A 55,520-nucleotide genomic window follows, 5' to 3' on the forward strand; every position below is an offset into this window, starting at 1 on the left:
CGGCGACGGCCGCCCGCGCGGCCCGGCCGTCGGGGTAGGCCGCGAGCCCCGTGAGGGAGGCGGCGATGCGCTCGCGCAGCCAGTCCGGCGGGGTGTTCGTCCGGACGTTCACCGCCAGATCGATGAGCTTCTCGTCCCGGACCTCGGCGTCACCGTGGTGCCGCAGGTCGTGTGTGTCGCTGTCCGTGTAGGTGTCCATGGCCGCCGTCGTGTGGGGGGTGGGGATGGAGGGGGGTGAGCCGGGCTCGCCAGCGATGTACCCGTGAGCCAGGGGCAACAACCGTACGTCCGGGGCAGCTTCGTTCGGTAGGACCGGGACGAAACCGGCGAGAGCGCACGTTGCGCGCGGAGATTTCCGTTTCGGTACGAGCAGGACACCGCCGGCCCCCGGACCTCCCTCGCCCGCCGCGAGCAGCGCCGCCGCCTCCGCCACCGACGGGGTGCCCGTCGCGGCCAGCGGCAGCGCCGAAGGATGCGGTACGCGGACGGCCGCCAGCTCCCCGGCCGTGTACCCCCGCACCGGCACACCGAGCGCCGCCGCCGCCCCCGCGACCCCCGGCTCGGCCGCCCGGGCGTCGAGCGTGCCGAGCGAGCGGACGTGCGCCCGCGTCAGCCCCGCCTCCCGCAGCACCGCCCCGACCAGCTCCAGCACCTCGTCCACCGGGACCCCCGGCCGTGCGCCCACGCCGAGGTGCGCGTACGGCACCCCATCCGATACCAAAGGCCCATGGCTGTAGTCGTCGCGCTCGGCGCGTTCCTCATGACGCTCTTCGGCGGCTGGGTCGCGCAGCGCGTCACCGACCGCCGCCACCTCGTCCTCGGCCTGGCCGGCGGACTCATGCTCGGCGTCGTCGGGCTCGACCTGCTGCCCGAGGCCATGGAGGCGGCGGGGAACAAGGTCTTCGGCGTCCCCGAGGCACTGCTGCTCTTCGTCGGCGGCTTCCTCCTCGCCCACGTCGTGGAACGCCTCCTCGCCGTACGCCGGGCGGGGCACGGCGTCGGCGCCGGCGAGCGGGTCCCCCAGGTCGGGCTGACGGCCGCCGCCGCGATGGTCGGCCACAGCCTCATGGACGGCATCGCGCTCGGCGCCGCCTTCCAGGTCGGCGGCGGCATGGGCGCCACCGTCGCCCTCGCCGTCATCACCCACGACTTCGCCGACGGCTTCAACACGTACACGATCACGAGCCTCTACGGGAACGCGCGCCGCAAGGCCCTCGGGATGCTCGTCGCGGACGCCCTCGCCCCCCTGGTCGGCGCCGCGTCCACCCTGCTGTTCACCCTTCCGGAGGAACTGCTCGGCAGCTATCTCGGGTTCTTCGGGGGCGCCCTGCTCTACCTGGCCGCCGCCGAGATCCTGCCGGAGGCCCACCACGACCACCCCGCCCGCTCCACCCTGCTGTGCACGGTGGCCGGTGTGGGGTTCATCTGGCTCGTGGTGGGCCTCTCCGGCGGCTGAGCTCACGCGACCGGACCGCCCGCGCACCGCTCCACGAACCGCGCCGCGACCTCGGGGGAGCCCGCCCAGTGGGTGTGCACGTAACTGGCGTGCACCCCGCCCTGGACGAAGCCCTCCACCCGTCGCTCCGGCTGCCGCAGCCCCCAGGCGGCGAGCGCCCCGGCCCCCGGCTCGATCACGGTCCGGTGGAACTCGTGGCCCCGCATCCGCGCCCCGGCGGGCGCGAGCACGCTGTCGTTCACCGCGACCGCGTCCCGGTACCCGAGGGTGAGGCGCGAGGACATCCGCGCGTCCGCGTCGAGCACTCCGCACATGGGCGTGCCGTCCAGCGACCGCGCCAGATAGAGCAGCCCGGCGCACTCGGCGGCGATCGGCGCCCCGGAGGCGGCGAGCCCGGCCACGGCCTTCCGCAACGGCTCGTTGGCGGACAGCTCGGCTCCGTACACCTCGGGAAACCCACCGCCTATGACGAGCCCGTCCGTCCCCTCGGGGAGGCTCTCGTCCCGGAGCGGATCAAAGGTCACGACCTCGGCCCCGGCAGCGGTCAACAACTCGGTGTGCTCGGCGTACGAGAACGTGAACGCGGCCCCGCCGGCGACGGCGACGCGCGGTGGGGGCATGCGTTCCGCGAGGACGGACCCGGTGGGCGCACCGGGACCACCGGCGTGCAGCCGCCCGGCAACCTCCGGATCCCAGGCCTCCGCGTGCAACTCGGGCGCACTGCGCGCAAGCGCGAGCAGCGCCTCGAGATCGCACCCCCGGCGCACCTGCTCCGCCTGCGCGGCCACCGCCTCGACCGCCGCGGCCTGCCGCTCCGCGACCGGCACCAACCCCAGATGCCGGGAAGGCGTGGCCACCGCCGGCGCCCGCCGCAGCACCCCGAGCACCGGCACCCCCGACTCCCCGAGTGCCTCCCGCAGCAGATGCTCGTGCCGGTCGGTCGCGACCTTGTTCAGGATCACGCCCCCGATCCGCACCTCCGGGTCCCAGGACGCGAACCCGTGCACCAGCGCCGCCACCGACCGCGACTGCGAGGACGCGTCGACGACGAGCACCACCGGCGCCTTGAGGAGCTTCGACACCTGTGCGGTGGAGGCCAGTTCACCCTGGTCGGCGGCCCCGTCGTACAGGCCCATCACCCCCTCGACCACGGCCAGGTCGCAGCCGCGCGCCCCGTGCGCGAAGAGCGGCGCGACCAGCCCCGTCCCGCACATGTACGCGTCGAGGTTGCGGCCCGGACGGCCGGTCGCGAGCGCGTGGTAGCCGGGGTCGATGTAGTCGGGGCCGACCTTGTGCGGGGAGACGGCCAGACCACGGCCGGCGAACGCGGCCATCAGACCGGTCGCGACCGTGGTCTTGCCCGCGCCCGAGGAGGGCGCGGCGATGACGAGACGTGCTACCACTCGATGCCCCGCTGGCCCTTCTGACCGGCGTCCATCGGGTGCTTGACCTTGGACATGTCGGTGACGAGATCCGCGAAGTCGACGAGCTCCTGCGGGGCGTTGCGGCCGGTGATGACGACGTGCTGCTGCCCGGGACGGTCGCGCAGCACCTCGACGACCTCCTTCACGTCGATCCAGCCCCAGTGCAGCAGATAGGCGAACTCGTCGAGGACGTAGAACCGGTACTTCTCCTCGGCGAGGTCCCGCTTGACCTGCTCCCAGCCCTCCCGGGCCTTGTCCTCGTGGGACTGCTCGCCCTCGGCGACCTCGCGCTGGATCCAGGACCAGCCCTCGCCCATCTTGTTCCAGGTGACCGTGCCGCCCTTGCCGGTCTCGCCGAGCGCCTTGAGGGCGTTCTCCTCGCCGACCTTCCACTTGGCGGACTTGACGAACTGGAACACCCCGATCGGCCAGCCCTGGTTCCAGGCGCGCAGCGCCATGCCGAACGCGGCGGTCGACTTCCCCTTGCCGACGCCCGTGTGCACCATCACCAGCGCCCGGTTGCGGCGCTGACGGGTGGTGAGACCGTCATCGGGTACGACGGTCGGCTGTCCCTGCGGCATTAAGCGGCCCTCCTGGTCACGTGTGCTGCCTGTACGTCCTTCACGAGCCCCGCGATCGAGTCGGCGCGCAGCTCGTCCAAGGTGACGGCGGTGCCGCCGAGTTCACGGGCGAGATCCCGGGCGAGGCCGAGCCGCACCGGGCCGGTCTCGCAGTCCACGACGACGGAGGCGGTGCCCTCGGCGGCGTGCAGCCGGGCCGCGCGGGCGGCGAGCGCCACCGGGTCCCCGGCCGCCCGTCCGCCGGTCGCGCGTCCGTCGGTCACGACGACCAGCAGCGGGCGGCGCGAGGGGTCCCGCAGCCGCTCGACCCGCAGCACGTCGTGGGCCTTGAGGAGTCCGGCGGACAGCGGCGTACGGCCACCGGTCGGGAGCTGTTCGAGGCGGGCGGCGGCGGCGTCCACGGACGAGGTCGGCGGCAGCGCCACCTCGGCGTCCCGGCCCCGGAAGGTGACCAGACCGACCTTGTCGCGCCGCTGGTAGGCGTCGAGCAGCAGGGAGAGGACGGCGCCCTTGACGGCGCTCATCCGCTGCCGCGCGGCCATCGAACCGGAGGCGTCCACGGCGAAGAGCACGAGGTTCCCCTCCCGCCCCTCCCGCGTCGCCTGCCGCAGGTCGTCCCGGCGCAGGACCAGGCCCGGCCCGGAACGCCCGCGCGCCCGCTGGTGCGGGGCGGCGGCCTGCACGGTCGCCGCCAGATGCAGCTTGGTCAGCGTGCCCCGGGGGCGTACGGAGCCGGTGGTCCGGCCGTGCTCGGTACGGGCCCGGGAGCGGCGCCCGGCCGCGCCCTCGCCGAGACCGGGCACGCTGAGCATCCGGGTACGGAAGGGCTCGGCGGCCTTGACGGCGGCGCGCTCACCGGCCCCGGCCCCGGCGTGCTGGGGAGCGGGCTCGGGCGCGGGGGCGTCCTCGGGCACGGACAGGTCCTCGGGCGCGGGGGAGTCCTCGGGGGAGTTCTCGGCGGCGGGCCCGTCGCCCTGCGGCGGCACACCCCCGCCGTCCGGACCGCCGTCTCCGGGGCCGCCCCCGTCGGGACCGCCGTCGCCGGGACCGTCGGGCTCGGGGTCCTCGTCCGGCTCCTGGTCCTCGCCCTTGAACTGCTCCAGGGTCTCGTCGAGCTTGTCCTCGTCGATGCCGGGCGCGTCGAAGGGGTTGCGGCGGCGCCGGTGGGGGAGTGCGAGGAGAGCGGCCTGCCGGACGTCCTCGGAGGTCACCTCGGTGCGCCCCGCCCAGGCGGCGAGCGCGGTCGCCGTCCGGGCCATGACGATGTCGGCGCGCATGCCGTCCACCTCGAAGGCGGCGCAGGTCGCGGCGATCTGGAGCAGTGCCGCGTCCCCGAGCGTCACCCGGGACAGCAACTCCCGGGCGGCGACGATCCGTTCGCGCAGTGCGGTCTCCTCGCCGGCCCAGCGCGCGGCGAACCCGGCCGCGTCGTCCTCGAAGGCGAGCCGACGGCGGACGACCTCGACCCGCTGCTGCGGGTCCCGTGAGGCGGCCACCTCGACGGTGAGACCGAACCGGTCGAGCAGCTGCGGCCGCAGCTCGCCCTCCTCGGGGTTCATGGTCCCGACGAGCAGGAAGCGCGCGGCATGCCGCACGGAGACGCCCTCGCGCTCGACGTGGGAGGCGCCCATCGCGGCGGCGTCGAGGAGGTGGTCGATCAGGTGGTCGCTCAGCAGATTGACCTCGTCGACGTACAGGATCCCCCGGTGCGCGGCGGCGAGGAGCCCCGGCTCGAAGGCCTTCACGCCCTCGGCGAGCGCCTTCTCGATGTCGAGCGCACCGACGAGCCGGTCCTCGGAGGCACCGACGGGCAGCTCGACCATCCGCGCGGGCCGCTCGGCCCCGGGCGCGTCGGCGTGCGGCCCGTCCGGGCACGCCGGGTCGGGCGAGGCCGGGTCACAGCTGAACCGGCAGCCCGCGACCACCGGGACGGCGGGCAGGAGTTCGGCGAGCGCGCGGACGGCCGTGGACTTGGCGGTGCCCTTCTCGCCGCGTACGAGAACACCGCCCACCGCGGGACTGACGGCGTTCAGCAGCAGCGCCAGCCGCAGATCGTCCATGCCGACGACGGCGGTGAACGGATACCGGGTGCTCATCGGGTGATCGCTCCTTCGCTTGGTGTGCCTGCGGGTCCTGGGGTCCTCACGGCGCACCCGGCGGGACGAACGGCAGCCCCGCCGGGGCGCCCTCCTCGATCAGCCGCAGCAGCGCGTCCGTGTCCGCGTGTTCCTCGATCAGGTCGCCGAGCCGGTCGAGCTGCTCCTCCCGCAGCGCCCCGAACGACGTGTCGGGCGCCGGGACGAACCGCCGCCCCGCCGCCGCCGCGACCTCCCGCAGGAACGCCCGCCGGAACCCGTCGCTCTCCAGCGAGCCGTGCCAGTGGGTGCCCCACACGGAGCCGACCCGGCAGCCGTCCAGGAACGGCTCACCGCCCAGCACCTCCGCCACGCCGTGGTGGATCTCGTACCCCTCGACCCGCTCGCCGAGCGCCTCGCCGACCGGCCGGGCGAGGGTCTTCTCGACCCCGAACCGCACCCGTACGGGCAGCAGCCCGAGCCCGTCGACCACACCCGCCCTGGACTCGACCTCGTCCTCGATGCGCTCGCCGAGGGCCTGGAAGCCGCCGCAGACGCCGAGCACGGGCCGGCCCTCGGCCGCGCGCCGGACGAGGGCGTCCGCGAGCCCCCGCTCGCGCAGCCACGCCAGCGCCCTGACCGTCCCCCGGGTCCCCGGCACGACGACCAGGTCCGCGTCGACGAGTTCCTCGGGCCGGTCGACGAACCGGACGACCACGCCCGGCTCGGCGGCCAGCGCGTCCACGTCCGTGAAGTTCGACATCAGGGGTACGGCGCAGACGGCGACCCGCAGCACGTCCTCGCCGAGCGGCGGCGCGACGGCCGACTCGCGGACGGTGCCGCGCAGCGAGACCCGCAGCCCGTCCTCCTCGTCGATGCCGAGCCCGTGCGCGTACGGCAGGACGCCGAAGGTACGGCGCCCGGTGAGCCCGTGCAGCATGTCGAGCCCGGGTTCGAGGAGGGTCACGTCACCCCGGAACTTGTTGACCAGGTACCCCGCCACGAGCGACTGGTCCTCGGGGGAGAGCAGCGCCGTCGTCCCGAAGAACTGGGCGAAGACCCCGCCCCGGTCGATGTCGCCGACGACGACCACGGGCAGCTTCGCGGCCCGCGCGATGCCCATGTTCACGATGTCGGTGCGCCGCAGATTGATCTCCGCGGGACTGCCCGCCCCCTCACAGATCACGGCGTCGTAGGTGCTCCGCAGCTCCTCCAGGCACGCCATCACCGGCTCGAACAGCGTCTTCTGCCGTCCCCCGTGGTAGCCGCGGGCGCTCATCTCCCCGACCGGCCTGCCCATGAGCACGACCTGGCTGGAGCGGTCGCTGCCGGGCTTGAGCAGCACCGGGTTCATCAGCGCGGTCGGCTCGACGCGGGCGGCCTGCGCCTGCATGGCCTGTGCCCGGCCGATCTCGGCGCCCTCGCGGGTGACGAAGGAGTTCAGGGACATGTTCTGTCCCTTGAACGGCGCGACCTTGATCCCCCGCCGGACCAGCCAGCGGCAGATGCCGGCCGTCACGACGCTCTTGCCGGCGTCGGACGTGGTCCCGGCGACGAGCAGCCCCCCACCCCTCATGCGTTCCTCCGCTTCAGCGCGCTCGCGATCATCCGGCCGCCCACACAGGCGGCCAGGGTCAGTCCGGTGACCCGGCGGGACAGCCGGACCGCCCGGTCGATGTCGGCGACCTCGACGGGCCGCCCCCCACCGTTGAGGACGGGCCGGTGCTCGGTCCGTCCGGCGTACGAGAGGGTCCCGCCGAGCCGTACGCCGAGCGCGCCCGCGAACGAGGCCTCGACGGGGCCCGCGTTGGGGCTCGGGTGCTTCGCCGCGTCCGCCCGCCAGGCCCGTACGGCCCCGCGCGGGTTCCCGCCGGCGAGCGTCGCGGCCGCGGCCGTCAGCCGGGCACCGGGCCAGCCGGCCACGTCGTCGAGCCGGGCGGAGGCCCAGCCGTACCGGCGGTGGCGGGGCGACTTGTGGCCGACCATGGCGTCGAGGGTGTTGACGGCCCGGAAGGCGACGAGGCCCGGGACGCCCGCGACCGCGCCCCAGAAGAGGGCGCCGACCACGGCGTCGGAGGTGTTCTCGGCGACCGACTCGACGACCGCGCGGGCCATCGCGGGTCCGTCCAGGGAGTGCGGGTCGCGCCCGCACAGATGGGGCAGCCGTTCCCGGGCCACCTCCAGGTCCCCGGCGGCGAGCGCCCCGCCGATCGCACGGGCCTCCCGCCCCAGGGTCGTACCGCCGACGACGGCCCAGACGGCGGCTGAGGTGAGGGCGGCTCCGGCGGCCGGCCGGTTCCGCACGGCCCGCGCGGCGAGCGCGCCGAGGGCGGCGGTGGAGCCGGCGCAGACGGCGGTGTGCAGGGCGCCCCAGCCGCGGTGGTCGTGCCACAGGGCCCGCTCGACGCCGGCGGCGGCCCGGCCGAAGGCGGCGACGGGGTGCCCGCGGCGGGGGTCGCCGACGAGCAGGTCGACGGCGAGGCCCGCGGCGGCGCCGTACGCGAAGACAGCGGTGGATCCGGGGACTCTGGGGCTGCGGCCGGGCATGGCGCTGTGTCCTCACTCAGGGTCCGCGCCCTGGATCGACGTGACCGGCGGCGAGAGTTCCTGACTCCCGGACCCTTCGGATCCGGTCACAGTGGCGGGACCGCGCCGGAATCGCACCGGACTTCCTCTACTGCCGCCGTAATGGCCTCGGCAGTCCACCACGGGCCGAGAACAGCCGTCAACTCACCCTTGACCTGCAGCGCGTCACTGTGCGAAGCACCACAAACACGACGGCCGGGCGGTCCGCACCCGAAGGTGCGGACCGCCCGGCCGGGGTACCGGGGACCGTCAGGCGACGATCAGGTAGATGCCGTACGCCACGGCCGCGAGGCACAGGGCGAAGCAGGCGTAGGCGCCGGTGCGGGCCAGGGCGGCGGAGCCCCCCTGGGCGGCGGCCTGCTCCTGCTTGGAGAGGCCGATGATGCCGAGGGTGAAGAGGCCCACCAGTGCGACGGTCGCCACGAGGCTGACTCCGAAGACGGAGCCGAGAGCTGCCCAGTCGATCTTCATGTCGTTCGTTCCTTACACCGCTGCGGCGGGGGCCGGGGGAGCGGTCGGGTCGGTGGGGGCCGGCGCGGGGATGGTGGTCTTGAGGTCCTCGTCCGCGACGGCGGCGACGGAACCGGCCGGCGGCGGGGTGACGGCCGCGATGGCGGTGGTCACCACACCCGCGGGCTCGGCCTCGGCGTCGAGGTCGTCGGAGGTGACGTTGTGGTGGTCGACCGGCTTGCGGCGCGACAGCGACCAGATGACGGCCGAGCCGGCGATCAGCAGGACCGCGACGGCGGCGATGCCCCAGGGGCCCTGCTTGGTGAGGAACTCGGCGGCGGCGCCGACCAGGGCGGCGGCGGGCAGGGTCAGACCCCAGGCGACGAACATCCGGGTCGCGGTCGACCAGCGGACGACCCCGCCCTTGCGGCCGAGACCGGCACCCATCACGGCACCCGAGCAGGACTGGGTGGTGGAGAGGGAGAAGCCGAGGTGCGAGGAGGCCAGGATGACCGTCGCGGCGCTGGTCTGGGCGGCGAAGCCCTGCTGCGGCCGGAGGTCGGTGAGGCCCTTGCCCATGGTGCGGATGATGCGCCAGCCGCCGAGGTAGGTGCCGAGGGCGATGGCGATACCGGCGGCGACGATGACCCACAGCGGCGGGTTGGAGCCGGGGCTGAGGACGCCGCCGGTGACCAGGGCCAGGGTGATGATGCCCATCGTCTTCTGGGCGTCGTTGGTGCCGTGGGCGAGGGAGACGAGACCGGCGGAGGCGATCTGGCCGACCCGGTAGCCCTTGGCGGTGTGCTTCTCGTCGGTCTTCGCGCCGATCCGGTACGTCAGCCTCGTGGCGAGCATCGCGGCGAGACCGGCGACGATCGGGGCGGCGACGGCCGGGATGAGGACCTTGGTGACGATGGTCGGGCCGTTCACGGCCGACCAGCCGGCCGACATGACCGCGGCACCGATGAGGCCGCCGAAGAGGGCGTGGGAGGAGCTGGACGGCAGACCGAGGAGCCAGGTCAGCAGATTCCAGAGGATGGCGCCCACGAGCGCCGCGAAGATCACTTCTGTGCGGATGCCCTCTTCGTTGATGATCCCGCCGGAGATCGTCTTGGCGACCTCCACGGACAGGAACGCGCCGACGAGGTTGAGCACGGCGGACATGGCCACCGCCGTCTTGGGCTTGAGTGCACCGGTCGAGATGGTCGTGGCCATCGCGTTGGCGGTGTCGTGGAAACCGTTCGTGAAATCGAACACGAGAGCTGTCACGACCACAATCGCGAGCAGCAGCGTGATGTGTTCCATTTACCCAGGCAATCGTTCGACGTCAGTGGCCAGTCGAACGTAGGCAACCTGGGTGAACGGAAGGTGAACTGGGTCGGGCGCTGCGGTGTCCCCATCCGGTGTCAAGGCATTCCGCTTACGGCTCCGCCGGACCGGCCGTCCACGATGCGGTCACCAGCGACCCCGGGTAATCCGGGCGGACACCGGGCACGTACGACCTGACCCGGTTCGACCCCCGACGCCCGGTTCCGCTCCCTGGACGCCACCACCCGCACGAGGGACCCCGCCGAGGAGACCCATGTCACTCCCGAGAGGGACTCCCCGGGACACCCCGGCCCCCGCCACCGCACCCCCCGGCCGGGTCCGTCCGGTGGCAGCCCTTCCCCGCCGTGCCGAGACTGGGAGCGTGCGCCCGGCTACAGCGACGGCAGCGGCCGTCACCACTCTGCTCGGTGTCGGCGCGGCCGTGATCGCGGCCGGCCGGTACGCCAGCGACGTCGCCCTCAGGGCGCCGTCCGGACGGCCCCTGCCCGGGGACCCCAAACTGACCGTGCACGCCACGGACCCCGAACGGATCACCCTCACCCGCAGCCTCGCCTCGCTGCGCCCCGGCACCTACGGGATCGAGGGCCACGGACTGCACGCCGTCGTCGGCCCCGTCCTCGACCGGGTCCCGCACACCGCGGACACCGTCGTACGGCGGCTGGAACGGGTCGAACTCGGGGTGCTCGGCCCCGGCGGCCGCGTCCGCTTCACCCCCCAGCTGCACCGGGGCACGCCGATCACCGCCCTCGGGCTGGCCCAGGAGGACGTCGAGATCCCCGGCGAACTCGGCCCCCTGCCCGCCTGGCTGGTCGCCGCCCCCCGCACCACCTGGGTCATCGCCCTGCACGGCCTCGGCACCACCCGCGAGCACCCGCTCAACCTCGTCTCCTTCTACAACCGGCGGAAGATCCCCGTCCTCGTCCCCGCCTACCGGGGCGACGAAGGGGCGCCCGCCTCCCCCGACGGCCTCGCCCACCTCGGCGACTCCGAGTGGCGCGACGTCGACGCCGCCATCCGGTACGCCGTCCGCCGCGGCGCCGGCAAGGTCGTCCTGCACGGCTGGGGGACCGGGGCCTCGATGGCGCTGCGCGCCGCCGCCGAGTCGGGGATGCGCGACCGGATCAGCGGACTCGTCCTCGACTCCCCGGTCCTCGACCAGGAAGCCACCCTCCGCAACCTCGTCTCGGCCCACCACCTCCCCGGCCCGCTGCTCCCGCTCGCGGTCCGCTCCGCCCAGGGCAGGACCGGAGTCCACGGCGACCTGCTCAAGGCCGCCTCCGCGCCCGAGGCCCTGCGCGTCCCGGTCCTCCTCCTGCACGGCCCCGACGACACCCTCGCCCCCTGGGAACCCTCCGTCGAACTCGCCGCGCGCCGTCCCGACCTGGTCACCCTCCACACCGTGCGGCACGCCCCGCACGCCGCCATGTGGAACGCCGACCCGGTCCGCTACGAGGAAGCCCTCCGCCGCTTCCTCACCCCCCTCCTCTGAGGCCGGCCGCCCCCTTCCGCCCCGGGCCGTCGCACGCGTTCCGCCCGGGGCCGCCGCACCCGTTCCTGGGCCCGTCCGCGCGCCCGTTCTGACGGGGTGGCCGATTCCGATTGGGCTTTCGGGCCGTCAGCGGGAAGACTGCCCCCGTGACGTCTCGAAAGCCCGATGAACCATTGGCGCGCAACTCCAGACTCCGACTCGTCCGCCCGCGGGCGCTGGCCACCGCCCGACGGGCCGTGACGACCCGGCGCACCCGGCCGGCGCCGCGGCCGCCCGAGGGCACTCCGCCCCGCGCGGAGCTCGCCCGCCAGGCCCGGCAGGTCCTCGCCGACGCCGTACGGATCGCCCGCTGGGCCGCCGTCGAGCGCGGCGTCGACACGGCCCCCCGCACCGGCCCCGGCGCGCTCCCGGCCACCGTCCCCGCGGCGGTCCCCGCCGAGGAACGGGCAGCCGCCGCACTGGACCTGACACCCGGCCAGATCCGGGCCGGCTGGGACCGCGCGCGGCTCGCCGGACTCGTCGAACTCCACGACGGCGCCGTCCGCCCCGGCTGGCGGCTGCACGCCTGGGACCGGGACGACTCCGCGGTCCTGCGCGGCTGGGTCGCGCTCTTCGACGCCTGGTCCCTGGTGCACCCGGCCTCCGGGGGCGTCGCGCCGAGCGCCGTCGCCGAGGTCGTCGAGGCCGTCCCGCAGGTCCTCTCGCTGCTCCAGCTCTCCCAGGGACCGGTCCTCGTCCCCGCCCTCCTCGACCTGCTCGGCCAGCGCGTCGAGGAACTGCGCGAGGAGCGCTGCGAGGTCCCGGCCACCGGGCCCGCCGCCGAGACCGCGGCCACCCCGGCCGCGAGCGACGGCGCCGAGGGCCTCCCGGCCCTCCTCGACTGGGCCCTCGAAGGCCTCGCGGCCGTCGGCGCGCTCACCCTCGACCCCGGTGCGGAAGGGCGTCACGCGACCCTGACCCCGCTCGGGAACTGGGCGGTCTGGGTCAAGCTGGAGCAGATCTGCGTCGCCGCGCAGAGCCCCGCGGGCAACATCGAGCAGTCCGCCGAGGACATGCTCCGCGGCTGCGCCCGGCTCACCCCGGGCCCGGCCCGCGCCGAGTACCGCGCCTGGCTCGCGGCCCGCACCCTCGCGGGCGCCGTGGCCGAACTCCTCGCGGTCGCCCGGGGCGAGGACGCCCTGCTGCGCGGCCTCGCCTTCGAGGCGCTCCGGGTCGTCGGCGCTCCCGCCGAGGCCGAGGTCCGCGCCACCGTCGCCGAACCCTCGCTCCGGCCGTACGCCCTGCTCTGGCTCGCCGAGTACGAGGGCGCCGACCCCGACGACGCCCAGGAGGTGCTCACCCGCGAGGAGGCCACCTGGCTCTGGGTGGACACGGCGGCGGCCGTCGCCGACCACGGCGAGAGCGAGCTGCTCGTCCGGCACCTCGACTCCGCCGTGCAGGGCACCGTCCCCGCGCTGCTCGACGAGGTCCGGGCCGTCGGCCACCCGCGTACCGTCCAGGTCCTGGTCGCCCTCGCCGCCGCCCACCCCGACCCGGCCCTCGCGAAGGCGGTCCGCAGGGCCGCCTTCCAGGTCCACACCGGGGGAGCCTGACGAGGACCGCGTCCCCGGCGTCCGGCTACTCCGCGGCGCCGGGGGTGTACGTCCCGAAGCTCCAGATGTTCCCCTCGGCGTCCCGGGCCATGTAGTCCCGGGAGCCGTAGTCCTGGTCCCTGGGCGGCATCACGATCTCGATGCCGTGGGCGGACGCGCGTGCGTGGTGCTCGTCGACGTCGTCCACGTGCACGAAGACGCCCACCGGGCCGCCGCGGGCCATCAGCTTGTCGAACTCGCTGCCGGTGCCCTTGCTGCCCAGCATCACCATGCCGTTCCCGTAGGCCAGCTCGGCGTGCGCGACCCGGCCGTCCTCGCTCTCGTACACCGCGGTCGCGGTGAAGCCGAAGCCCTCCGTGAGCTGCTTGATCGCCGCCTTGGCGTCGTCGTACGTCAGTGTCGGACAGACCTGGGGCGCCTCGGCCATCCCGATCACTCCCTTTCGATGCCGTCGAATGTGACCTGGGTCTCAGTCTCGCAGTCGCCGCCGACAACTCAGCGGAAGGTGTTGCAGCGGGCCATGTCGCCGGTCCGGTAGCCCTCGTGGAACCACTGCTGCCGCTGCGCCGCCGAGCCGTGCGTCCAGCTCTCCGGGGTCACCCGGCCCTGGAACTTCTCCTGGATCCGGTCGTCGCCCACCGCGGCCGCCGCGTCCAGGCCGTCCCGGATGTCCGCGTCGGTGAGCGTCGTCAGGAGCGGCCGGCCGGTCCGGTCGTCGGGGCTGCTGGTCGCGTGCCGCGCCCAGACGCCCGCGTAGCAGTCGGCCTGGAGCTCGACCCGTACGGCGTTGGAGTTCGCGCCGGTCCGCCCGTCCTGGGCGCGGCTCAGCGTCCCCATCAGGTTCTGGATGTGGTGGCCGTACTCGTGGGCCACCACGTACGCCTGCGCGAAGGGCCCGCCGCTCGACCCGAACGTGGTCCGCAACTCGTCGAAGAAGCCCAGGTCCAGATAGACCTGCCGGTCGCCGGGGCAGTAGAAGGGCCCGACCGCCGAGGTCGCGGAGCCGCACGCGGTCCCGACCTGCCGGCTGAACAGCACCGTCTTCGCGGGCCCGTAGGTGCCGCCCCTGCGCGCGTACTCGGTCCGCCAGTAGTCCTGGAGGCTGTTGACGACGGCGACGATCCGGCAGTCGTCGCGGGCGTTCGCGTCGGAGCCCTTCCGGCAGCTCTGGTCGACCTGGGCCACCGACGAGGCGCCGGCCACGGGCTCGTCGCCGCCCGAGGAGAGTCCGAGCTGGTCCGGTCCCACCCCGAAGAGCACGCCCAGGACCAGGGCGATGAGGCCGATGACGCCGCCGCCGATGGTCGCCCTGCCGCCCGGGACGCGGCTGCCCCGGACGTCCCGTACCTCCGAGGTGTCCAGGTCGGCGTCGTCGTCGAACTGCACGGTCCACCACCCTCCGCGTCACTGCCGCGGCGGTGGCCGCCGCCCTGTGCCGAGTATCAGACGATCTCTAATCTGTCGCCCGTTTTACGGCTCATAGGCAGGAATGTGAGAAGAACACGCATTCGTCCTCTGTACCCCGCATGGCCGAAAAGCAGTTGCAGGTGCCCGTTAGACTGGCGGTATGGCCATTCTCCTCTGGGTGCATTAGCGGCGTCGAAGCCCACCACCAGTCGTCCTTCCGCCCTTTCCCACCGCCCTGGAGTCTGTCCGTGATCACCGCATCCGGCGTCGAGCTGCGCGCCGGCGCCCGTGTCCTCATCGAATCCGCTTCCTTCCGCGTCGCCAAGGGCGACCGCATCGGCCTCGTCGGCCGCAACGGAGCGGGCAAGACCACCCTCACCAAGTGCCTCGCGGGCGAGGGACAGCCGGCCGCCGGCACCATCGCCCGCTCCGGCGAGGTCGGCTATCTGCCGCAGGACCCGCGCACCGGTGACCTCGACGTCCTGGCCCGCGACCGCATCCTCTCCGCCCGCGGCCTCGACGTCCTCATCAAGAAGATGCGGATGAACGAGGAGCGCATCGCCACCGGCTCCGGCGGCACCCGCGACAAGGCGATGCGGCAGTACGAGCGCCAGGAGACGGAGTTCCTCACCAAGGGCGGCTACGCGGCCGAGGCCGAGGCCTCCACCATCGCCGCCGCCCTCGGCCTGCCCGACCGCGTCATGGGCCAGCCGCTGCACACCCTCTCCGGCGGTCAGCGCCGCCGCGTCGAGCTGGCCCGGATCCTCTTCTCGGACGCCGACACGCTCCTCCTCGACGAGCCCACGAACCACCTCGACGCCGACTCCATCGTCTGGCTGCGGGACTACCTGAAGACCTACCGCGGCGGCTTCATCGTCATCTCCCACGACGTCGACCTCGTCGAGACCGTGGTCAACAAGGTCTTCTACCTGGACGCCAACCGCTCCACCATCGACGTCTACAACATGGGCTGGAAGCTCTACCAGCAGCAGCGCGAGGCCGACGAGAAGCGCCGCAAGCGCGAGCGCCAGAACGCCGAGAAGAAGGCCGCCGCCCTCAACTCGCAGGCCGACAAGATGCGTGCCAAGGCCACCAAGACCGTGGCCGCGCAGAACATGGCCAAGCGCGCCGAGCGGCTGCTCTCCGGCCTGGAGGCGGTGCGCGCCTCCGACAAGGTCGCCAAGCTCCGCTTCCCCGAGCCCGCGCCCTGCGGCAAGACCCCGCTGACGGCCGAGGGACTCTCCAAGTCCTACGGTTCGCTCGAGATCTTCACGGATGTGGACCTCGCCATCGACAAGGGCTCCCGCGTCGTCATCCTCGGCCTCAACGGCGCGGGCAAGACCACGCTGCTGCGGCTCCTCGCCGGGGCCGAGAAGCCCGACACGGGCGAGGTCACCCCGGGCCACGGCCTCAAGCTCGGCTACTACGCCCAGGAGCACGAGACGCTCGACCCCGAGCGCAGCGTCCTGGAGAACATGCGCTCGGCCGCACCCGACCTCGACCTCGTCCAGGTCCGCAAGACGCTCGGCTCCTTCCTGTTCTCCGGCGACGACGTCGACAAGCCGGCCGGGGTCCTCTCCGGCGGCGAGAAGACCCGGCTGGCCCTGGCCACCCTGGTCGTCTCCTCGGCCAACGTGCTGCTCCTGGACGAGCCCACCAACAACCTGGACCCGGCCAGCCGCGAGGAGATCCTCGGGGCCCTGCGCACCTACAAGGGCGCCGTCGTCCTGGTCACCCACGACGAGGGCGCGGTGGACGCGCTGGAGCCGGAGCGGATCATCCTGCTCCCGGACGGCGTCGAGGACCTGTGGGGCCCGGACTACGCGGACCTGGTCACCCTCGCCTGACCCACGACGGCCGTGAGCGGCCCGGAAACGGGCCGGAGCGGCCGGGAGTGATCATCCCGGGCTGGATCATTCGGCTCATGGGTGATCCTTCATCTGAGTGAGGGCGTCTCGTACTCCCCGGCGCGGTGCTCTGCCGAATCCTTCCGGCAGACCCGCGCCGTACGTGTGTTCCCCCAGCGTCCGTGACCTGGCACTTCCCGCGCCACGCGGCGCGGGCGGTCGTTTCCGGCCCATCGGAATTCAGGCCTCCGATTGTGACGACGGAGCGCTCGTCCACAAATCCGGCGGCACGGACCTTGTCGAATGGGTGGCCAGGACGGGCGGGAGGGGTGATCATGAGAAGTCCAGAGCGCACTTCCCATGAGGAGGCACGGGTGGCCGAGACTCTGAAGAAGGGCAGCCGGGTGACCGGCGCCGCGCGCGACAAGCTCGCGGCAGACCTGAAGAAGAAGTACGACTCCGGTGCGAGCATCCGGGCGCTGGCCGAGGAAACGGGCCGCTCCTACGGATTCGTCCACCGGATGCTCAGCGAGTCCGGAGTCACGCTGCGTGGACGCGGCGGAGCGACCCGGGGCAAGAAGGCGGCCTCGGCCTGACATCGGGGCGGCTCGACCGGGCCACCGGGTCTCCCGGTGGCCACCCGGTCGGTCTTCGGGCCGGCCCGGTGGTTACTGTGCAGTCACTTAGCATCGGATGCAGTGCTGCACCGGAACCGGAGGCGCCCCATGACTACGCTCGACGACTCTGAGCTCGTATTCGACAAGGACGGTGTACGGCTCACCGTCGAGGACGCCGTTGCCACGGTGACCCTGACCAATCCGGCGAAGCGCAACGCCCAGTCTCCCGCTCTGTGGCGGGCGTTGACAGAAGCCGGCCGGTCATTGCCCGGCAGCGTGCGGGTCGTCGTTCTGCGCGGTGAGGGCGCGTCCTTCTCCGCCGGACTCGACCGGCAGGCGTTCACGCCCGAGGGCTTCGACGGAGAGCCGTCCTTCATCGATCTCGCGCGCGGTTCCGACCAGGAACTCGACGCCGTCATCGCCGAGTACCAGGAGGCGTTCACCTGGTGGCGCCGCAGCGACCTCGTGTCGATCGCGGCCGTCCAGGGCCATGCCATCGGCGCGGGCTTCCAGCTCGCTCTCGCCTGCGACCTGCGGGTCGTCGCCGAGGACGTGCAGTTCGCCATGCGCGAGACCAGCCTGGGCCTCGTCCCGGACCTGACCGGGACGCATCCGCTCGTCTCGCTCGTCGGCTACGCCCGCGCGCTGGAGATCTGCGCCACCGGGCGCTTCGTCCACGCCGAGGAGGCCGAGCGCATCGGTCTCGCCAACCTCTCCGTGCCCGCCGCCGAGCTCGACGCGGCGGTACGGGACCTCGGCGCCGCCCTGCTCGCGGCGCCGCGCGACGCCCTCACCGAGACCAAGGCGCTCCTCCAGGGCGTCTCCGGCCGCTCGTACGAGGAGCAGCGCGCCGCCGAGCGCGCCGCCCAGGCCCGCCGCCTGCGCGACCTCGCGGGCCTCGGCGACTGACGTCGTCCGCGCCCTAGCGCAGTTCCGACACCACCACCGTGACCGCGGTGCCCTCCGGGGCGGCCGCGGTCACGGCCGTCCGCACGGAACGTGCCACGTCCAGGGGCCGGCGCCCGGCCGTCACGGCCAGCTCCAGCCGTACCCCGTCCTCGTTCCGGCGCACCGGCGGGCCCAGCGCGTCCGTCACCCCGGCGACCCCCGGCACCCCGAGCGCCACCAGGGCCAGGGGGTCGTCCGTCGCCGGGGAGGTCCGGCCCGGCCGGGGTTCGGCGGGGGTCGCCGCCGGGGGCTCCGCGTCGAGCAGCTCCGTCACCCGTAGGTCCACGGCCGCCACCACCAGGCCGATCCCGCCCTCGGCCGCCGCGAGCAGGGCCGCGCGCAGCGCGTCCGAAAGCTCGGGCAGCGGCCGCCCGGCCACCGCCGCGAACGCGGCCGTGATCCGTACGGACCCGGGCGCCGCGTACGGCCCGGTCTCCTGGTCCTCGTCGGCCGTTCCGATCCGCAGAATCCCCGGCACCACCCCCCGTACGGCCCCACCGGCCCCGTCGAGCACTTCGCGTACCGTCCGCTCGGTGATCCAGGCGCCGTCCGTCGCCGTTCCGAGCGGCAGCAGCCTGCCCGGGGCGAGCCGGTCCCGTACCGCAGCAGTCCAACCCTCAGCCGTCGTCATTGCCCCAGCCTGCCGTATCCCCGGGGCGGTACCGGGTAAGCGCCCTTAGTGTGAGCGAAGAACCCCGAAATATCCCAGAAGGGGCTAAACGTGATGACGGACACCACGCATTCCCACGAGCCGACGGGCGACGACCCGCGCCGCACCTCGGTGACCAAGCGGGGCGGCGGCGCGGCCGCCTCCCGCGGCCGGACGACGATCGCCGACGGCGTCGTCGAGAAGATCGCCGGACTCGCCGCCCGTGACGTCGTCGGCGTCCACGCGATGGGCAGCGGCCTCTCCCGCACCTTCGGCGCCGTGCGCGACCGGGTGCCCGGCGGGGGCGGCGGAAAGGCGAGCGTCACCCGAGGCGTGAAGGCCGAGGTCGGCGAGGTGCAGACCGCGCTCGACCTGGAGATCGTCGTCGACTACGGCGTCTCCATCGCCGACGTGGCGGGCGACGTCCGCGAGAACGTCATCGCCGCCGTCGAGCGGATGACCGGCCTCGAGGTCGTCGAGGTCAACATCGCCGTCAGCGACGTGAAGCTGCCCGACGAGGAGGAGGACGAGCCGGAACCCCGGCTCCAGTGAGAACTGACGGGTGCGTACAGGGGGCTCAGGAGGACTCGGAAAGGGGTCAGGAATGAGCATGGCGGTGGTCGGCCTGGTGGCCGGCATGGCTCTCGGCTTCGCCGGATACTTCGGCGGCTTCGGAGCGTTTCTGCTGGTCGCGGCCTTGGGGGCGATCGGCTTCGTGGCCGGCCGCTTCCTCGACGGCGACCTCGAACCCGGCGATCTGTTCCGGGGCCGCGACCGCGGCGACCGGCGGAGGTGACGCGGGGTGACAGCCGAGCCGGCCCGCGGCCCCGTGCGTGACCGGGGGGCGACCAGGATCGCCGACCGGGTCGTCGCGAAGATCGCCGCCCAGGCGGCACGGGAGGCCGCGGGCCCGGTCCCCGAGGGGGGCTCCGCGCCCCACGCCTCGGTCGTCGTCCACCGCGACGTCGCCCGGGTCGCGGTGAGCCTGGAACTCGCCTACCCCTCGGACGTCGGCCGCCGCTGCGGGGCCGTACGGGGCCGGGTCCGCTCCCGCGTGGAGACCCTCGTGGGCATGGAGGTCCACGAGGTCACCGTCCAGGTGGAACGCCTCCACTCACCCCTCACCCGACAGGCCACACGGAGGGACCGCGTGTCATGACGACACCACCAGCCCCTGGGCTCGAGGACGCTCCCGGCCCCGGCGGGACGCAGACCGGTCCCGACGGCGTGCCCGTGCTCGGTGACGTCCCCGCGTCGCCCGTCCGCCGGTTCTGGGCCGTCCGGCGCATCCCCGCCGCCCTGCTCGCCGCCGTCGTCCTCGGCGGCGCCGGGCTGCTCCTCTACGACGTGGCCTCCGTCCGGGCCGACCGGCCCGCCATGACCTGGCGGCGGAAGCTCGCCGACGGCCTCGCGACCCGGCCGCTCGACGACACCTGGGTCGTCCTCGGCGCCGCGCTCGCCTGCGCCCTCGGCGTCTGGCTGCTCGTCCTGGCCGCGACCCCCGGACTGCGCGCCGTCCTCCCGATGCGCCGCGAGCACGCCGACGTACGGGCCGGACTCGACCGGGAGGCGGCGGCCCTCGCCCTGCGGGACCGGGCCATGGAGGTCTCCGGCGTGCAGTCCGCGCGGGTCCGCGTCGGCCGCTCCAAGGTGGGCGTCCGGGCGGCCTCGCACTTCCGCGCGCTCGACGAGGTACGGGCCGACCTGGAGCGGGCCCTCACCACCGGCATCGCCGAACTGGGCCTCGCCCACCCGCCCGCGCTGACGGTACGGGTGGCCCGGCCGCCCAGGAAGGGGTGACCCGGTGACGGTCGTCCTCCGGCGGGTCAACCGCATCCTGCTCGGCCTCGCCGGGCTGCTCCTCGTCCTCGTCGGCGGCGGAGTCCTCGCCGCCGCCCTCGACCTCGGCGTGCCGTCCTGGTGGCCCTGGTCGGGCCCCTCCGACGTGCTGCTCTCGGCCGCCGACCGGCAGCGCTGGCGGGACGAGGGCTGGTGGTGGCCGGTGGTCATCGCCGTCCTCGGGCTGATCGTCCTGCTCGCCCTCTGGTGGCTGCTCGTCCAGTTCCGGCGGGCGCGGCTCGCCGAGGTGCTCGTCGACAGCGGCGACGGCGAGGAGGCGGTCCTGCGCGGCCGCGCCCTGGAAGGCGTCCTGGAGGCGGACGCCACCGCCCAGGAGGGCGTGGCACGGGCCAAGGTGTCCCTCACGGGCCGCCGGGGAGCCCCCCGTACCCGGGTCGCCCTGCTCCTGGAGCCGTACGCCTCCCCGGGGGACGCCCTGACCACCCTCAGCACCGAGGCCCTCGCCCACGCCCGTACGTCCACGGGCCTCGCCGCGCTGCCCACCGAGGCGCGCCTGCGGGCCGTCAAGCACCGGGCCCGCCGGGTGTCCTGACCGGCGGGGCCACCGGGCCGACGGGCTGCGGTGGCGGCCCCAGGAGTCCGACGGGCCGGAGCGGGCCGGCGCGCGGTGTTCAGAACCCGCCGCGGGCCCCGCCGTCCACCGGGATCATCAGCCCCGTCAGATACGAGGCGGCCGGCGACAGCAGGAACGCCGCCGTCCGGCCGAACTCCTCCGGGGTGCCGTAGCGGCGCAGCGGGATGGTGGCCTCGTTGGCCGTACGGGCGGCGTCCGCGTCGCCGGAGAGCGCGTCCAGGGACCGCACCCGGTCCGTGTCGATGCGGCTCGGCAGCAGTCCGACGACCCGCACCCCGCGCGGGCCCAGGTCGTTGGAGAGGGACTTCGCGAAACCGGCGAGTCCGGGGCGCAGCCCGTTGGAGATGGTGAGGCCGGGGATCGGCTCGTGGACGGAGCCGGACAGCACGAAGCCGATGACCCCGCCCTCGCCGAGCGTCTCGGCCGCCGCGCGGGCCAGCCGCACCGCGCCGAGGAAGACGGTGCCGAACGCGGCCGTCCACTGCTCGTCGGTGTTGTCCGCGGCGAAGCCGGGCGCCGGGCCGCCGACACTGATCAGGATGCCGTCGAAGCCGCCGAACCGGGCCCGTGCCTCGGCGATCAGCCGCGCCGGGGTCCCCGCGTCGGTGTTGTCGGCGGCGACGCCCTCCGCGCCCGCCCCCAGCTCGGCCACGGCCTCGACGACGGTCTTCTCCTCGCGCCCGGTGATCAGCACCTTGGCGCCCTCGGCGAGCAGCGCCTCGGCGGAGGCCCGCCCGAGTCCCCGCGTCGCCCCGGTCACCACGTACACACGGTCCTTCAGTCCCAGATCCATGGCGCCTATCCTGCCGGGTCCTGATCGTCCCCGGCCAGCGCGAGCGCCGTGCCCACCAGGCCGATGTGGCTGAAGGCCTGCGGGAAGTTGCCCAGCTGGCGCTCCGCCACGGGGTCGTACTCCTCCGCCAGGAGCCCGACGTCGTTGGCGAGCGCGACGAGCCGCTCGAAGAGCTCGCGGGCCTCCTCGGTCCTGCCGGTCATCCGGAGCGCGTCCGCCAGCCAGAACGAGCAGACCAGGAAGGTGCCCTCCTGGCCGGGCAGTCCGTCGATCGCCCCCGAGCCGGTGCTGTAGCGGCGCACGTAGCCGCCGTGCAGCAGTTCCGCCTGTACCGCGTCGACCGTCCCGACCACCCGGGGGTCGTCCGGCGGCAGGAAGCCGACCCGGGGGATGAGCAGGGTCGCGGCGTCCAGTTCGAGCGAGCCGTAGGACTGGGTGAAGGTGTTCCGGGCGGGGTCGTAGGCCCGGGCGCACACCTGCGCGTGGATCTCGTCCCGCATGGTCCGCCACCGTGCCGCGTCGCCGGGCAGCGAGGGGTCCGCCTCCAGGGTGCGGACGGCGCGGTCCGCGGCCACCCAGGCCATCACCTTGGAGTGGGTGAAGTGGCGGCGCGGCCCGCGGACCTCCCACAGGCCCTCGTCGGGTTCCCGCCAGGTCGACTCCAGGAAGCCGAGCAGGCTCAGCTGGAGGTTCCAGGCGTGCCGCACCGCCGGGATGCCGGCCTCGCGCGCGAGGTGGAGGGAGTCCATGACCTCGCCGTACACGTCGAGCTGGAACTGGTCGACGGCCGCGTTCCCGGTGCGCACCGGCGCCGAGTCGCCGTAGCCCCGCAGCCACGGCAGCGTCGTCTCGGGGAGCCGGCGCTCGCCGGCGGGCCCGTACATGATCTGCAGGTCGGCCGGGTCGCCGGCGACCGAGCGCAGGAGCCAGTCCCGCCAGGCGGCGGCCTCGTCGACGTATCCGCTGGAGATCAGCGCGCCGAGGGTGAGGGCGGAGTCGCGCAGCCAGCACGCGCGGTAGTCCCAGTTCCGTACGCCGCCGAGCTCCTCGGGCAGGGAGGTGGTGGGGGCGGCCATGATCCCGCCGGTCGGGGCGTAGGTGAGGGCCTTCAGGGTGATCAGGGAGCGCAGCACGGTCTCCCGGTACGGGCCCCGGTAGGTACAGCGGGCCGCCCACTCCCGCCAGTCCGCGAGGGACTGTTCCAGGGCCTCGTGGGGGTCGACGAGGTCGGGCCGCGGCTCGTGGGAGGGGTGCCAGGTGAGGACGAACGCGACCTTCTCCCCGGCGGTCACGGTGAAGGAGGAGCAGGTGGCGAACTGCTGGCCCCAGGTCTTCACCTGCGGCTCGCTGCGCAGCCAGACCGCGTCGGGTCCGGCGACGGCGACCCGGTGGCCGTCGGCGCGGCGCATCCAGGGCACGATCGAGCCGTAGTCGAAGCGCAGCCGCAGGACGGCGCTCATCTCGACGGTGCCGCTGACGCCCTCCACGATCCGCATCAGGTCGGGGGCCCTGTCCCGCTGCGGCATGAAGTCGACGACCTTGACGGTGCCGGTGCGGGTCTCCCAGTAGGTCTCCAGGACGAGGGAGTCCTCGGCGTAGCGCCGGGAGGTGCAGGTCGTGGCGCCCTTGGGGGCGATGCGCCAGTGGCCGTTGTCCTCGTCGCCGAGGATCGCGGCGAAGCAGGCGGCCGAGTCGAAGCGGGGCAGACACAGCCAGTCGACCGATCCGTCGCGGCCGACGAGCGCGGCCGTCTGGAGATCGCCGATGAGGGCGTAGTCGTCGATACGTTGCGTCACGCTTTGGGCTGTTCCCGGAAGCGGCGGCGGTCAATCAGGGGGACGGCGTGGCCTGGATCGCTTCGGTGTCGCGTTCCGGGGTCACGGTGGTGTCGGAGGCGGCCGCCGTCTCCCGGTCGCGCTTCTCCCTGCGGACCAGGATCACCCAGCCGACGGGCACCCCGCCCGCGAAGAGCCACCACTGCACGGCGTACGCCATGTGGGGGCCGATCGAGTCGTGGTCGGGTTCGGCGATGGGTTCGGGGGTGTCCCCGGCGGGGGCGGGCGTGACCTGTTCGACGTAGCCGCCGAGCACCTCGCGGCCGATCAGCTCGGCCTGCTGCCGGCTGCTGATGAGCATGACCTGCCGGTCCGGCAGGCCCTTCAGGTCCTTGATGCCGCTGGCGCCGGTCGTCTCGTCGGCCTTGAGCCGGCCGGTGACGGTGACCTCGCCCTTGGGAGCGGGCGGCACCGGCGGGAAGGAGTGCTGGTCGGCGGCGGCCGGGATCCAGCCGCGGTTGACCAGCACGACCGCGCCGTCCCGGAGGACCAGTGGGGTCAGGACGTGCACGCCGACCCGGTCGTCGGAGGAGGTGCGGCGGCGGACCACCACCTCGTGGGCGGTGTCGAAGGTGCCGGTGGCGGTGACCGGCCGCCAGTAGTCCTCGCGGGGCACGGTGTGGCCGGGGGAGGTGAGCTCCTCGACGGGCACCGGCTTCGCCGCGACGCTGTCCGCGATCAGGGTGTTCTGGGCGACCCGCCGTTCGTGGCGGTGGAACTGCCAGAAGCCCAGCTCGATCATCGTGGGGATGAGGACGAGGGCGACGAGGGTGAGGATCACCCACTGCCGGGACAACAGGAAGCGGTACACCCCATGACCGTACAGCGGGGGCCACGGGGTGCACGCAGGGGGGTTCGGCTCGCCCGGGGGCGGGCCGAGGATCGTTTCTGCTCAGACCCTGTCGACGATGCCCACCTTTCCCTCCGCGCGGGCGCAGTGGCCGCCGCAGTACCAGCTGCCGTCGACCTCGACGCCCTGTCCGATGACCTGGACCCGGCAGTGCTCGCAGATGGGCGCCATGCGGTGGATGGCGCAGGCGAAGCAGTCGAAGACGTGCACCGCGCCCTGCGCGTGCACTTCGAAGGACATGCCGTAATCGTTTCCGCAGACCTCACAACGTGCCATGCGCCACAGGGTGGGGGCTCCCGGCGGGTGTGCGCAGCTCGGCACGCCCGCCGGGGCGGGGGTGTCACCCGTCTGCCGGGGCCACGTCCCGCAGCAGCTGGGTGTAGGCGGCCTCGTCGACGATCGGCGTGCCGAAGGACTTGGCCTTGACCGTCTTGGAGGTGGCGGCGTCCGGGTCGTTGGTGACCAGGAGGCTGGTCAGCCGGGAGACGCTGCCGGCGACATGGAGCCCGGCGTCGACGGTGCGGTCCTCCAGCAGCTCGCGGTCGACGGAGGTGTCGCCGGAGAAGGCGATCCGCATGCCCTGCTTGAGCGGTTTGTCCGTCTCGTAGCGGCCCGGGTTGGGGTACGGGCACGGCGGGCGCTTCCGCGAGGGACGCCAGCTGCCCGCCCGGTACGAGGAGGGGTACGGGGAGGCCGAGGCCTGCGAGCCGATCCGGGGCTGCGCCGGGGACGCGGCCCACTCGGTCAGCGGCCGGCACTCCAGGAGCGGCAGCCGGACGTTCCGCTCCGCCGCCGCGTGCAGGCTCGGGCGGAAGGCCTCGGCCAGCACCCGGGCGTCGTCGAGAGCGTTGTGCGCGCGCTGCTGCACGACACCGAAGTGCGCGGCCAGTGACTCCAGCTTGTGGTTGGGCAGCGGCAGCGACAGCTCCTTGGCGAGCGCGATCGTGCACAGCCGCTGGCGCACGGGCGCGGCGGACTCCGCGCGCGCGTACTCCCGGGCGATCATCTGCCAGTCGAACATCGCGTTGTGCGCGACGAGGACCCGCCCGTCGAGCCGGGCCGCGAACTCCGCCGCGATCTCCGGGAAGAGCGGCGCGCCCTCCAGGACGTCGCTGGTCAGCCCGTGGATCCAGACCGGGCCCGGATCGCGCTCGGGGTTGACCAGGGTGTACCAGTGGTCCTCGACGTTCCCCCGGGCGTCCAGCCGGTAGACGGCAGCCGAAACTATCCGGTCGTCGCGGGCGAGTCCGGTGGTCTCCACGTCGACGACCGCGTACCCCTGCGGGTAGGCGGCCGGCCACGTCTCTGCGGTCGTACGGTCGTCAAGCACGGTCACAGAGAATACGGCCCGCGACCGACAACTCCCTCCCCGGTGTCCCCGGACACCCCGGCGAGCAGCCCCTCGACCAGCGCGCGCACGGAGTCGACGAACAGGCGCTCGGTGTCGATCGGGGCGGCCAGGGCGCGTGCGAGCGGCCCGTCGGACTCCGCGTCCTCGCCGCTCCACAACTCCTCCTCGGCGGGCGACTGGGCGGGCGAGCGCTCGCGGTTGCGCTCCACGAGCACGTACCCGACGACCTGGAACTGCACCGCGCGGACGGCGCGCGCCGCGTGCGCCCCGCGCAGTCCGGCCGCGTGCGCCTCGTGCACCAGCGCGCGCTGGGCCGGCAGGAACATGCTCTCCGTCAGACCCCGCTCGTGGACCATCGCCACCAGGTGCGGGCGCTCGCGCAGGGCGCGGCGCAGCGCGCGGGCCACCGACACGATCCGCTCGGCGGGGGTCGTGCCGCGCGGGTGGATCGTGCCGAGGTCGGCGACCGTACGCGCGACGAGCGCGTCGAGCAGCGACTCGCGGTTGCCGACGTGCCAGTAGATCGAGGTGACCGCGGTGGAGAGTTCGGCGGCGAGCCTGCGCATGGTCAGGGCGGCGGGGCCGTGCTCCCTCACCAGGGCGGCGGCCGTGTCCAGGACTTCGTCGCGGGTCAGCGCGGTGCGTGCCACCGGATTCCCCACCTCCTCGCGGAGCGTTCCATCCGTTCCCCCCAATTCCTCTGCGTGCACGGCTCTTTACCCTTCGGGAGCGGCGGTGTAACTGTGTTACAGGCTGACGATCCCGAGAGGTGGTACGTCATGGCACGAGTACGGTACGGGGCGCGCACCGACGCCGAGGCGGCGGCGGCACGCGAACGGAGCGCCAAGCTCCCCGACATCTGGTCCACCGGAGTGGTCGCCGTCTGGGAGACCGACCCGGACGTCGTCGCGGCGGTCCTGCCGCCCCCGCTGAAACCCACCGCGCGTCCCCTCGTACGCGCCAACATCAGCAAGGTCGACCTGCCCGGCTATCCGCTCGGCGCCGGCTCGGTGGCGGTCGCTGCCGCCCACGGCGACAAGGAGGGCTGGTACCCGCTGGTCATGCCGATGACCCACGAACGGGCCCTGGTCGGCGGACGCGAGGTCTTCGGCGAGCCGAAGAAGCTGGGCGAGGTCACCGTCGAGCGCGACGGGCTCGTCGTCCGCGCGGCCCTCGCCCGGCACGGCATCGCGTTCGTGGAGGTCCGCGGCGCGGTCTCCGGGACGCTGCCGCTGCCGGAGCCCGTCGAGAAGACCGACTTCTACTTCAAGTTCCTGCCCGGCGTGGAGGGCACCGGCTTCGACGCCGACCCCGTCCTCGTCCACTGCGTCCGCAACGAGAAGGTGCGGAAGCTGGAGCGGGTCACCGGGGACGTGATCCTGCGCGAGTCCATGTACGACCCGGTCGCCGACCTCCCCGTCCGCCGGCTCGTCGAGATCACCCTCGGCGAGAAGAACACCGACCAGAAGGGCACGGTCGCCGAGCGCGTCTCCGCGCGCGCCCTGCTGCCCTACGTCCACCAGCGCTACGACGACCCGCTGCACATCCTCGACGGCCCCCCGGAAGGAAGCGTCTGATGGAACTGCGCGAGGGACAGGTCGCCGTCGTCACCGGCGCGGCGAGCGGCATCGGGCTCGCGATGGCCCGCCGCTTCGCCGCCGAGGGCATGGCCGTCGTCCTCGGCGACGTCGAGGCGGGCGCGCTCGCGCAGGCCGCCGACGAGCTGATGGAGGGCGGGGCCCAGGTGCTCGCCCGGACGGTCGACGTCTCCGACCCCGACGAGGTCCGCGCGTTCGCGGACGCCGCGTTCGAGACCTTCGGAGCCGTCCACGTCCTCTGCAACAACGCCGGCGTCGGCTCCGGCGCCGAGGGCCGCATGTGGGAACACGAGCCCAACGACTGGAAATGGGCCTTCTCCGTCAACGTCTGGGGCGTCTTCCACGGCATCCAGGCCTTCGTCCCGCGCATGATCGCGGGCGGTGAACCGGGCCACGTCGTCAACACCTCCTCCGGCGACGGCGGCATCGCCCCGCTGCCCACCGCCTCCGTGTACGCGGTCACCAAGGCGGCCGTCGTGACCATGACCGAGTCGCTCTACGCCCACCTCAGGGCGGAGCGGGCACGCGTGGGCGCCTCCGTGCTCTTCCCCGGACCGCACATGCTCCGCACCGGGCTCTGGGAGTCGCACCGCAACCGCCCGGACCGGTTCGCCAAGCAGCGTCCGCGCCGCAGCCCGTACCGCAGCCTCGACCAGTGGGAGGCCGCGATGAAGGAGGCCGGGCACGAGGTGGCCTTCACCCCGGTGGAGGAGGTCGCCGAGCACGTCGTCGACGGCATCCGCGCCGACCGCTTCTGGATGCTCCCGGAGAGCGAGCACAGCGACCGGCAGATCAGGGCGCGCTCCGCCTCGATGCTCGACCGCGCCAACCCGTCGTACCTGGAGAGCTTCATCCTCGACTGAGGGGTACCCGATGAGTCATGAAGACCCGTACCTGATCATCTCCTCCGACTGCCACGCCGGGTTGCCCACCGAGGAGTACCGGCCCTATCTCGACCCCCGCTTCCACCGCGAGTTCGACGACTTCCTGGCCGGCCGGGACGCCCGCCGGGAAGCCATGACCCGGCTCGGGGTGCGCAACGAGGCCTTCGCCGACCGCTGGTTCCACGACAACGAGGAGGGGCTGCGCGGCGGCTGGGACCCCGTGCAGCGGCTCAAGGAACTCGACGGCGACGGGGTGGCGGCGGAGGTCGTCTTCCCCGACGCGGACGCCGTCGACAGCCAGACCGCCGCCCCCTTCGGCGTCGGCCTCGGGCTCTCCGGCGACCAGGACCCCGAGCTCGGCATGGCGGGCGCGCAGGCGCACAACCGCTGGCTCGCCGAGTTCGTCGGGCAGAACCCCGAACGGCACTGCGGGGTGGCGCTGCTGCCCATCACCGCCGAGCCCGCGAAGGTCGTCGCCGAGATCCACCGCGCCAAGGAGTCCGGGCTCGGCGCGCTGATGATCCCCTCCATGTGGGTCGACAAGGCGCCGTACCACGACCGGCGCTACGACCCGGTCTGGGCCGCCGCCGCCGAGACCGGGATGCCGCTGGTCACCCACTCGGGTGCCGCGCCGCGCGAGGAGTACGGCGACCACCTCGGCATCTACGTCTCCGAGGTCACCTTCTGGCCGGCCAGGCCGCTCTGGTTCCTGCTCTGGTCCGGGGTCTTCGAGCGCCACCCCGGCCTGCGGTTCGGCATCGCCGAGTCCGGCTGCTGGTGGCTGCCCAACCTGCTGTGGTTCATGGACCGGCTCTACCTCGGCGCGCACGGCGGCAAGAAACTGTCCCCGTTCGCGGAGCTGAAGCGCCCGCCCAGCGAGTACCTGGACCGGCAGGTCTTCGTCTGCGCCACCAACACCAAACGGCGGGAACTCGCCCAGCGGTACGAGATCGGCGTCGACAACATCCTGTGGGGCTCGGACTTCCCGCACCCCGAGGGCACCTGGCCGGACACGCGCGCGTGGCTCCGGAAGACCTTCCACGACATCCCGGTGACGGAGACCCGCCGGATGCTGGGGCTCGCGGCGGCGGAGGTCTTCGGATTCGATACTCGAACACTGGATCCGATCGCCCGCCGCATCGGCCCCACCCCGGCCGACCTCGGCCAGCCCGCCGACCAGGCCGCCGTCGAGGCCTCCTGGGCCCGCTCCCGCGAGGTCGGCCGCCACTGGCTCACGGACCACGACTTCCCGACGCTGGGAGCCACGCCATGACCGTCGACGACACCCCGGTTCGGGAGGCCACGCCATGACCGACCGCTACACGGTGATCTCCGCCGACTGCCACGCGGGCGGGGACCTCCTCGACTACCGGCCGTACCTGGAGAAGAAGCACCACGAGGACTTCGACGCCTGGGCGGCCACCTACGTCAACCCGTACGAGGACCTGCTCGCCGACACCGCCGACCGCAACTGGAACTCGCAGCGCCGGCTGCGCGAACTGGAGGCCGACGGGATCGTCGCCGAGGTCGTCTTCCCGAACACCATCCCGCCGTTCTTCCCCAAGGCCTCCCTGATGGCCCAGCCGCCCACCGCCGCCGAGTACGAGCTGCGCTGGGCCGGGCTCCAGGCGCACAACCGCTGGCTGGCCGACTTCTGCGCGGACGCGCCGGGGCGCAGGGCGGGCGTGGCGCAGATCCTCCTCAACGACGTGGACGCGGCGGTCGCGGAGATCCGCCGCACCCGCGAGGCCGGACTCACCGGCGGCATCCTGCTCCCCGGGGTGCCGCCCGGCTCGCCGGTGCCCGAGCTGTACTCGGAGGCGTACGACCCGATCTGGGCCGTCTGCGCGGAGCTCGACGTCCCCGTCAACCACCACGGCGGTTCGGCCTCGCCGCCGCTGGGCGACGAACCGGCCGCACGGGCCGTCTTCATGGTGGAGACGACCTGGTTCTCGCACCGGGCGCTCTGGCACCTGGTCTTCGGCGGTGCCTTCCGGCGCCACCCGGGGCTCAAGCTGGTCCTCACCGAACAGGGCTCCGGCTGGATCCCGGGCGTGCTCGACATGCTGGACTACTACCACGGCCGGCTGGTCGCGGCCTCGACCCGGGCGAGCACCGCCGAGTCGAAGTTCGGCGCCGGGCTCGCCGAGTCGATGGGCCGGGGGCCCAGCGAGGTCTGGCGCGAGAACTGCTTCGTCGGAGCGAGCTTCATGCGCCCCCACGAGGTGCCGCTGCGCGAGCGGATCGGCCTCGACAAGATCATGTGGGGCAGCGACTACCCGCACGACGAGGGCACCACCCCGTACTCCCGCGAAGGCCTCCGGATCGCCTACGCGGGACTGCCCGAGGAGGAGGTCGCCGCGATGGTCGGCGGCAACGCGGCCCGCGTCTACGGCTTCGACCTGGGCCTCCTCGACGCCCTGGCCGCCGTCCACGGGCCGACCGTCGAGGAGATCGCCGAACCCCTGGAGGAGATCCCGGCGGGCGTCACCAGCCCCGCGTTCGCCCCCGGCGGGTCGGTCCGCGTCTGGTGAGCCGCCGGGTGCGACCCTCCTGACGTGACCGCACCCCTAGTACCGGACGACACCCATGCCGAGGCCCACGGCGGCCTCGGCTCCCGTCTCAACTGGCTCCGGGCCGCCGTGCTCGGAGCCAACGACGGCGTCGTCTCCACCGCCGGCCTCGTCGTCGGCGTGGCCGGCGCCACCGGGTCCCAGGCCGCCCTGCTCACGGCCGGACTGGCCGGGCTGCTCGCCGGATCGATGTCGATGGCGGCGGGGGAGTACGTCTCGGTCTCCACCCAGCGCGACTCCGAGAAGGCCGCGCTCGCCCAGGAGAAGCGCGAACTGCGCGAGCGGCCGGAGGCCGAACTCGACGAACTGACCGGCCTCCTGGCCGCCCGCGGCCTCTCCCGGGAGGTGGCCCGCGAGGCTGCCGAGCAGCTCACCGCCCGCGACGCCCTGCGGGCCCACGCGCGCGTGGAGCTGGGCATCGACCCCGACGACCTCACCAACCCCTGGCACGCGGCGGGCGCCAGCTTCCTCGCCTTCACCGTCGGAGCCCTGCTCCCGCTCCTCGCGATCGTCCTGCCACCGGCCTCCCTGCGGCTCTGGATCACGGTCCTCTCCGTCCTCGCGGCCCTGGCCCTCACCGGCTGGGGGAGCGCCCGCCTCGGCGACGCGCCCGCGGGCCGCGCGGTCCTGCGCAACGTGGCCGGCGGCGCCCTGGCGATGGCGGTCACCTACGGCGCGGGCTCCCTGCTGGACGTCTCGGGGGTCTGACGGAGGCGCGTTCGGGCCTCCGTCGCAAACTCCTGCTCAGAACTTGTCAGAAGGTGCCAAAGCTTGCTGACAAGCCGTCTCGCATACTTGTTGGTAACCACGTCTAGCCGCACCCCCGTCCACGCCTCTACCGTCGACGGCATGCCGAACCTGCCCGATGTCGTGCTCTGGTCCATACCGGCGTTCGTCCTGCTCACCGTCCTGGAGATGGTCAGCCACCGGATCCACCCCGACGAGGACGCCGCCGGGTACGAGACCAAGGACGCCGCCACCAGCCTCGGCATGGGGATCGGCAGCCTCGCCTTCGACGCGCTGTGGAAGATCCCGATCGTCGCGATCTACACCGCCGTCTACGAGCTGACCCCGCTCCGCGTCCCGGTCCTCTGGTGGACGATCCCGCTCATGCTGCTCGCACAGGACTTCCTGTACTACTGGCAGCACCGCGGACACCACGTCATCCGGGTCCTCTGGGCCTGCCACGTCGTCCACCACAGCAGCCGCAAGTTCAACCTCACCACCGCCCTGCGCCAGCCGTGGACCAGCGTGACGGGCTGGCCGTTCTACCTGCCGATGATCGCGCTCGGCGTGCACCCGGCGGCCGTCGCGTTCTGCTACTCGGTCAACCTCGTCTACCAGTTCTGGATCCACACCGAGCGGGTCGACAAGCTGCCCCGGCCCTTCGAGTACGTCCTCAACACGCCCTCGCACCACCGCGTCCACCACGCGTCCCAGGGCGGCTACCTCGACCGCAACTTCGGCGGCATCCTCATCGTCTGGGACCGGATGTTCGGCTCCTGGGTCGCCGAGACCGACCGGCCCGTGTACGGACTCACCAAGAACATCGAGACGTACAACCCGCTGCGCGTCGCCACCCACGAGTACGCCGCCATCGCCCGCGACCTCCGGGCCGCGAACGACTGGCGCGAACGGGCCGGCCGGGTCTTCCGCGGCCCCGGCTGGCAGCCGGGCACCGCCACCGCCACCGCCACCGCCACCGCCTCGGACACGACCACCACCACCCCCGAGGTGACCGCGTGAAGACCTCCTCCCGCGTCCTGCTCGCGGCCTTCGGGCTCGCCGCCGTCGTCGACCTGGTCTCCCTGCTCGCCGGCGCCGAGCTCGGCCACCAGATCGCCAAGCCCCTCCTGATGCCGCTGCTCGCCGCGTACTCCGTCACCCGGGGCGCCCCGAAGCTGCTGACCGCCGCGCTCCTCTTCGGCTGGGGCGGCGACGTCTTCCTGCTCTCCGACGCCGACTGGGCCTTCCTCGTCGGCATGGGCTCCTTCGCCGTCGGGCACGTCTGCTACCTGGTCCTCTTCGGACGCAGGCGTACGTCCCCGCAGCTCGGCGCCCTGTACGCGGTCGCCCTCGTCGGCACCCTCGTGCTCCTGTGGCCCGACCTCCCCGCCGACCTGCGGATCCCGGTCGCCGGGTACTCCCTGCTCCTCGCCGCCATGGCCTACCGCGCGAGCGCCCTCGGGCTGCTCGCCGGGATCGGCGGCGCGCTGTTCCTGCTGTCCGACACCCTCATCGCCACCGGCGTCGCCGAGTGGCCCCAGCTGCCGGCACCCGACTTCTGGGTCATGCTGACCTACATCGCGGCGCAGTACCTGCTGACGGCGGGAGCGCTCGGCGCGATGTACGGTGAACGTCGTACAACCGACTGACAGCAAGGACCGTCCGACATGCGCGCCACCACCATCCACGCCCCGTTCGACATGCGCGTGGAGGACGTGCCCGACCCGGTGATCCAGGAGCCCACGGACGTCGTCCTGCGGGTCCTGCGCGCCTGCATCTGCGGCAGCGACCTCTGGGCCTACCGTGGCGAGTCCGCCCGGCAGCCCGGCCAGCGCATCGGCCACGAGTTCCTCGGCATCGTCGAGGCGGCCGGCTCCGAGGTCACCGGCTTCACCGCCGGCGACCTCGTCGTCGCCCCCTTCGTCTGGTCCGACGGCACCTGCGACTACTGCGCCGAGGGCCTCCAGACCTCCTGCCCCCGCGGCGGCTTCTGGGGCTCGGTCGGCTCCGACGGCGGCCAGGGCGAGGCCGTCCGGGTGCCCTTCGCCGACGGCACACTCGTCAAGCTGCCCGCCGACGCCGCCTCCGACGACCACCTGCTGACCGCGCTCCTCGCGCTCTCCGACGTCATGGGCACCGGCCACCACGCGGCACTCGGCGCGGGCGTCACGAAGGGCTCCACCGTCGCGGTCGTCGGTGACGGAGCCGTCGGCCTCTGCGGAGTCCTCGCCGCCAAGCGGCTCGGCGCCGAGCGGATCATCGCGCTGAGCCGGCACACCGCCCGTACCGACATCGCCCGGCTCTTCGGCGCCACCGACGTCGTCGCCGAGCGCGGCGAGGCCGCCGAGGCCGCCGTGCGCGAGCTCACCGGCGGCCAGGGCGCCCACGGCGTCATCGAGGCGGTCGGCACCGAGCAGTCCATGAGGACCGCCGTCGCCATCGCCCGCGACGGCGGCTCCATCGGCTACGTCGGCGTCCCGCACGGCAGCGGCACCGGACTCGACCTCTCCGTCATGTTCGACCGGAACATCGCGCTGCGCGGCGGCGTCGCCCCCGTGCGCGCGTACATCCCGGAACTGCTCCCGGACGTCCTCGACGGCACCATCGACCCGTCCCCGGTCTTCGACCTGACCGTCGGCCTGGACGGCGTCCCCGGCGGCTACCGGGCGATGGACGAGCGCACGGCCCTGAAGGTCCTGGTCAAGCCGTAAGGCGCCGCCGGGCCGGGTCCGACGGACCCGGCCCGGCCGGACCCGTCAGCCCCGGAGCCACTCCGGCGCGTCCGCCCCCGCGACCCCCGGCGGCCGGGACCATCCCGCGGGCCCGCCCTCGTACGACACCGGCGACATCGCGTACCGCAGCCGCCCCAACGGGCCCTCCGACTCGGCGAGATGCCGCTCCGGCTCGTACCGGGGCAGCGTCCCCGTCAGCCAGTGCGCGGTCTGCGCCAGCGCGAGCCGGACGAGACGGCTGCCGCCCTCCGTGCGCTGCTCGGTCAGCGACCGCAGCACCGACGCGGCCAGCAGATAGCCCGTGCCGTGGTCCAGCGCCTGCGCGGGCAGCGCCCCCGGCTCCTGGGCCGACCCCTCGGTGACCGCGATCCCGGTCGCCACCTGGACCAGGCTGTCGAAGCCGCGCCGCCCGCCCCAGGGCCCGCGGTCGCCCCAGGCGGAGAGCCGGGCGGTCACCAGGCCCGGCCGCCCCAGATCGAAGCGGTCGAGCGCGCCCGGCCGGTATCCGGTGACCAACACGTCGGCCCCGTCGAGGAGTTCGGCGAAGGTACGCCGGTCCGAAGGGCGGTCCAGATCGAGCGCCGTCGTCCGCTTGCCCACGTCCGTGTCCGCGTGCTGGTCCGGCAGTTCGGGATTGCCCGGCGGGTCGATCCGCAGCACGTCCGCCCCCAGCAGCGCCAGCGTCCTGGTCGCGACCGGCCCGGCGATCACCCGGGTCAGGTCCAGGACCCGCAGCGGCCCCGAACGGCGCCGGGGCGGGGCCTCGTCGAGCCGCTCCCGGGTCAGCAGCGGCCGCGCCGCGACCACCCGGCCCTGCGGATGCGCCGCCCACTCCTCGGGGGTGCGCAGGGCGACGGCCAGCCCCCCGGCCGCGTACACCGCCGTCTCGACCTCGACGGCCTTCCGCTCGCCCATCGCCGCGGCGACGGCCTCCACCGACTCCTCCCGGACACCGAGCGCGGCGAGCAACGCCGCCCGGTGGTGCGGGTAGTTGGCGTGGGTGCGGACCCAGCCGTCGGCCGTCCGCCAGAACCGGGACAGCGGCGCGAAGCTCACCGGGGCCCGCCCGTCGACCCGTAGGTGCCGCTCGCTCACGAAGGCGGTGGCGACGGCCCCGTCGTCCACCCGCACCGGGCCGGCGCCGCCCGCGTGCTCCACCGCGGCGAGCCCGGCGACGGCGACCGCGGCCCGCGCCAGGTCCATCACCGGCAGCCGCGCGGGCAGCAGCCCGGACACCCCGCCGTACTCCACCCGGTCGACCAGGGCGGGATCGCCGCCGAGAGCCGACCACAGCAACTCCGTACCGGAACGCACTGTGTTGTCCATGGACGGCACTATGGCACTCAGTGCCATGCGAAGGGCCCCGGTGTGGCACACCACACCAGGGCCCTTCCTGTCCGGCTTCCACGCTCAGGAAGCTGTCCGGCCTCAGCGGCGGACGGCGTCCAGCGCGTCGATCAGACCGGCTCCGTAGAAGCCGTTCTTGTTCTTGCCACCCTCGCAGACGGCGTCGATCTTGCCGTCGTTGTCGATGTCGTACGGGTTGGTGCAGGCGCGGTCGTCGGCCTGCGCGTACAGCAGCGCCTTCAGCGCCGCCGGGCTCGCGTGGGGGTGCGTCGACTTGATGAGCGCCAGGACACCCGCCGCGTGCGGCGAGGCCATCGACGTACCGGCCTTGTAGTTGTAGCCGCCGTTGACCGTGGTCGACAGGATGCGGCCGTTGACCGCCGGGGCGTCCGGGGCCTGGTAGACGGTGCTGTCGCCACCGGGGGCGGAGACGTCGATGACACCGAGACCGTAGTTGGAGTAGGACGCCTTGAGGCCCTTGGCTCCGGTCGCGGAGACCGTCACGACGCCCGGCAGCATCGCCGGGTAGTCGAAGCACTCCTTCGGGTCGATGACCCGGTCACCCGGAGTGGTGTCGTTCGGGCTGCTGTTGTCGAGGATCGAGTCGGCCGCGAGGTCGAACTTCGAGTTGCCCGCCGCCGCGACGTTGACCGTGCCCCGGCGCTCCGCGTAGCGGGTCGCGCGGGTGACGGCCTCGATCAGGGCCTTCTGGTCCGCGTCGTTCTTGCACGCGAACATCCACGGGTCGGTGTAGTAGCTGTTGTTCGTGATGTCGACGCCGTGCTCGGCCGCCCACACGAAGCCACAGACCACGGCCTCGGTGTAGAAGAAGCCGTCCGGGGTGGACACCTTGATGCCGGCGAGCTTCACGCCCGGCGCGACACCGGTGACGCCGATGCCGTTCTTGGCAGCGCCGATGGTGCCGGCGACGTGCGTGCCGTGGTCGCTCTCGCCCACGTTCGGACGCCACGAACCGGCGGTGGTGTCCGGCTTGCCGGACACGCAGTTCGCGGACTTCGCGGCGTCGAAGTTCGGCGCCAGGTCCGGGTGGGTGTCGTCGACACCGGTGTCGATGATGCCGACCGTGACCCGCTTGCTGCCGAGGGTCTTCTGGTGGGCCTTGTCGGCCTTGATCGCCGGGAGGTCCCACTGCAGGGGCTCCAGCGGGTCCTGCTCGTCCGTCGCGCGCTCGGCGGCGGCCTTCGCCTCGGCCGCGGACAGCGTCTGCGCGCCCTCGTCGACGGCGTCGTCGGACTGGACGGTCAGCGGGGCGGTACGGGTCGAACCGGCCGACACCACACCGCGCGCCTGACGGATCGTCTTCGCGAACTCGGGGTTCTGCGAGTGGACGACTATGACGCCTATCTGGTCGTACGAGACGACGACCTCGCCACCCGCGGCGGCGATGGCCTTCTTCACCGAGGCGGCCGTCCAGCGGCCACCGTCGACGTTGACGACGTACGAGAGCTTCGGGCCGTTCGTGGCGACGGCGGCCGGAGCGTCACTCAGTTCCGCGGCGGAGGCGGCGCCGGGGGCAAGGAAGCCGAGCGAGGCCGTGAGCGCGAGACCAACCGGCAGAGCGAGAGCTCGGCCGCGCCTCGATCCCAGATGAGCCATGGGTTCTCCACATCATCCGTATGTACTGTCCGCGCGCGGGTTTGCCCGCGGACAGGTGCATGACGAGTGAAGCTATCGCTGATCTTCCCGAAGCTTCAATGAGTTGAGAAGTTTTCATGAAGATCTGTTCAAAGAAATCCTCGGAGTGAACCGCTTCGCTTCCGGCTCCGTGCCGTTGGTCAGGGGAGGAGCTCCGCTCGGAGTCCCGCGTCCCGCACCCCAGGTGAGGCCCCCTTGACCATGCCGCCCGCCCCCGCGTCACGAGGAGAGTCCGTGGCTACCGAAGCACCGCCGCCGCCCAGAGACGGGACGGAGACCGCCGCCGGTCCCGTACAGCCCACGACGGAGGAGTTCGTCGAGGTGCAGCAGGGCGAGGAGTTCGGCGAACTGCGCCGTACCTACCGCTCGTTCGCCTTCCCGCTCACCCTGGCCTTCATCGCCTGGTACCTGCTGTACGTGCTGCTCTCCAACTACGCGGGCGGCTTCATGGGCACCAAGGTCTTCGGCAACATCAACATGGCGCTGGTCCTGGGCCTCGGCCAGTTCCTCACCACCTTCCTCATCGCCTGGCTCTACTCGCGGCACGCGGCGAACCGGCTCGACCCCAGGGCCGAGGCCATCAGAAACCGTATGGAGGGCGACGCATGAGCACCCCCGTCCTGCTCGCGGCGGGCAACGCCACCACCGAGCACCGGCCGCTGATCATCGCCCTCTTCGGCGCCTTCGTCCTCGCGACCCTGGTCATCACCGTCTGGGCCGGCCGGCAGACCCGCAGCGCCGCCGACTTCTACGCCGGCGGCGGCCAGTTCACCGGCTTCCAGAACGGCCTCGCGATCTCCGGCGACTACATGTCCGCCGCGTCCTTCCTCGGCATCAGCGGCGCCATCGCCCTCTACGGCTACGACGGCTTCCTCTACTCCATCGGCTTCCTCGTCGCCTGGCTCGTCGCCCTGCTCCTGGTCGCCGAACCGCTGCGCAACTCCGGCCGGTTCACGATGGGCGACGTCCTCGCCTACCGGATGCGCCAGCGCCCCGTCCGTACCGCCGCCGGCACCTCCACCATCGTCGTCTCGATCTTCTACCTGCTCGCGCAGATGGCGGGCGCGGGCGTCCTCGTCTCACTGCTGCTCGGCATCACCAGCGACGGCGGCAAGATCGCGATCGTCGCCCTCGTCGGCCTGCTGATGATCGTCTACGTGACCATCGGCGGCATGAAGGGCACCACCTGGGTGCAGATGGTCAAGGCGGTCCTGCTCATCGCGGGCACGCTCCTGATCACCTTCCTCATCCTGCTCAAGTTCGACTTCAACATCTCGGACCTGCTCGGCGCCGCCGCCACCAACAGCGGCAAGGGCGACGCCTTCCTGGAGCCCGGCCTCAAGTACGGCGCCACCGCCATGTCGAAGCTGGACTTCCTCTCGCTCGGCATCGCGCTCGTCCTCGGCACCGCCGGCCTGCCGCACATCCTGATCCGCTTCTACACGGTGCCGACCGCCAAGGCCGCCCGGAAGTCGGTCAACTGGGCCATCGGCATCATCGGCGCCTTCTACCTGATGACGATCGTCCTCGGCTTCGGCGCCGCCGCCCTGCTCAGCGGCGACACCATCAAGGCCTCCAACAAGGCGGGCAACACGGCGGCCCCGCTCACCGCCCTCGAGGTCGGCGGCGGCGCGGGATCCACCGGCGGTGCGATCCTCCTCGCCGTCATCTCCGCCGTCGCCTTCGCCACCATCCTCGCGGTCGTCGCCGGACTCACCCTGGCCTCGTCCTCGTCCTTCGCGCACGACATCTACGCGAACGTGATCAAGCGCGGCAAGGCCACCGAGAAGGAGGAGATGCGGGCCGCCCGCTGGTCCACCGTCCTCATCGGCATCGTCTCGATCGCGCTCGGCGCCCTCGCCCGCGACCTCAACGTCGCCGGCCTGGTCGCCCTCGCCTTCGCGGTCGCCGCCTCGGCCAACCTGCCGACGATCCTCTACTCGCTGTTCTGGAAGCGGTTCACCACCCGCGGCGCGCTCTGGTCGATCTACGGCGGACTGATCTCCTCCGTCGTCCTCGTGCTCTTCTCCCCGGTCGTCTCCGGCGGACCGGCCTCGATGTTCAAGGGCGTCGACTTCCACTGGTTCCCGCTGGAGAACCCGGGCCTGGTCTCGATCCCGCTGGGCTTCCTCCTCGGCTGGCTCGGCTCGCTCCTCTCCAAGGAGGAGCCGGACGCGGGCAAGTACGCCGAGCTGGAGGTCAAGTCCCTCACCGGCGTCGGGGTCGCCGCGGCGGTCAAGCACTGACCACGGCGCAGCGGGTCGTATACGTTCCGCGAGGACCGGCTGGCCGCGTCGTAGAGTTCTACGACGCGGCCGTGCCGGTCCTCGTGACAATCTGCCCTGCTCCTCGCCGGTGCGCTCACGTAGGCTCGGAACACACGCAACCACAAGACGGGGAGGGGGCCGACAGTGCTCATCGACACCTATGGCCGAGTCGCCACCGACCTGCGCGTCTCGCTGACGGACCGGTGCAACCTGCGCTGCACCTACTGCATGCCGGAGGAGGGCCTCCAGTGGCTCGCCAAGCCGGATCTCCTCACCGATGACGAGATCGTCCGGCTGATCCGCATCGCGGTCACCGACCTCGGCGTCACCGAGGTCCGCTTCACCGGCGGCGAACCGCTGCTCCGCCCCGGACTCGTCGGCATCGTCGAGCGCTGCGCGGCCCTGGAGCCGCGCCCCCGGATGTCCCTCACCACCAACGGCATCGGGCTGAAGCGCACCGCCGCCGCCCTCGAGGCCGCGGGCCTCGACCGGGTCAACGTCTCCCTGGACACCCTGCGCCCGGACGTCTTCAAGACCCTCACCCGGCGTGACCGCCACCGGGACGTCCTCGACGGCATGGCCGCCGCCCGGGACGCCGGACTCACCCCGGTCAAGGTCAACGCCGTCCTGATGCCGGGGCTCAACGCCGACGAGGCCCCCGACCTCCTCGCCTGGGCGATCACCGAGGGTTACGAGCTCCGCTTCATCGAGCAGATGCCCCTGGACGCCCAGCACGGCTGGAAGCGCGACGGCATGATCACCGCCGGGGACATCCTGGAGTCCCTGCGCACCCGCTTCACCCTGACCGCCGAGGGCGCCGACGAGCGCGGCTCGGCCCCCGCCGAGCGCTGGACCGTCGACGGCGGACCGCACACGGTCGGTGTCATCGCCTCCGTCACCCGCCCGTTCTGCCGGGCCTGCGACCGGACCCGGCTCACCGCCGACGGACAGGTGCGGACCTGTCTGTTCGCGACCGAGGAGACGGACCTGCGGGCCGCCCTCCGGTCGGACGCCGGGGACGGGGAGGTCGCGGAGCTCTGGAAGAAGGCGATGTGGGGCAAGAAGGCCGGCTCCGGCCTCGACGACCCGAGCTTCCTGCAGCCCGAGCGTCCGATGTCGGCGATCGGCGGCTGACGGCGGGGCACTCCCCAGGGGGTGCCACCGGACTCCCCTCGGCGGCCGACGGCTAGGGGGTGTCCCCGGACTCCCAGTCCGCGAGCGGGACCACGTCCTTCAGGAATCCCCGTACGCCCAGGAACTGCGAGAGGTGTTCGCGGTGCTCCTCGCACGCGAGCCAGGTCTTGCGACGCTCGGGCGTGTGCAGCTTGGGGTTGTTCCACGCGAGGACCCAGACGGCGTCGGCGCGGCAGGCTTTGGCGGAACAGATCGGCTTCTCTTCGCTCACCTGATCATTGTCCAGCAAGGGCGATGCCGAGCAGCCACGGGGGGAGCTGCCCGGCATCGGTCCGTCGCTCCGACGGGGGATGCGGAGCGCGTAGGCAGTATGTCACGGCACCTGGGGTCGGGTGCACTGGAACTACATGATTGATCTGAGGTTTTCCTGAGGTTTCCGGCCACTCTCCGTGATCACTTCCGGCCGTGCGGTTGCTCCCCGTCCTTGTCGCCGGAAGTCTCCGCGGCACCCAGCGCGGGCCGCGCCGGAGTCGGTACGAAGGTGGAGGGAAGGGACGGAGTCGACTCGCGTCCCGCGTTCGCGATGACCACGGCGATATAGGGGAGCAGGATGCCCAGGGCGAGCGCGACGACGGCCACGTGCCGTTCGACGTTCCACAGCACCGCGGCCGCGATCACGGAGAGCGTCCGGACCGTCATCGAGATGATGTAGCGCCGCTGCCGTCCCCGGACGTCGTCGGCGAGCCCCTGCCGGGCTCCCGTGATCCGGAAGACCTCGGATCCGCCACTCTTCGGCATCGTCGTCCACCACCCACCGGTCGCGCCGGACCCTCCCCGGTCCGGACCTCTTTCCACGGTACGCCCGCCCTTCAGCGCCGACGAGACCGGGGCACGGATGGCGCTGTCCGACATGCGCCGTATGGCGGAGGGGCCGAGACTGGGCGCACATGCGTACAAGGAGGCGACGATGAGTTGGTTGTGGGCGATCATCGTGGGATTCGTCCTCGGCCTGATCGCGAAGGCGATCCTGCCGGGGAAGCAGCAGATCCCGCTCTGGCTGACGACCGTGTTCGGCATTCTCGGCAGCGTGCTCGGCAACGCGGTCGCGACCTGGATCGGCGTCAACGACACCAAGGGCATCGACTGGACCCGCCACCTGCTCCAGCTGCTCGGCGCCGTCGCCGTGGTCGGGGTGGGCGACATGCTGTGGGCCTCCATGAAGGGAACCCGGCAGCGAACCTAGGCCGCCCCGTCGGCCACGTGAAAGCCGGGAGGCCCGGTACGGCACACCACGTGCCGTACCGGGCCTCCCGGTTCTCACTCGGTCCGGTCGTACGCCGCTCAGCCGGCGAACTCGATCGCCGCCAGGTTCTTCTTGCCGCGCCGCAGCACCAGCCAGCGGCCGTGCAGCAGCTCCTCCGCCGCCACCTCGGCGTCCTCGGCGGTGACCTTCACGTTGTTCACGTAGGCCCCGCCCTCCTTCACCGTGCGCCGCGCCGCCGACTTGCTCGCGGCGAGCCCGACCTCGGTGAACAGGTCCACGACCTGGCCCAGTTCGGTCACCCGCGCGTGCGGCAGCTCGGACAGGGCGGCGGCGAGCGTCGCCTCGTCCAGCTCGGCCAGGTCGCCCTGCCCGAACAGCGCCTTGGAGGCGTTGATGACGGCCGCGCACTGGTCCGCGCCGTGCACCAGGGTGGTGAGCTCCTCGGCCAGCGCGCGCTGCGCGGCACGCGCCTGCGGCCGCTCGGCGGTCTGCGCCTCCAGCTCCTCCAGCTCCTCGCGGGAGCGGAAGGACAGGATGCGCATGTACGTCGAGATGTCCCGGTCGTCCACGTTCAGCCAGAACTGGTAGAACGCGTACGGCGTGGTCATCTCGGCGTCCAGCCAGACGGCCCCGCTCTCGGACTTGCCGAACTTGGTGCCGTCCGCCTTGACCATCAGCGGGGTCGCCAGCGCGTGCGCCTGCGCCCCCGGCTCCAGGCGGTGGATCAGGTCGAGCCCGGCCACCAGGTTGCCCCACTGGTCCGAGCCGCCCTGCTGGAGCGTGCAGCCGTAGCGGCGGTACAGCTCCAGGAAGTCCATGCCCTGGAGCAGCTGGTAGCTGAACTCCGTGTAGCTGATGCCCTGCTCGGACTCCAGTCGCCGGGCGACGGAGTCCTTGGTCAGCATCTTGTTGACCCGGAAGTGCTTGCCGATGTCCCGCAGGAACTCGATCGCCGAGAGGCCGGCGGTCCAGTCCAGGTTGTTCACCATGACCGCCGCGTTCTCCCCCTCGAAGGAGAGGAAGGGCTCGATCTGCGTCCGCAGCCGGTTCACCCAGTTCGCGACCGTCTCGGGGTCGTTCAGGGTGCGCTCGGCCGTCGGCCGCGGGTCACCGATCTGCCCGGTGGCCCCGCCGACCAGTGCCAGCGGCCGGTGCCCGGCCTGCTGGAGCCGGCGGACGGTGAGGACCTGGACCAGGTGGCCGACGTGGAGACTGGCCGCGGTCGGGTCGAAACCGCAATAGAACGTGACGGGACCGTCCGCGAGAGCCTTGCGCAGTGCGTCCTCATCGGTGGACTGGGCGAAGAGCCCACGCCACTTCAGCTCGTCGACGATGTCCGTCACGGTCGTCCGTCTCCTTGATCGATTCAGGGTGGTGCCACGGCCCAGTCTAGGTGGGTCAGACCCCCTTGCTGACCGAGCTCATGTTGAAGTCGGGCACCCGCAGGGCGGGCATCGCGGCCCGGGTGAACCAGTCGCTCCACTCGCGCGGCAGCGTCTTCTCCGTCCGGCCCGCCTCCGAGGCCCGCGACAGCAGGTCCACCGGCGACTCGTTGAACCGGAAGTTGTTCACCTCGCCGACCACCTCGCCGTTCTCGACGAGGTAGACGCCGTCCCGGGTCAGACCGGTGAGCAGCAGCGTCGCCGGATCGACCTCGCGGATGTACCAGAGGCAGGTCAGCAGCAGACCGCGCTCGGTCGAGGCGACCATCTCCTCCAGGGAGCGCTCGCCGCCGCCGTCCAGGATCAGGTTCCCGGCTCCGGGCGCCACGGGCAAGCGGGTGAGTTCCGCCGTGTGCCGGGTGGTGATCAGCCGGTCCAGCTTCCCGTCCCGCACCCAGTCCGTCGGCGCGACCGGCAGGCCGTTGTCGAAGACCGACGAGTCGTCGCCCGAGGAGTGCGCGATCACGAACGGCGCGGACTCCAGGCCCGGCTCGTTCGGGTCGCTGCGCAGCGTCAGCGGCAGCGGCGACAGGGTCTCGCCGAGCCGGGTGCCGCCGCCGGGCTTCGAGAAGACCGTACGGCCCTCCACCGCGTCCCGGGCCGCGGACGACCACAGCTGGTAGATCATCAGATCGGCCACCGCCGTCGGCGGCAGCAGCGTCTCGTACCGCCCGGCGGGCAGCTCGATCCGCCGCTCCGCCCAGCCGAGCCGGGTCGCCAGCTCGGCGTCGAGCGCCGCCGGATCGACGTCCTTGAAGTCCCGGGTCGAACGCCCGGCCCAGGCGGACCGCGAGCGGTCGGGGGACTTGGCGTTCAGCTCCAGGGTCCCGTTGGGCTGGTCGTGGCGGAGCCGCAGGCCCGTCGACGTACCCAGATAGGTGGAGGTCAGTTCGTGGTTGGCGAAGCCGTACAGCTCCCGGCCGCCGGACCGGGCGCGGGCGAAGGCCTCGCCGAGCGCCGGGGCGAAGTCGGCGAACACGGCGGAGGAGGTCTCCGCCGGCGCGTCCGTGAAGTCGGGCGAGGCGGGGACGTCGCGCACCAGCGGCTGGGCGTCCTCGGCGGGCCCCGCGGTACGGGCGGCGGCCTCGGCGGCCCGGACCAGGGGCTCCAGGTCGTCGGCGGTCACCGCGGAGCGCGAGACGACACCGGAGGCGGTGCCCTGCGCGCCGTCGACGGTCGCGATCACGGTGAGCGTACGGCCGCGGGTGACGCCGTTGGTGGTGAGCGCGTTGCCCGCCCAGCGCAGATTGGCCGAGGACTCCTCGTCGGCGATGACGACACACCCGTCGGCACGGGACAGCTCAAGGGCCCGCTCGACGATCTCGTACGGCTTGCTGACGCGGCTCATCGTCCGGCCTCCTGCGTCGTATTGAGACGGTGCTTGCCCGGGGGGCGACCCCCGGACCCCCGGCGATTGTCGTGGCGGGCGCTCATCGTCCGGCCTCCTGCGTCGTATTGAGGATGTTGACGCCCCGGAAGAGGGCGGAGGGGCAGCCGTGGGAGACCGCGGCGACCTGGCCCGGCTGGGCCTTGCCGCAGTTGAAGGCGCCACCGAGGACGTACGTCTGCGGGCCGCCGACCTTCTCCATCGAGCCCCAGAAGTCGGTGGTCGTCGCCTGGTAGGCCACGTCCCGCAGCTGCCCGGCGAGCCGCCCGTTCTCGATGCGGAAGAAGCGCTGCCCGGTGAACTGGAAGTTGTAGCGCTGCATGTCGATCGACCAGGACCGGTCGCCGACCACGTAGATCCCGCGCTCCACGCCCCCGATCAGGTCCTCCGTGGACAGACCGCCCGGGTCCGGCCGCAGCGAGACGTTCGCCATCCGCTGCACCGGCACATGCGCGGGGGAGTCCGCGAAGGCGCAGCCGTTCGACCGGCCGAGGCCGGTGAGCTTCGCGATCCGGCGGTCCAGCTGGTAGCCGACGAGTGTGCCGTCCTTCACCAGGTCCCAGCTCTGCGCTTCGACGCCCTCGTCGTCGTACCCGATCGTCGCGAGCCCGTGCTCGGCGGTCCGGTCACCCGTCACGTTCATGATCGAGGAGCCGTACGCCAGCTTGCCCAGCTGGTCGAAGGTGGCGAAGGAGGTGCCCGCGTACGCCGCCTCGTAGCCGAGCGCCCGGTCCAGCTCGGTGGCGTGCCCGATCGACTCGTGGATCGTCAGCCAGAGGTTCGACGGGTCCACGACCAGGTCGTACCGGCCCGCCTCCACGCTCGGCGCCCGCATCTTCTCGGCGAGCAGCCCCGGGATCTCGTCGAGCTCCTTGTCCCAGTCCCAGCCGGTGCCCGTCAGGTACTCCCAGCCCCGCCCGACCGGCGGCGCGATCGTCCGCATCGAGTCGAACTCACCGGTCGTCCCGTCGACGGCGACGGCCGTGAGCTGCGGGTGCAGCCGGACCCGCTGCTGGGTGGTGACGGTGCCGGCCGTGTCCGCGTAGAACTTGTTCTCGTGGACGGTGAGCAGCGAGGCGTCCACATGCGCCACGCCCTCCGCCCGCAGCAGCCGGGAGCTCCAGTCGGCGAGCAGCGCGCTCTTCTCCGCGCCGGGGACGGAGAAGGGGTCGATCTCGTACGAGGAGATCCAGGTCCGCTCCTCGTGCACCGGCTCGGCGGCCAGCTCCACGCGCTCGTCCGAACCCGCCGCGGCGATCACCTTCGCCGACAGCTTCGCCATGGCGACCGCCTGCGAGGCGACCTTCGCGGCCCCGTCCATGGTCAGGTCGACCCCGGACGCGAACCCCCAGGCCCCGCCGTGCACCACCCGCACCGCGTACCCGAGGTCGGTGGTGTCCGAGGAACCGGACGGTTTGGCGTCGCGCAGTCGCCAGGAGGCGCTGCGCACCCGCTCCAGACGGAAGTCGGCGTGCTCGGCACCGAGCGCGCGCGCTCGGGCGAGCGCCGCGTCGGCGAGTGCCCGCAGGGGCAGCGCGACGAACGAAGGGTCGATCTGATGGACCACGAGCGGCCTCGCTCTCGGTGATCGGACGGCGGTGGTTGAACTGTCCGGGAAGTCAATCACGGGACGGACGGCCGGGTTGGCGCATTACCGACGCGGTGCCCCTGAGCTGTAGGGACCCGACAGTGACACCGGTACGCCACTGTCGGAGGTCGATTCCTCATGTCGGGGGCGATACCGATAGGTTTTCGGCTACCAGACCGCTATCGAAAGGGTGATCCGTTGAGCCGCTCGGTTCTCGTCACCGGAGGAAACCGGGGCATCGGCCTCGCCATCGCCCGCGCGTTCGCCGAAGCCGGCGACAAGGTCGCGATCACGTACCGCTCCGGCGAGCCGCCGGCGGCGCTCACCGAACTCGGCTGCCTGGCGGTGAAGTGCGACATCACCGACGGCGAGCAGGTGGAGCAGGCGTACAAGGAGATCGAGGAGAAGCACGGTCCGGTCGAGGTCCTCGTGGCCAACGCCGGCGTGACGAAGGACCAGCTCCTCATGCGCATGTCGGAGGAGGACTTCACGTCCGTCGTCGACACCAACCTCACCGGCACCTTCCGGGTCGTCAAGCGTGCCAACCGCGGGATGCTGCGCGCCAAGAAGGGCCGCGTCGTCCTGATCTCCTCGGTCGTCGGTCTGCTGGGCTCCGCGGGACAGGCCAACTACGCCGCCTCCAAGGCGGGTCTGGTCGGCTTCGCCCGCTCCCTCGCGCGTGAGCTGGGCTCCCGCAACATCACCTTCAATGTCGTCGCCCCTGGTTTCGTCGACACCGACATGACCGCGGTGCTCACCGACGAGCAGCGCGCGGGCATCGTGTCCCAGGTGCCGCTGGGCCGCTACGCCCAGCCGGAGGAGATCGCCGCCGCGGTGAAGTTCCTCGCCTCCGACGACGCCTCGTACATCACTGGAGCCGTCATCCCGGTTGACGGCGGATTGGGCATGGGTCACTGATCACCATGAGCGGAATTCTCGAGGGCAAGCGCATCCTCATCACCGGTGTGCTGATGGAGTCCTCCATCGCCTTCCACGCCGCGAAGCTGGCCCAGGAACAGGGTGCGGAGATCATCCTCACCGCCTGGCCCCGGCCGACGCTGACGGAGCGCATCGCCAAGAAGCTCCCCAAGCCCGAGAACGTCAAGGTCCTGGAGCTCGACGTCTCGAACGACGAGCACCTCGCCCGCCTGGAGGGCCAGGTCCGTGAGCAGCTGGGCGACCGCCTCGACGGCATCGTGCACTCCATCGGCTTCGCGCCGCAGGACGCGCTCGGCGGCAACTTCCTGAACACCCCGTTCGAGTCCGTGGCCACCGCCATGCACGTCTCCGCCTTCTCCCTGAAGTCGCTGACGATGGCGCTGCTGCCGCTGATGTCCGAGGGCGGTTCGGTCGTCGGCCTCACCTTCGACGCGCAGTACGCCTGGCCGCAGTACGACTGGATGGGCCCGGCCAAGGCCGCCCTGGAGGCCACCAGCCGCTACATGGCGCGTGACCTGGGCAAGCAGAACATCCGCTGCAACCTGATCTCGGCGGGTCCGCTCGGCTCCATGGCCGCCAAGTCCATCCCGGGCTTCGACGGTCTGGCCTCCGTGTGGGACAGCCGCTCCCCGCTGACCTGGGACCTCGCGGACCCGGAGCCGGCCGGCCGCGGCATCGTCGCGCTGCTCTCGGACTGGTTCCCGATGACCACGGGCGAGATCATCCACGTCGACGGCGGTCTGCACGCGATCGGCGCCTAACCGCTCCGTACAGCAGGAAAGGGCCGTGTGCCCGCCCTCCGGGGCGGACACACGGCCCTCGTCGTCGCGCAACTCCTGCCCGACTCGAAAAGTAGCGCGAATCACCCCAGACTGGGGCAGAGCGTGAGGTTCCTGCTGCTGACGGGGAGGAGGTACGGGCATGCGCGCGACAGGTCACGGGTTCGGCGCGTTCGCCACCGTCGCCGTACTGATCACCGGGATAGCCGTCGCCGCCGAGGTGCGGGCCGCTCCCGCCCCGGCCGAGGAGGCCGCCCCCGTCACCGCCCCGGCGGCCGCGGAGCCGGAGGACTTCGGCGCCTCCTGCCGCACCGTCGTCCAGGGCTCCCGCGTCACCGCCCACTGCCAGAACCCGTACCCCCGCACCGACCGGGTCCGCCTGCACGTCGAGTGCGACCGCTGGTGGGACGTCGACACCGACAGCGCCCCCGTGGAGGTCGGACCCGCCGACTACGCGCAGGTCAGCGGGCGCTGCTGGAAGGAGGTCCGGTCGGCCTGGGTCACGCACCAGCCGGCGGACCGGGCTCCGGAACCGGCTCCGTCGCAGGGCTCCTGAGGCACATGAAGGGATAGCCGGCCGCCTCCGTGCCGGCCAGCTCGGCGTCGCCGTCCCGGATCGCGTCCACGAGACGCGCGTGGTCCATGTGGTTCTCCGGCCGCAGCACCCGCCCCACGTCGCCGCGCAGCCAGTCCCGCAGCAGATCGCCCAGGTCCGCGTAGAGCTCCGTCAGCACCTCGTTGCCCGAGGCGGCGACGACCGCGTGGTGGAAGGCGGCGTCGACGGTCACGAACCGCTCCGCGTCCCCGGACTCCCAGGCCTCCTCACGCCGTACGAGGAGCGCGTCGAGCTGCTTCAGGTCGCGCTCGGTGCGCCGCCCGGCGGCGAACCGCGCCGCGGCGGACTCCAGGGTCGAGCGCAGCTCGGCGACGTGCCGGGGGTCGGAGTCGGCGAAGCGCCGGTGCATGACCCCCGACAGCTCGCTGGTGGCGACCACGTACGTGCCCGAGCCCTGCCGGATGTCGAGCAGACCGTTGTGGGCGAGCGCCCGGACGGCCTCGCGCACGGTGTTGCGGGCCACCCCCAGCTGTTCGACCAGCTCGGGTTCGGTGGGGATGCGTGAACCCACCGGCCACTCGCCGGAGGTGATCTGGTTCCGCAGCTCGGCGATCACCTGATCGGAGAGGCCTGCGCGCCGCGGGTGACCGAGGGGCATGGAGCACCGTCCTATTCGTTCAAGAGTGGACAATCAATCATCCCATGATTCTATGATGGCCTCATGCCTGACGAGCCGAAGACCCTCGAACCCGCCGCACGACCGGCCGGAACCACCGCTCCGGGCGGAGCCGCGACGACGGCCGCCGGCACCCCGGGAGCACGGACGGCCGGTGCCGGCACGAAGACGCCCGCGGCGGCCACCACCGCCGCGGATTCTTCCGCACCCGCCCCGGCGCACCGCTGGACCCTCGGCCTCGTCACCGTCGGCCTCGTCCTCGCCGCGCTGAACCTGCGCCCCGCCATCACCAGCCTCGGCGCCCTCCTCGAAGAGGTCAGCGAAGGCCTCCACATGAGCGGCAGCGTCGCCGGCGTCCTCACCTCCGTACCGCCGCTCTGCTTCGCGGTCTTCGGCATCATGGCCCCGCGCCTCGCCCGCCGCTTCGGCCCCGCCGCCGTCGTCTGCGCCGGCATGGCCGCGATCTTCGCGGGCCTGGTCCTGCGCCCCTTCGCCACCGGCACCGCCGGCTTCCTCGCCGCCAGCGCCCTCGCCCTCATGGGCATCGCCGTCAGCAACGTCCTGATGCCCGTCATCGTCAAGCGGTACTTCCCCGACCGCATCGGCAGCATGACCGGCCTCTACTCCATGGCACTCGCCCTCGGCACCTCCGTCGCGGCCGCCGCGACCGTCCCGATGACCGAGGCCCTCGGCGGGGACTGGCGCCTCGGACTCGGCGTCTGGGCCGCCGTCGCGGCCCTCGCCGTCCTGCCCTGGATCCCGCTCCTGCGCGACCGGAAGCGCACCGGCACGCCCGTGGAGAGCGGGCCAGGGAACGCCACCGCGACCGTCCCGGCCGCCACGGCGCGGACCGCCCCCGGCTCGCGCATCACCCGCAGCCGTACCGCCTGGGCCCTCGGCGTGTTCTTCGGCCTCCAGGCGACCGGCGCCTACATCACCATGGGCTGGATGCCGCAGATCTTCCGTGACGCGGGCGTCTCCGCCTCCACGGCGGGCGTGCTCCTCGCCGTCACCATGGTCATGGGCGTGCCGCTCGCCTTCGTCATCCCGCGGCTCGCGACCCGGATGAAGAACCAGGGCCCGATCGTCGTCGCGCTCGGCCTCTGCGGCCTCACCGGCTACACCGGCCTCTTCCTCGCGCCGTCCGCCGGGGCCTGGGTCTGGGCCGTGCTGCTCGGCATCTCCAACTGCTCGTTCCCGCTCGCCCTCACCATGATCGGCATGCGCTCGCGCACCGGAGCGGGCGTCGTCCGCCTCTCCGCCTTCGCGCAGAGCGTCGGCTACCTCATCTCGATCCCCGGCCCCCTCCTCGTCGGCGTGCTCTACCAGCACAGCGGCGGCTGGGGACTGCCGATCGCCCTCATGGGCGGACTGATGATCCCGCAGATGATCGTCGGAACCCTGGCGGGGAGGGACCGGACGGTCGAGGACGAATGCTGAGATGCGAGACTGTTCGCATGCCAGTCCTCGAACCCAACCCCCAGAACGGCCAGAAGAAGCTGCTCATCGTGCTCGGCGCGATGCTCGGCATCACGGTCGTGATCGCCGTCATCGCCTCGGTCGCCTCCCCGTGAGACCTCCCGGCACCGCCCGGAGGTGGGGCTGACCCCCGCATCCCCTAGGGGGTGGGTGTCAGGGTGAAGTGGGTGGATCACCGGATGGGCCCGAGGGCCCCCGATCCCTAGGTTGGAGACAACAGGGAACGCGGAGCACTCACCCACGGAGGCGGTCATGTCGGCCCACACGTACACCCGGGTCCGGCCCACGACGAGCGGCGTCGACACCCGGCTGCCCTGGTGGGCCCTCGCCCTTCCGGCGGCTGCCTTCGTCGCCCTCCTCCTGCTGATGGCAGGGCCGGGAGAGGCCCATGAGCCCTTCGGTGCCGCCGGGATCGGCGGGGTCGTGGAGCGGATCCAGCAAACGCTCTCTCTCTGAGTCGGCACGAGCCGTTTCGTGCGAAGCTGAGGACCATGAGCGTCGACACACCCCGCAGGATCGTGCTGCTCCGACACGCCAAGGCGGACTGGAACCAGGAGTCCGACCACGAGCGGCCCCTCGCCGAGCGAGGCCGCGCGGACGCCCCCGTCGCCGGCCGCAGGCTCGCCGCGAGCGGCCTCACCTTCGACCTGGCTCTCTGCTCCACCGCCGTCCGGACCCGCGAGACCTGGAAGCTGGCCGTGCAGGAACTGCCGGAGCGACCCAGGACCGTGTACGAGGACCGGCTGTACGAAGCCTCCCTCGGCGAGCTCATCGCCCTGCTCAACGAGACCTCGGACGAGGTCTCCGACCTCCTGGTCATCGGCCACAACCCCGGCATGCACGCCCTCGCCGACGCCCTCGCCGGTGAGGCCGAGGGCGACTCCCTGGCCCGGATGAACCGGAGCGGATTCCCGACCTCCGCCTTCGCCGTCGTCCGCTTCGACGGCTCCTGGAAGTCCCTGGAGCACGGCGCGGGCCGGCTCGTCGACTTCTGGACGCCGCACGCCTGAGCCACCCGCCCGAACCGGTACGCACGAAGGGCCCGGCCGTCCTCCGACGGCCGGGCCCCTTCGCGTGCACGGGACGGGGCCACCCCGGCCCCTTCGCGCGTACGAGGACGGGCCACCGGCCCCCTCGCACACCGGTCAGTGCAGCAGGTCCTCGCCGCCGTCCGCGGCCTCGACCTCTTCGCGGGTGATCCCGAGCAGGTACAGCACGGTGTCCAGGAACGGCACGTTCACCGCCGTGTCCGCGGCCCTGCGCACCACCGGCTTCGCGTTGAACGCGACCCCGAGCCCGGCAGCGTTCAGCATGTCCAGGTCGTTCGCCCCGTCACCGATCGCCACGGTCTGCGCCAGCGGCACACCCGCCTCCCGCGCGAACCGGCGCAGCAGCCGCGCCTTGCCCGCCCGGTCCACGATCTCGCCGGTCACCCGGCCGGTGAGCTTGCCGTCCACGATCTCCAGGGTGTTGGCGGAGGCGAAGTCCAGCCCCAGCCGCTCCTTCAGATCGTCCGTGACCTGCGTGAACCCGCCGGAGACGACACCCACCTGGTAGCCGAGCCGCTTGAGCGTACGGATCAGGGTCCGCGCTCCGGGCGTCAGCCGCACCTCGGCGCGGACCTTGTCCACCACCGACGCGTCGAGGCCGGCGAGCAGCTCCACGCGCGCGTGCAGCGACTGCTCGAAGTCCAGCTCGCCGCGCATCGCCGCCTCCGTCACCTCGGCGACCTTGTCCTCGCAGCCGGCGTGCGCCGCGAAGAGCTCGATCACCTCGTCCTGGATCAGCGTCGAGTCGACGTCCATGACGACGAGCCGCTGGGCCCGCCGGTGCAGCCCGGCGGAGACCACGGCCACGTCGACGCCGATGGTGTGCGCCTCGGTGGCGAGCGCGGTCCGCAGCGGCTCGGTCTCGCAGCCGGAGACGGCGAACTCGACCGCCGTGACCGGGTACTTCGCCAGCCGGAAGATGCGGTCGATGTTGCCGCCGGACTCGGCGATCCTGGCCGCTATGGCCGCCGTCCGCTCCGCGGTCAGCGGGTTGCCGAGGACGGTGACGTGCGAGCGCCCCTCGCCCCGGGGGCGGTTGTCGCCCGTGCCCGAGATGATCTCCGCCTGGAGCTTCAGCGACTCGGCCCAGCTGTGCACGGTGGCCCGGAGCTCGCCCTGCGAGGCGACGGTCGGTTCGGTGACGAGCGCGCACAGGACGAGGCGGCCGCGGGACACGACCTGCTCGATGTCCACGACGTCGACGGAGTAGGCGGCGAGGGTGTCGAAGAGTCCCGCGGTGATCCCGGGACGGTCCTTCCCGAAGATCTTGACGAGAAGGGTGGGAACGTCTGAGGTCTGCGATGCGCTCATGGTGCTTCCACCGTATCGGGCACCGCGTGCCACCCGACCCCCCGTCCCGCCCAGCGGACACCCGAGTGGTCGCGCACCTGTCCCGCAGGGGCCCGTACGGTACGCGCGGGCGCCCCACGGAGGGCTCCGTGGAGTTTCCGGGGCGGTCCGGGCGGAGCCTCTGCCGGGTCTTCACGCGGCCCGACTTTCGGAGAGGGGACCGGGCCTGAAATAGTTCCCCCGGATGATTCGCCATCCCTGGACTCCCCGCGACGGGGGTACATCGGGGGACAAGTAGTGGGGCATGGAGTGCCAGAACTCGTACTGGAATTGAATGGAAGGACCTGGACGCTCGATCCGTCCCGGTCGTACACCCTCGGCCGTGACCCGCAGGGTGACCTGGTCATCGACGACGCCAGGGTCTCGTGGCGCCACGCCACCATCAGCTGGGGCGGCCGGAGTTGGGTCATCGAGGACCACGGCTCCACCAACGGCACGTTCCTCCGGGGACAGCGGATCCACCAGGTGGAGATCGGTCCCGGCTCGGCCCTCCACCTGGGCAACGCGACCGACGGCCCGCGGCTGAATCTCGCCGCCGGAGCCCAGGGCGCCCCGCAGGCCCAGGTGCCGCAGGCCCAGGCCCAGCCCCCGGTGGCCCAGCCCGTCCCGGCCCACCAGGGCGTGGAGCAGGCCGAGTGGATCACCCACCAGGCCCCTCCGCAGCACCAGCCGCCGCAGCACCAGGCCCCGCCGCCGAACGACGGCTGGCAGCAGCAGCCGCCGGCGCAGGTGCCGGCGCAGCAGGGACACGGCCGGCCCGGCGCCGCCGCGGGGGCGTCGTCGGCCTACGCCGACCGCAGCCCCACCACGTTCCACCAGCTGGCCCTCGGCCACGTCATGCGGATCGGCCGTGCCCTCGAGAACGAGCTGGTCGTCTCCGACCTCCAGGTCTCGCGGCACCACGCCGAGTTCCACGCGACGCCCGACGGCCGCATGGAGATCCGCGACCTCGGCTCGCACAACGGCACGTACGTCAACGGTCAGCCGATCACCAAGGGCGGCAGCGCCCTGCTCGGCCCGAACGACATCGTCGGCGTCGGCCACTCGACGTTCCGGATCGTCGGCGGCCAGCTGGAAGAGTTCGTCGACACCGGTTCGGTCTCCTTCTCGGCCCGCCACCTCACGGTCACGGTCGACGGCGGCAAGCAGATCCTCAAGGACGTCTCCTTCGGCGTCCCGGAGAAGTCGCTGATCGGTGTCATCGGCCCGTCCGGCTCCGGAAAGTCCACGCTGCTCAAGGCGCTGACCGGCTACCGCCCGGCCAACGAGGGCGACGTCCTCTACGACAACCGCAGCCTCTACAAGCAGTTCGCCGAGCTGCGCCAGCGCATCGGTCTGGTCCCGCAGGACGACATCCTGCACAAGGAGCTGACCGTCCAGAAGGCGCTGCGCTACGCGGCCAAGCTCCGCTTCCCCGGCGACACCGCCGAGGCCGAGCGCGAGGCCCGGATCGACGAGGTGCTGCGCGAGCTGAAGCTCGACATCCACAAGGAGAAGAAGGTCACCTCCCTCTCCGGTGGTCAGCGCAAGCGCGTCTCGGTCGCCCTGGAGCTCCTGACCAAGCCCTCGCTGATCTTCCTGGACGAGCCGACCTCCGGCCTCGACCCGGGCATGGACCGCGATGTCATGCAGCTGCTGCGCGGCCTCGCCGACGACGGCCGCACGGTCCTCGTCGTCACCCACTCGGTGGCCGAGCTGGGTCTCTGCGACAAGCTCCTGGTGATGGCCCCCGGCGGCTCGGTGGCGTACTTCGGTCCGCCGGACGAGGCGCTGAACTTCTTCGGCTACTCCACCTGGGCCGACGTCTTCTCCGCCTTCGAGAACTACCGCGACTACGACTGGGCGGGCCGCTGGAAGGGCTCGCAGCACTACCAGCTGTACGCCGCGGACATCGACGCCGTCGCCGCGCAGCCGGTCCAGATGCCGCAGCAGGCGATGACCCGGCCGCCGAAGCCGCAGGGCTGGGGCTCCCAGCTGTGGACCCTGATCCGCCGCTACGTCTCCGTCATCGCGTCCGACAAGGGCTTCCTGGGCCTGATGGTGATCCTGCCGGCCGTGCTCGGCGCGGTCTCGGTGGTCATCCCGGCCGACTTCGGCCTCGGCTCGCCCAAGCCGCCGTCCCGCTACAACGGCGACGCCGGCACCATCATGCTGATCCTCGCGGTCGGCATGTGCTTCAGCGGCGCGGCCAACTCGGTCCGTGAACTGATCAAGGAACGGGTCATCTACGAGCGGGAGCGCGCCACCGGCCTGTCCCGCTCCGCGTACCTGATGTCCAAGGTCATCGTCCTGGGCCTGATCACCGCCTTCCAGGGCGTGATCATCTGCGGCATCGGGTTCTCCACGCGCCAGCTGCCCGAAGAGGGCCTGTTCATGCCGCC

At 72.6% G+C, this 55,520-nt stretch carries 57 protein-coding genes and 1 riboswitch (2 of these 58 cut by a window edge); of the genes, 31 read left to right on the forward strand and 26 right to left on the reverse strand.

The genetic code is table 11. From position 1 onward, the window contains the following. A protein-coding gene (gene cobC, locus ASD33_RS18480; RefSeq protein WP_079044837.1) for an Rv2231c family pyridoxal phosphate-dependent protein CobC crosses the window boundary here: on the reverse strand, positions 1-706 show its 5' portion. The gene continues 863 nt to the left of window position 1, outside the view; only the first 706 of its 1,569 coding nucleotides appear in the window; its start codon is at positions 704-706; the stop codon falls past the left edge of the window. Positions 707-727: 21 nt separating this feature from the next. On the opposite strand from cobC, the gene ASD33_RS18485 reads away from it, so the two are divergent. Further along, positions 728-1,456 (forward strand): ZIP family metal transporter, encoded by a 729-nt coding sequence (locus ASD33_RS18485; protein WP_056561179.1) that lies wholly within the window; start codon positions 728-730, stop codon positions 1,454-1,456. A gap of 2 nt (positions 1,457-1,458) precedes the next feature. Here the strand turns inward: ASD33_RS18485 and ASD33_RS18490 are convergent, their stop codons facing one another. The 7 genes from ASD33_RS18490 to ASD33_RS18520 form a co-directional block, all read right to left on the reverse strand. Next, positions 1,459-2,859, reverse strand: a complete 1,401-nt coding sequence (locus tag ASD33_RS18490) for a cobyrinate a,c-diamide synthase (RefSeq protein WP_056561181.1) — start codon at positions 2,857-2,859, stop codon at positions 1,459-1,461. Next, positions 2,853-3,461: a cob(I)yrinic acid a,c-diamide adenosyltransferase gene (gene cobO, locus ASD33_RS18495; RefSeq protein WP_056561183.1), complete on the reverse strand. Its 609-nt coding sequence runs from the start codon at positions 3,459-3,461 to the stop codon at positions 2,853-2,855. The genes ASD33_RS18490 and cobO overlap by 7 nt, the downstream gene beginning before the upstream one ends. After that, positions 3,461-5,557, reverse strand: a complete 2,097-nt coding sequence (locus ASD33_RS18500; RefSeq protein WP_056561184.1) for a putative cobaltochelatase — start codon at positions 5,555-5,557, stop codon at positions 3,461-3,463. The genes cobO and ASD33_RS18500 overlap by 1 nt, the downstream gene beginning before the upstream one ends. Positions 5,558-5,603: 46 nt before the next feature. Beyond that, positions 5,604-7,112 (reverse strand): cobyric acid synthase, encoded by a 1,509-nt coding sequence (locus tag ASD33_RS18505; RefSeq protein ID WP_056561186.1) that lies wholly within the window; start codon positions 7,110-7,112, stop codon positions 5,604-5,606. Then, positions 7,109-8,083, reverse strand: a complete 975-nt coding sequence (locus tag ASD33_RS18510) for a cobalamin biosynthesis protein (protein WP_056561188.1) — start codon at positions 8,081-8,083, stop codon at positions 7,109-7,111. Before ASD33_RS18510 ends, ASD33_RS18505 begins: the two co-directional genes overlap by 4 nt. Before the next feature lie 34 nt (positions 8,084-8,117). Then, a riboswitch (cobalamin riboswitch) is annotated at positions 8,118-8,250 on the reverse strand. Between the two features lie 121 nt (positions 8,251-8,371). Continuing rightward, positions 8,372-8,593 carry a hypothetical protein gene (locus ASD33_RS18515; RefSeq protein WP_056561189.1) on the reverse strand — a complete coding sequence of 74 codons (222 nt, stop codon included), beginning with the start codon at positions 8,591-8,593 and terminating at the stop codon, positions 8,372-8,374. A gap of 12 nt (positions 8,594-8,605) precedes the next feature. Then, positions 8,606-9,877 carry an inorganic phosphate transporter gene (locus ASD33_RS18520; protein ID WP_056561191.1) on the reverse strand — a complete coding sequence of 424 codons (1,272 nt, stop codon included), beginning with the start codon at positions 9,875-9,877 and terminating at the stop codon, positions 8,606-8,608. A gap of 385 nt (positions 9,878-10,262) precedes the next feature. Between ASD33_RS18520 and ASD33_RS18525 the strand changes: the two genes are divergently transcribed. Together ASD33_RS18525 and ASD33_RS18530 are read left to right on the forward strand one after the other, a co-directional pair. Beyond that, on the forward strand, positions 10,263-11,390 hold the full coding sequence (locus ASD33_RS18525; RefSeq protein ID WP_056561193.1) for an alpha/beta hydrolase: 1,128 nt from the start codon (positions 10,263-10,265) through the stop codon (positions 11,388-11,390). A gap of 236 nt (positions 11,391-11,626) precedes the next feature. Further along, positions 11,627-12,982, forward strand: coding sequence for a hypothetical protein (locus tag ASD33_RS18530; RefSeq protein WP_063991972.1), 1,356 nt, complete (start codon positions 11,627-11,629; stop codon positions 12,980-12,982). A gap of 25 nt (positions 12,983-13,007) precedes the next feature. On the opposite strand, the gene ASD33_RS18535 is transcribed toward ASD33_RS18530, so the two are convergent. Beyond that, positions 13,008-13,409, reverse strand: a complete 402-nt coding sequence (locus tag ASD33_RS18535; protein ID WP_199863537.1) for a VOC family protein — start codon at positions 13,407-13,409, stop codon at positions 13,008-13,010. A gap of 68 nt (positions 13,410-13,477) precedes the next feature. Next, the gene (locus tag ASD33_RS18540; protein ID WP_056561197.1) at positions 13,478-14,368 is read right to left on the reverse strand and encodes a neutral zinc metallopeptidase; all 891 of its coding nucleotides are present in this window, start codon (positions 14,366-14,368) and stop codon (positions 13,478-13,480) included. A gap of 269 nt (positions 14,369-14,637) precedes the next feature. Between ASD33_RS18540 and ASD33_RS18545 the strand changes: the two genes are divergently transcribed. The 3 genes from ASD33_RS18545 (at position 14,638) to ASD33_RS18555 (ending at position 17,762) form a co-directional block, all read left to right on the forward strand. Then, entirely contained in the window at positions 14,638-16,236 is a 1,599-nt protein-coding gene (locus tag ASD33_RS18545; RefSeq protein WP_056561199.1) for an ABC-F family ATP-binding cassette domain-containing protein, read from the forward strand. A gap of 374 nt (positions 16,237-16,610) precedes the next feature. Further along, complete coding sequence (locus ASD33_RS18550) at positions 16,611-16,832, forward strand: helix-turn-helix domain-containing protein (protein ID WP_006123601.1); 222 nt, start codon at positions 16,611-16,613, stop codon at positions 16,830-16,832. Positions 16,833-16,961: 129 nt separating this feature from the next. Further along, positions 16,962-17,762 carry an enoyl-CoA hydratase/isomerase family protein gene (locus ASD33_RS18555; RefSeq protein WP_056561201.1) on the forward strand — a complete coding sequence of 267 codons (801 nt, stop codon included), beginning with the start codon at positions 16,962-16,964 and terminating at the stop codon, positions 17,760-17,762. Positions 17,763-17,775: 13 nt separating this feature from the next. On the opposite strand, the gene ASD33_RS18560 is transcribed toward ASD33_RS18555, so the two are convergent. Continuing rightward, positions 17,776-18,432 (reverse strand): hypothetical protein, encoded by a 657-nt coding sequence (locus ASD33_RS18560; RefSeq protein ID WP_056561203.1) that lies wholly within the window; start codon positions 18,430-18,432, stop codon positions 17,776-17,778. A gap of 93 nt (positions 18,433-18,525) precedes the next feature. Here ASD33_RS18560 and ASD33_RS18565 point away from each other — a divergent pair, with 93 nt between their 5' ends. The 5 genes from ASD33_RS18565 to amaP are packed head-to-tail and all read left to right on the forward strand — an operon-like array spanning position 18,526 to position 20,842. Continuing rightward, the gene (locus ASD33_RS18565; RefSeq protein ID WP_056561205.1) at positions 18,526-19,002 is read left to right on the forward strand and encodes an Asp23/Gls24 family envelope stress response protein; all 477 of its coding nucleotides are present in this window, start codon (positions 18,526-18,528) and stop codon (positions 19,000-19,002) included. 52 nt (positions 19,003-19,054) lie between these two features. Continuing rightward, positions 19,055-19,246 (forward strand): hypothetical protein, encoded by a 192-nt coding sequence (locus tag ASD33_RS18570; RefSeq protein ID WP_056561208.1) that lies wholly within the window; start codon positions 19,055-19,057, stop codon positions 19,244-19,246. Positions 19,247-19,252: 6 nt separating this feature from the next. Next, complete coding sequence (locus tag ASD33_RS18575) at positions 19,253-19,609, forward strand: Asp23/Gls24 family envelope stress response protein (RefSeq protein WP_056561210.1); 357 nt, start codon at positions 19,253-19,255, stop codon at positions 19,607-19,609. Next, positions 19,606-20,250 (forward strand): DUF6286 domain-containing protein, encoded by a 645-nt coding sequence (locus ASD33_RS18580; protein WP_242427026.1) that lies wholly within the window; start codon positions 19,606-19,608, stop codon positions 20,248-20,250. The genes ASD33_RS18575 and ASD33_RS18580 overlap by 4 nt, the downstream gene beginning before the upstream one ends. 4 nt (positions 20,251-20,254) lie before the next feature. Then, positions 20,255-20,842: an alkaline shock response membrane anchor protein AmaP gene (gene amaP, locus ASD33_RS18585; RefSeq protein ID WP_056561214.1), complete on the forward strand. Its 588-nt coding sequence runs from the start codon at positions 20,255-20,257 to the stop codon at positions 20,840-20,842. Between the two features lie 79 nt (positions 20,843-20,921). Here the strand turns inward: amaP and ASD33_RS18590 are convergent, their stop codons facing one another. The 6 genes from ASD33_RS18590 to ASD33_RS18615 all read right to left on the reverse strand — a co-directional run bounded on the left by ASD33_RS18590 (position 20,922) and on the right by ASD33_RS18615 (position 26,363). Further along, positions 20,922-21,677 carry an SDR family oxidoreductase gene (locus ASD33_RS18590; RefSeq protein ID WP_056561216.1) on the reverse strand — a complete coding sequence of 252 codons (756 nt, stop codon included), beginning with the start codon at positions 21,675-21,677 and terminating at the stop codon, positions 20,922-20,924. Between the two features lie 5 nt (positions 21,678-21,682). Further along, on the reverse strand, positions 21,683-23,473 hold the full coding sequence (locus tag ASD33_RS18595) for a glycoside hydrolase family 15 protein (RefSeq protein WP_056561218.1): 1,791 nt from the start codon (positions 23,471-23,473) through the stop codon (positions 21,683-21,685). Positions 23,474-23,507: 34 nt separating this feature from the next. Then, positions 23,508-24,323, reverse strand: a complete 816-nt coding sequence (locus ASD33_RS18600) for an SURF1 family protein (RefSeq protein WP_056561220.1) — start codon at positions 24,321-24,323, stop codon at positions 23,508-23,510. An 81-nt stretch (positions 24,324-24,404) separates the two neighbouring features. Beyond that, positions 24,405-24,638 carry a hypothetical protein gene (locus ASD33_RS18605; RefSeq protein WP_056561222.1) on the reverse strand — a complete coding sequence of 78 codons (234 nt, stop codon included), beginning with the start codon at positions 24,636-24,638 and terminating at the stop codon, positions 24,405-24,407. Between the two features lie 64 nt (positions 24,639-24,702). Then, positions 24,703-25,698, reverse strand: a complete 996-nt coding sequence (locus tag ASD33_RS18610; RefSeq protein ID WP_056561224.1) for a DEDDh family exonuclease — start codon at positions 25,696-25,698, stop codon at positions 24,703-24,705. Continuing rightward, positions 25,695-26,363: a TetR/AcrR family transcriptional regulator gene (locus tag ASD33_RS18615; RefSeq protein WP_056561226.1), complete on the reverse strand. Its 669-nt coding sequence runs from the start codon at positions 26,361-26,363 to the stop codon at positions 25,695-25,697. The genes ASD33_RS18610 and ASD33_RS18615 overlap by 4 nt, the downstream gene beginning before the upstream one ends. 129 nt (positions 26,364-26,492) lie before the next feature. On the opposite strand from ASD33_RS18615, the gene ASD33_RS18620 reads away from it, so the two are divergent. From ASD33_RS18620 to ASD33_RS18655, 8 genes are all read left to right on the forward strand, one after another. Next, positions 26,493-27,290 (forward strand): acetoacetate decarboxylase family protein, encoded by a 798-nt coding sequence (locus ASD33_RS18620; protein ID WP_056561228.1) that lies wholly within the window; start codon positions 26,493-26,495, stop codon positions 27,288-27,290. Then, positions 27,290-28,174 carry an SDR family NAD(P)-dependent oxidoreductase gene (locus ASD33_RS18625; protein ID WP_056561230.1) on the forward strand — a complete coding sequence of 295 codons (885 nt, stop codon included), beginning with the start codon at positions 27,290-27,292 and terminating at the stop codon, positions 28,172-28,174. The genes ASD33_RS18620 and ASD33_RS18625 overlap by 1 nt, the downstream gene beginning before the upstream one ends. 10 nt (positions 28,175-28,184) lie before the next feature. Next, the gene (locus ASD33_RS18630; RefSeq protein ID WP_056561232.1) at positions 28,185-29,468 is read left to right on the forward strand and encodes an amidohydrolase family protein; all 1,284 of its coding nucleotides are present in this window, start codon (positions 28,185-28,187) and stop codon (positions 29,466-29,468) included. 34 nt (positions 29,469-29,502) lie between these two features. Then, positions 29,503-30,729, forward strand: a complete 1,227-nt coding sequence (locus tag ASD33_RS18635) for an amidohydrolase family protein (RefSeq protein WP_056561234.1) — start codon at positions 29,503-29,505, stop codon at positions 30,727-30,729. A gap of 24 nt (positions 30,730-30,753) precedes the next feature. Beyond that, on the forward strand, positions 30,754-31,476 hold the full coding sequence (locus tag ASD33_RS18640) for a VIT family protein (protein ID WP_056561236.1): 723 nt from the start codon (positions 30,754-30,756) through the stop codon (positions 31,474-31,476). Between the two features lie 141 nt (positions 31,477-31,617). Further along, entirely contained in the window at positions 31,618-32,514 is an 897-nt protein-coding gene (locus ASD33_RS18645; RefSeq protein ID WP_056561238.1) for a sterol desaturase family protein, read from the forward strand. Next, on the forward strand, positions 32,511-33,143 hold the full coding sequence (locus ASD33_RS18650) for a lysoplasmalogenase (protein WP_056561239.1): 633 nt from the start codon (positions 32,511-32,513) through the stop codon (positions 33,141-33,143). Before ASD33_RS18645 ends, ASD33_RS18650 begins: the two co-directional genes overlap by 4 nt. 18 nt (positions 33,144-33,161) lie before the next feature. After that, a complete protein-coding gene (locus tag ASD33_RS18655) occupies positions 33,162-34,205 on the forward strand; it encodes a zinc-dependent alcohol dehydrogenase family protein (RefSeq protein ID WP_056561241.1) in 1,044 nt (347 codons plus the stop codon). Between the two features lie 45 nt (positions 34,206-34,250). Here the strand turns inward: ASD33_RS18655 and ASD33_RS18660 are convergent, their stop codons facing one another. Both ASD33_RS18660 and ASD33_RS18665 read right to left on the reverse strand, forming a co-directional pair. After that, positions 34,251-35,552, reverse strand: coding sequence for a CoA transferase (locus tag ASD33_RS18660; RefSeq protein WP_056561244.1), 1,302 nt, complete (start codon positions 35,550-35,552; stop codon positions 34,251-34,253). Between the two features lie 102 nt (positions 35,553-35,654). Further along, a complete protein-coding gene (locus ASD33_RS18665; protein ID WP_056561246.1) occupies positions 35,655-37,190 on the reverse strand; it encodes a S8 family serine peptidase in 1,536 nt (511 codons plus the stop codon). A 273-nt stretch (positions 37,191-37,463) separates the two neighbouring features. On the opposite strand from ASD33_RS18665, the gene ASD33_RS18670 reads away from it, so the two are divergent. From ASD33_RS18670 to moaA, 3 genes are all read left to right on the forward strand, one after another. Beyond that, entirely contained in the window at positions 37,464-37,838 is a 375-nt protein-coding gene (locus ASD33_RS18670) for a DUF485 domain-containing protein (RefSeq protein ID WP_056561248.1), read from the forward strand. After that, entirely contained in the window at positions 37,835-39,475 is a 1,641-nt protein-coding gene (locus tag ASD33_RS18675) for a cation acetate symporter (protein WP_056561250.1), read from the forward strand. Before ASD33_RS18670 ends, ASD33_RS18675 begins: the two co-directional genes overlap by 4 nt. Before the next feature lie 165 nt (positions 39,476-39,640). Further along, positions 39,641-40,630: a GTP 3',8-cyclase MoaA gene (moaA, locus tag ASD33_RS18680; RefSeq protein WP_056561251.1), complete on the forward strand. Its 990-nt coding sequence runs from the start codon at positions 39,641-39,643 to the stop codon at positions 40,628-40,630. A 52-nt stretch (positions 40,631-40,682) separates the two neighbouring features. Here moaA and ASD33_RS18685 read toward each other — a convergent pair whose 3' ends face one another. Together ASD33_RS18685 and ASD33_RS18690 are read right to left on the reverse strand one after the other, a co-directional pair. Further along, positions 40,683-40,901, reverse strand: coding sequence for a hypothetical protein (locus ASD33_RS18685; RefSeq protein WP_056561254.1), 219 nt, complete (start codon positions 40,899-40,901; stop codon positions 40,683-40,685). Positions 40,902-41,083: 182 nt separating this feature from the next. After that, entirely contained in the window at positions 41,084-41,428 is a 345-nt protein-coding gene (locus tag ASD33_RS18690; RefSeq protein ID WP_056561256.1) for a DUF3099 domain-containing protein, read from the reverse strand. Positions 41,429-41,597: 169 nt separating this feature from the next. Between ASD33_RS18690 and ASD33_RS18695 the strand changes: the two genes are divergently transcribed. Then, positions 41,598-41,873 (forward strand): GlsB/YeaQ/YmgE family stress response membrane protein, encoded by a 276-nt coding sequence (locus ASD33_RS18695; RefSeq protein WP_056561258.1) that lies wholly within the window; start codon positions 41,598-41,600, stop codon positions 41,871-41,873. A 98-nt stretch (positions 41,874-41,971) separates the two neighbouring features. On the opposite strand, the gene tyrS is transcribed toward ASD33_RS18695, so the two are convergent. The 3 genes from tyrS to ASD33_RS18710 form a co-directional block, all read right to left on the reverse strand. Then, entirely contained in the window at positions 41,972-43,237 is a 1,266-nt protein-coding gene (tyrS, locus tag ASD33_RS18700) for a tyrosine--tRNA ligase (protein ID WP_056561260.1), read from the reverse strand. 55 nt (positions 43,238-43,292) lie between these two features. Further along, positions 43,293-44,684, reverse strand: coding sequence for a metallopeptidase TldD-related protein (locus ASD33_RS18705; RefSeq protein ID WP_056561262.1), 1,392 nt, complete (start codon positions 44,682-44,684; stop codon positions 43,293-43,295). Positions 44,685-44,766: 82 nt separating this feature from the next. Then, positions 44,767-46,290, reverse strand: coding sequence for a TldD/PmbA family protein (locus ASD33_RS18710; protein WP_056561265.1), 1,524 nt, complete (start codon positions 46,288-46,290; stop codon positions 44,767-44,769). Positions 46,291-46,509: 219 nt separating this feature from the next. Here ASD33_RS18710 and fabG point away from each other — a divergent pair, with 219 nt between their 5' ends. From fabG to ASD33_RS18725, 3 genes are all read left to right on the forward strand, one after another. Continuing rightward, the gene (fabG, locus tag ASD33_RS18715; protein ID WP_056561267.1) at positions 46,510-47,229 is read left to right on the forward strand and encodes a 3-oxoacyl-[acyl-carrier-protein] reductase; all 720 of its coding nucleotides are present in this window, start codon (positions 46,510-46,512) and stop codon (positions 47,227-47,229) included. Between the two features lie 5 nt (positions 47,230-47,234). Further along, positions 47,235-48,011, forward strand: a complete 777-nt coding sequence (fabI, locus tag ASD33_RS18720; protein WP_056561269.1) for an enoyl-ACP reductase FabI — start codon at positions 47,235-47,237, stop codon at positions 48,009-48,011. 160 nt (positions 48,012-48,171) lie between these two features. Then, on the forward strand, positions 48,172-48,585 hold the full coding sequence (locus ASD33_RS18725) for a hypothetical protein (RefSeq protein WP_056561271.1): 414 nt from the start codon (positions 48,172-48,174) through the stop codon (positions 48,583-48,585). Here ASD33_RS18725 and ASD33_RS18730 read toward each other — a convergent pair. After that, positions 48,530-49,243 carry an FCD domain-containing protein gene (locus ASD33_RS18730; RefSeq protein WP_056561273.1) on the reverse strand — a complete coding sequence of 238 codons (714 nt, stop codon included), beginning with the start codon at positions 49,241-49,243 and terminating at the stop codon, positions 48,530-48,532. The genes ASD33_RS18725 and ASD33_RS18730 overlap by 56 nt on opposite strands. Positions 49,244-49,306: 63 nt before the next feature. On the opposite strand from ASD33_RS18730, the gene ASD33_RS18735 reads away from it, so the two are divergent. The 4 genes from ASD33_RS18735 to ASD33_RS18745 all read left to right on the forward strand — a co-directional run bounded on the left by ASD33_RS18735 (position 49,307) and on the right by ASD33_RS18745 (position 51,750). Further along, a complete protein-coding gene (locus ASD33_RS18735) occupies positions 49,307-50,701 on the forward strand; it encodes an MFS transporter (RefSeq protein ID WP_056561275.1) in 1,395 nt (464 codons plus the stop codon). Between the two features lie 17 nt (positions 50,702-50,718). Continuing rightward, positions 50,719-50,835 (forward strand): SGM_5486 family transporter-associated protein, encoded by a 117-nt coding sequence (locus ASD33_RS36800; protein ID WP_277922091.1) that lies wholly within the window; start codon positions 50,719-50,721, stop codon positions 50,833-50,835. 157 nt (positions 50,836-50,992) lie between these two features. Continuing rightward, the gene (locus tag ASD33_RS18740; protein WP_056561277.1) at positions 50,993-51,196 is read left to right on the forward strand and encodes a hypothetical protein; all 204 of its coding nucleotides are present in this window, start codon (positions 50,993-50,995) and stop codon (positions 51,194-51,196) included. A gap of 35 nt (positions 51,197-51,231) precedes the next feature. Further along, on the forward strand, positions 51,232-51,750 hold the full coding sequence (locus ASD33_RS18745; RefSeq protein WP_056561279.1) for a histidine phosphatase family protein: 519 nt from the start codon (positions 51,232-51,234) through the stop codon (positions 51,748-51,750). Between the two features lie 135 nt (positions 51,751-51,885). Here ASD33_RS18745 and serB read toward each other — a convergent pair whose 3' ends face one another. After that, positions 51,886-53,100: a phosphoserine phosphatase SerB gene (gene serB, locus ASD33_RS18750; protein ID WP_056561282.1), complete on the reverse strand. Its 1,215-nt coding sequence runs from the start codon at positions 53,098-53,100 to the stop codon at positions 51,886-51,888. A gap of 276 nt (positions 53,101-53,376) precedes the next feature. On the opposite strand from serB, the gene ASD33_RS18755 reads away from it, so the two are divergent. After that, positions 53,377-55,520, forward strand: the 5' portion of a protein-coding gene (locus ASD33_RS18755; protein WP_056561284.1) for an FHA domain-containing protein. 421 nt of this gene lie beyond the right edge of the window; 2,144 of the gene's 2,565 nt are visible here — the first part of the coding sequence; it begins with the start codon at positions 53,377-53,379; its stop codon lies off the right edge, out of view.

This window comes from Streptomyces sp. Root1304, from assembly GCF_001426405.1.
GTDB lineage: Bacteria > Actinomycetota > Actinomycetes > Streptomycetales > Streptomycetaceae > Streptomyces.

Bases quoted from the DNA above. Each gene is read 5' to 3' on its own strand.
- ASD33_RS18485 (WP_056561179.1), top strand. From the start codon at position 728: ATGGCTGTAGTCGTCGCGCTCGGCGCGTTCCTCATGACGCTCTTCGGC.
- cobO (WP_056561183.1), bottom strand. From the start codon at position 3,461: ATGCCGCAGGGACAGCCGACCGTCGTACCCGATGACGGTCTCACCACC.
- ASD33_RS18500 (WP_056561184.1), bottom strand. From the start codon at position 5,557: ATGAGCACCCGGTATCCGTTCACCGCCGTCGTCGGCATGGACGATCTG.
- ASD33_RS18505 (WP_056561186.1), bottom strand. From the start codon at position 7,112: ATGAGGGGTGGGGGGCTGCTCGTCGCCGGGACCACGTCCGACGCCGGC.
- ASD33_RS18510 (WP_056561188.1), bottom strand. From the start codon at position 8,083: ATGCCCGGCCGCAGCCCCAGAGTCCCCGGATCCACCGCTGTCTTCGCG.
- ASD33_RS18515 (WP_056561189.1), bottom strand. From the start codon at position 8,593: ATGAAGATCGACTGGGCAGCTCTCGGCTCCGTCTTCGGAGTCAGCCTC.
- ASD33_RS18520 (WP_056561191.1), bottom strand. From the start codon at position 9,877: ATGGAACACATCACGCTGCTGCTCGCGATTGTGGTCGTGACAGCTCTC.
- ASD33_RS18535 (WP_199863537.1), bottom strand. From the start codon at position 13,409: ATGGCCGAGGCGCCCCAGGTCTGTCCGACACTGACGTACGACGACGCC.
- ASD33_RS18555 (WP_056561201.1), top strand. From the start codon at position 16,962: ATGACTACGCTCGACGACTCTGAGCTCGTATTCGACAAGGACGGTGTA.
- ASD33_RS18560 (WP_056561203.1), bottom strand. From the start codon at position 18,432: ATGACGACGGCTGAGGGTTGGACTGCTGCGGTACGGGACCGGCTCGCC.
- ASD33_RS18565 (WP_056561205.1), top strand. From the start codon at position 18,526: ATGACGGACACCACGCATTCCCACGAGCCGACGGGCGACGACCCGCGC.
- ASD33_RS18570 (WP_056561208.1), top strand. From the start codon at position 19,055: ATGAGCATGGCGGTGGTCGGCCTGGTGGCCGGCATGGCTCTCGGCTTC.
- ASD33_RS18580 (WP_242427026.1), top strand. From the start codon at position 19,606: ATGACGACACCACCAGCCCCTGGGCTCGAGGACGCTCCCGGCCCCGGC.
- ASD33_RS18590 (WP_056561216.1), bottom strand. From the start codon at position 21,677: ATGGATCTGGGACTGAAGGACCGTGTGTACGTGGTGACCGGGGCGACG.
- ASD33_RS18605 (WP_056561222.1), bottom strand. From the start codon at position 24,638: ATGGCACGTTGTGAGGTCTGCGGAAACGATTACGGCATGTCCTTCGAA.
- ASD33_RS18620 (WP_056561228.1), top strand. From the start codon at position 26,493: ATGGCACGAGTACGGTACGGGGCGCGCACCGACGCCGAGGCGGCGGCG.
- ASD33_RS18625 (WP_056561230.1), top strand. From the start codon at position 27,290: ATGGAACTGCGCGAGGGACAGGTCGCCGTCGTCACCGGCGCGGCGAGC.
- ASD33_RS18630 (WP_056561232.1), top strand. From the start codon at position 28,185: ATGAGTCATGAAGACCCGTACCTGATCATCTCCTCCGACTGCCACGCC.
- ASD33_RS18635 (WP_056561234.1), top strand. From the start codon at position 29,503: ATGACCGACCGCTACACGGTGATCTCCGCCGACTGCCACGCGGGCGGG.
- ASD33_RS18645 (WP_056561238.1), top strand. From the start codon at position 31,618: ATGCCGAACCTGCCCGATGTCGTGCTCTGGTCCATACCGGCGTTCGTC.
- ASD33_RS18655 (WP_056561241.1), top strand. From the start codon at position 33,162: ATGCGCGCCACCACCATCCACGCCCCGTTCGACATGCGCGTGGAGGAC.
- ASD33_RS18660 (WP_056561244.1), bottom strand. From the start codon at position 35,552: ATGGACAACACAGTGCGTTCCGGTACGGAGTTGCTGTGGTCGGCTCTC.
- ASD33_RS18665 (WP_056561246.1), bottom strand. From the start codon at position 37,190: ATGGCTCATCTGGGATCGAGGCGCGGCCGAGCTCTCGCTCTGCCGGTT.
- ASD33_RS18675 (WP_056561250.1), top strand. From the start codon at position 37,835: ATGAGCACCCCCGTCCTGCTCGCGGCGGGCAACGCCACCACCGAGCAC.
- ASD33_RS18690 (WP_056561256.1), bottom strand. From the start codon at position 41,428: ATGCCGAAGAGTGGCGGATCCGAGGTCTTCCGGATCACGGGAGCCCGG.
- ASD33_RS18695 (WP_056561258.1), top strand. From the start codon at position 41,598: ATGAGTTGGTTGTGGGCGATCATCGTGGGATTCGTCCTCGGCCTGATC.
- ASD33_RS18705 (WP_056561262.1), bottom strand. From the start codon at position 44,684: ATGAGCCGCGTCAGCAAGCCGTACGAGATCGTCGAGCGGGCCCTTGAG.
- fabI (WP_056561269.1), top strand. From the start codon at position 47,235: ATGAGCGGAATTCTCGAGGGCAAGCGCATCCTCATCACCGGTGTGCTG.
- ASD33_RS18725 (WP_056561271.1), top strand. From the start codon at position 48,172: ATGCGCGCGACAGGTCACGGGTTCGGCGCGTTCGCCACCGTCGCCGTA.
- ASD33_RS18730 (WP_056561273.1), bottom strand. From the start codon at position 49,243: ATGCCCCTCGGTCACCCGCGGCGCGCAGGCCTCTCCGATCAGGTGATC.
- ASD33_RS18735 (WP_056561275.1), top strand. From the start codon at position 49,307: ATGCCTGACGAGCCGAAGACCCTCGAACCCGCCGCACGACCGGCCGGA.
- ASD33_RS36800 (WP_277922091.1), top strand. From the start codon at position 50,719: ATGCCAGTCCTCGAACCCAACCCCCAGAACGGCCAGAAGAAGCTGCTC.
- ASD33_RS18740 (WP_056561277.1), top strand. From the start codon at position 50,993: ATGTCGGCCCACACGTACACCCGGGTCCGGCCCACGACGAGCGGCGTC.
- ASD33_RS18745 (WP_056561279.1), top strand. From the start codon at position 51,232: ATGAGCGTCGACACACCCCGCAGGATCGTGCTGCTCCGACACGCCAAG.
- serB (WP_056561282.1), bottom strand. From the start codon at position 53,100: ATGAGCGCATCGCAGACCTCAGACGTTCCCACCCTTCTCGTCAAGATC.